Here is a 56,347-nt window from a genome sequence, read left to right as displayed (position 1 = left end):
ACGACGAGGACTCGATCACGGTCGGCGGCAGGAAGATCAAGGTCTTCGAAGAGCGCGACCCGGCCAACCTCCCGTGGGGTGAGCTCGGCGTGGACATCGTCGTGGAGTCCACCGGCCGCTTCACCAAGGCCGAAGACGCGAAGAAGCACATCGCCGGCGGTGCCAAGAAGGTGCTGATCTCGGCACCGGCCACCGGCGACGACGTCACCATCGTGATGGGCGTGAACGAGGGCGAGTACGACCCCGCCGCGCACGCCATCATCTCCAATGCCTCGTGCACCACGAACTGCCTGGCGCCGCTCGCGCAGGTCTTCAACGACGCCTTCGGCATCGAGCGCGGGTTCATGATGACCGCGCATGCCTACACGGCCGACCAGAACCTGCAGGACGGCCCGCACAGCGACCTCCGCCGCGCGCGCGGTGCGGCGATCAACATCGTGCCCGCGTCGACCGGTGCGGCCAAGGCGATCGGACGGGTGCTGCCCGAGCTGAGCGGCAAGCTCAGCGGTTCGTCCTACCGCGTTCCGGTGCCCACCGGCTCGATCGTCGACCTGACGGTGGTCACGCCGACCGAGGGTCTCACCGTGGACCAGGTCAACGCCGCCTACCAGGCCGCCGCCGCCGAGGGACGTCTCGCCGGGTACCTGGAGTACACCGCGGACCCCATCGTCTCCAGCGACATCCAAGGCAACCCGCACTCGTCGATCTTCGACTCGGAGCTGACGAACGTCAGCGGCAACCTGGTCAAGGTCTCGGCGTGGTACGACAACGAGTGGGGCTACTCCAACCGTCTCGTCGACCTCACCGAGTACGTCGCCGAACGCCTCTAAGCGATCATGCCTCTGCGCACCCTCGACTCGCTGGGTTCGCTCGCCGGCAAGCGGGTCATCGTCCGCTGCGATCTCAACGTCCCCTTGAAGGACGGCGTGATCACGGACGATGGCCGCGTGCGGGCGTCGCTCCCCACTCTCAACGCGCTCATCCAGCAGGGTGCCCGCGTGGTGGTCTGCTCTCACCTCGGTCGTCCCGCCGGTGCCCCGGACGAGAAGTACAGTCTGGCCCCGGTCGCTCAGCGGCTGTCCGAGCTGCTCGGCTCGCCGGTCGCGTTCGCGCGGGACACGGTGGGGGAGTCGGCCTCTGACGCGGTGGCCGCGCTCGAAGACGGCGGCGTCGCGGTGATCGAGAACCTTCGATTCCACCCCGGTGAGACCTCCAAGGACGAGGCCGAGCGCCGCGCCTTCGCCGAGCAGCTCGCCCAGCTCGGCGACGTGCTCGTCTCCGACGGTTTCGGGGTCGTTCACCGCAAGCAGGCGAGCGTGTACGAGCTGGCGCAGATCCTGCCGTCCGCCGCCGGTCTGCTGATCGCCGCGGAGCTGGATGTCCTGGATCGCCTGACCGAGAACCCCGAGCGTCCGTACACCGTCGTGCTCGGCGGCTCCAAGGTCAGCGACAAGCTGGGCGTGATCTCGCACCTGCTTCCGCGGGTGGATCGGCTGCTGGTCGGCGGGGGGATGCTGTTCACCTTCCTCGCCGCCCAGGGTCACCGTGTCGGCGCGAGCCTGCTCGAAGCCGACCAGCTGGACACCGTGCGTCAGTACGTCAAGACCGCGGAGGAGACCGGGGTCGACATCGTCCTGCCCACCGACGTGGTCGTCGCGTCCAGTTTCAGCGCGGACGCCGAGCATGTGGTGACGGCGGCGGACCGGATCGAGGACACCCCGTTCGGCGCGTCCGGCCTCGGCCTGGACATCGGACCGGACACCGCGGCGCGCTTCGCCGAGGTCATCCGGGACAGCCGCACGGTGTTCTGGAACGGGCCGATGGGCGTCTTCGAGCTCGCACCGTTCGCGGCCGGCACGAAAGCGGTCGCTCAGGCCCTGACCGAAGTCCGCGGACTCAGCGTCGTGGGCGGCGGCGACTCGGCCGCAGCCGTGCGTCAGCTGGGCTTCCAGGACGATCAGTTCGGGCACATCTCGACGGGCGGCGGAGCAAGCCTGGAATTCCTCGAGGGCAAGAAGCTCCCCGGACTGGAGGTCCTCGGATGGCAGTAGACGATCCTGGTGCAATGGCTGCGACGCAGATCAGGCGCACCCCGTTCATCGCGGGCAACTGGAAGATGAATCTGGACCACCAGCAGGCGATCGCCTTCGTGCAGAAGCTGCACTGGTCTCTGAAAGAGGCAAAGCACGTCGAGGGCAGTGTCGAAGTGGGGATCTTCCCGCCGTTCACCGACCTGCGCACCGTTCAGACCCTGCTGGACGCGGACAAGATCGCATTCGCGCTGGGCGCGCAGGATCTGTCGACGAAGGACTCCGGTGCCTACACCGGCGAGGTGTCCGGAGCGTTCCTGGCCAAGCTGAACTGCGGATATGTCATCGTCGGGCACTCGGAGCGCCGCGAATACCACGATGAGTCCGATGAGGTCGTCGCGGCGAAGGTGCAGGCCGCGCTGCGCCACGGGCTGGTCCCGGTCATCTGCGTGGGCGAGACCTCCGAGGACCTGGAGAAGTTCGGCGCGAGCGCCGTTCCGGTCGGCCAGCTGGAGGTCGCGCTGGAAGGCGTGCCCGCGGATGCCGAGATCGTCGTGGCGTACGAGCCGGTCTGGGCCATCGGCTCCGGCCAGGCCGCCACCCCGGATCAGGCCCAGGAGGTCTGCGCGAAGCTGCGCGGCGTGATCTCCGCGAAGCTGGGGCCGGAAGCCGCGCAGCGGACCCGCGTCCTGTACGGCGGATCGGTGAAGTCGACGAACATCGCGAGTTTCATGCGCGAGCCGGACGTCGACGGCGCGCTGGTGGGCGGGGCTAGTCTGGTCGTGGACGAGTTCGCGGCCATCGTCCGCTATCAGAAACACGTCGGCGTCTGACCGCGCTTATACTGGGGAATCGTGCGCCCGTCTCGGGCGCGGTGAAAGGCTTAGATCTGTGCAGATCCTAGAGTTCGTCCTGCAGGTGCTCCTGGGCATCACCAGCCTGCTGCTGACACTTCTCATCCTGCTCCACAAAGGACGCGGTGGAGGGCTGTCGGACATGTTCGGCGGCGGCATGACATCGGCGCTGGGCTCCTCGGGTCTGGCCGAACGGAACCTGAACCGGTTCACGGTCGTCCTGGCGCTGGCCTGGTTCGTCGCGATCGTGGCCCTCGGTCTCCTGACGAAGTTCCAGAGCGTCTGATGGCCAGCGGAGGAAATGCGATCCGCGGCACCCGCGTCGGTGCGGGTCCCATGGGCGAGCAGGATCACGGATTCCACGCCGAGCGCATCGCCATCTCCTATTGGGACGCCCTCGGCAACGAGACCGTCCGCTACTTCGCGGCCGGGATTCCCGAAGAGGAGATCCCGGACACGATCGACTCCCCGCACTCCGGCCTCCCGGCCGGGCGCGACAAGGAGAACCCGCCGGCGCTGGCCAAATCCGAGCCGTACAAGACGCACCTCGCGTACGTGAAGGAACGTCGTACCGAGGAAGAGGCCGAAGCGCTCCTGGATGACGCCCTCAAGCAGCTGCGGGAGCGCCGCGGCCTGGAATAGATCCCCGCGGACGGGATCTCGATACGGCGCTGGCGCGCCTATTCGATCTTGACCCGTTGCGCATCGACGCGGGCTTCGCTCGCATTGATCCGCGACGCGTCAATACTCCCGGTCGATCAGTTCGGGCGGAACCTGTGATGCCGCCGCCTGGTCGACGAAGAAGACCGTGCGCTTGCGGCCCTTGGCCCCGGCAACCGGGACGCTCGAGTAGCTGGCGCCGGCCAGCGCCAGACCGAGCGCGGAAGCCTTGTCGGCGCCCGAGAGCACCAGCCACACCCGCTTCGATCCGTTGATGACCGGTCGGGTCAGCGAAACGCGGTCCGGCGGGGGCTTCGGCGAATCGCGCACCGCCACGGTGACGCGATCGGTGATCAGGATCTCCGGTCGATCGGGGAAGAGCGAGGCGATGTGCCCGTCCGGCCCGACGCCCAGGAAGCAGATGTCGAACGACGGCCACGGAGTGCCGTCCTTCTGCGGATAGCGGGCGAGCTCCGCCGCATAGCGGTCGGCGGCTTCGTCCAGCTCCACCCCGTCATCGCTCGCCGCGACGGCGTGGATGTTCCCCGCCGGGATCTCCAATGAGTCCAGCAACGCCGCACGCGCCTGCCGCTCGTTCCGCTCCGCATCATCGCGCGCCAGGAACCGCTCGTCGCTCCACCAGAAGTGGACACCGGACCAATCGACCCTGCTCCGACGCGGGTGACGCATCGCGGCCATCAGCACCGCCGATCCCATCGACCCACCGGTGAGGGACACGTGGACGGGACGACTGTGGGCTGCGCGCTTGGCGAGACGGTGGATCAACCGTTCGGCGACGGACTCAGCGAGAGTGGCTGGATCGGGGCTGATCACAACCCGCTTCTCGGTGCCGAATTCAGCCATGGGTCTCCGTCGCCGGTTCCAGGAGTTCCAGTCCCTCGGTGATGACTTGACCATACAGGACGTCCGGATCCAGGCCGCGCAGCTCCTCGGCCAGGCATTCGCGCAGGCTCCGACGTGGGAAGGCCAGGTCATGGGTGGGCTGCCCCGGCTGCGTGAGGACCGCGAGCGCCGGGCTCGGACGCTCCAGGAGCGTGACACCGCTGGGGCGCTCCAGGCGCACGGACTTGATGCCACCGGGCCACTCGTCGTGCGAAAGGTACTCGTAGGTGACGTCCACATCCAGCTTGAGCCGCAGCCACGCGGCCAAGAGGGCGGTGGACGGGGAATCCCACGCGCCGCGGACCTCGACGGCCGTGACCGGTTCGTAGGGCGGCTGATCCAGCACCGCGGCGAGCTGTTCACGCCACCGCGTGATGCGGGTCCAGGCGAAATCGGTGCTTCCCGGCGCGTAGTTGGCACCCAGGGCGCCCAGCCATGCGGCCGGATCCTTCTGCGCCGAGGCATCCGTGATGCGACGCTGGGCGATGCGTCCGATCGGAGAGGTGGAGAGCACCTCCGGCGTCTCGGCGGGCCACCACGCCACCACGGGCGCGTCCGGCAAGAGCAGGCCGGTCAGGAGGCTGTCATGGTTGGATGCCACCGGTCCCTGCGCATTCAGGACGATGACCTCGCTGGCACCGGCGTCACCGCCGACGCGGATCTGGGCATCCAGGCGGGGCGCGTTGTTCTGATCGCCGAGCATGATGACGATGACGCGCATGGGATGCTCGCGTGACGCGTCGTTGGCCGCTTCGATGGCCTCTTCCTCGACGCCCTGGCGCGTGGCGATGATCAGCGTCAGCACGCGGCCCAGCGCCACGGCCCCGCCTTCTTCGCGCACGTTCACCAGCGCCTTGGAGATCTTGCTGACGGTCGTGTCGGGCAGGTCGATGATCATGGTCGCCTCCACGTGCGTCCGTCGCGGGCGAGCATGGCGTCGGCGGATGCCGGCCCCCAGGAGCCGGGTGGGTACTGCTCCAGCGGACCGCCCTCCTTCTCCCAGAAGTCCTCGATCGGGTCGAGGATCTTCCAGGACAGCTCGACTTCTTCATGACGTGGAAAGAGCGGGGGATCGCCGAGCAGGACGTCCAGGATGAGTCGTTCGTAGGCCTCGGGACTGGCCTCGGTGAATGCGTGACCGTAGCCGAAGTCCATCGTCACGTCGCGGACCTGGGCGCCCGCGCCGGGCACCTTGGAGCCGAAGCGGATCGTCACGCCCTCATCGGGCTGCACTCGGATCACCAGCGCGTTCTGGCCCAGCCCGGAGGTCTGCCCGCGCGAGAACAGCAGCTCCGGCGCACGCTTGAAGACCACCGCGATCTCGGTGACGCGCCGTCCGAGGCGCTTACCGGTGCGCAGGTAGAAGGGCACCCCCGCCCACCGGCGCGTGTTGATCTCCAGAGTGATGGCCGCGTAGGTCTCCGTGGTGGAGTCCGGCTGCATGCCGTCCTCTTCGAGGAAGCCGAGCACCTCCTCGCCGCCCTGCCAGCCGCCGGCGTACTGTCCGCGGGCGGTGGACGCGCCCAGATCCGGCGGCAGTGTCACCGCCGCGAGCACCTTCTCCTTCTCGGCACGCAGATCCCTGGCGTCGAACGAGATCGGCTCTTCCATCGCGGTCAGTGCGAGCAGCTGGAGGAGGTGGTTCTGGATGACGTCGCGGGCGGCCCCGATGCCGTCGTAGTACCCGGCCCGACCGCCCACCCCGATGTCCTCGGCCATGGTGATCTGAACGTGATCGACGTAGTTGCGGTTCCAGAGCGGTTCGTACAGCTCGTTCGCGAAGCGCAGCGCGAGGATGTTCTGAACCGTCTCCTTGCCGAGGTAGTGATCGATGCGGAAGATCGAATCCGCCGGGAAGGCCGACCGGAGCGCGTCGTTGAGCGACCGCGCGGAGGCGAGGTCATGGCCGAACGGCTTCTCGATGACGACCCGCCGCCACCGTTCGGGCTGATCGGCCGTGTCATCGACCAGACCGGAGTCCTTCAGCTGCTTGGCGACCTGCGGGAAGTCCTTCGGGGGGATCGAGAGATAGAACGCATGGTTGCCCATGGTGCCGCGTTCCAGATCGAGGTTCTCGACGGTCTCGCGCAGGCGGGCGAACGCGTTCGGGTCATCGAACTCGCCGGGGACGAATCGGATTCCCTGTGACAGCTGCTCCCAGGTCTCCTCCCGGAACTCCGTCCGGGAGTGATCCTTGACGGCTTCCTTCACGACCTGCGCGAAGTCCTGATCCTCCCAGTCCCGCCTCGCGAAGCCGACCAGGGCGAAGCCCGGCGGCAGCAGTCCGCGGTTGGCGAGGTCGTACACGGCCGGCATCAGCTTCTTGCGGGAGAGGTCGCCGGTCACGCCGAAGATCACCAGCGCGCTGGGGCCGGCGATGCGATTGAGGCGATGATCCTCCGCGTCGCGCAGCGGATTGTGATCGCGCGAGATCTCGACCGTCACTGCGCGGCCTCGAACAGCGTGAGCACCTCGGCCTGCGGGTCGGTGAGTGTCAGGGTGACGACCGGGCGGCCGTGCGCGGCGAGCACGTCCGCGTCGCCCGCCGCCTGCGCCTGGATCAGCTGTCCGAAGGTGAAGGGACGCCCCGGGATCTCCAGATCCACGTCGGTCTGCTCCAGGATCTGCAGGAAGACCCCGACTGCGGGGCCGCCCTTGTGGAACTGGCCGGTGGAGTGCAGGAACCGCGGTCCCCAGCCGAACGTGGTGGGACGACCGGAGTCGGCCGCGACCAATTCGCGCAGTCCGTGCAGCTGGGGCAGGCGCAGCCTGTCCACGTACGCCTGGACGGACACATACCCGTTCGCGGGCAGCCGTGCCCACAGGGCGTCCAGCACATCCGCGACCGTGCCGGAGGCGGCCAGTGCCGGATCGGACACCCGCACCTCGACGCCGTCGACCGCGAATGCGGGATCGGTGGCCTCCGGTCGCGCCTCCAGGAGCCCCCGGGTGGCGGTCTTGGCGGATTCGACATCGGGCTGATCGAACGGGTTGATGCCCAGCATCCGCCCGGCGATCGCGGTCGCGTACTCCCACACCACGAACTGTGCTCCGAGGGAGCCGCTGACCAGCACCTCGCCCTCGTGCCGCTCACGGAAGTGGAACTCGTTGGCCTCGTCCACGAAGCGGACGATCTGCATGTCCGGGGGCGTCTGCTCGGCCTCGGGCGATACCGGCAGCAGCACGACCGGCAGGATGCCCGTGCCCTCCTTGCCGGTGGACTCGGCGACGAGCTGCTCGATCCAGTCCGGCAGGCCGACGATGTGGGTGCCGTCGGTGATCAGGCCCAGCTTGTCGCGTCGCGGTTCGCCGCCGGCGATGGCCGCGGCCAGGACGAGCGCGGGATTGTCGGCGCTGTCGATCGCGACCTCGAGCAGCGAAGCCTCCGCCTCGTCGAGCAGTTCGGAGATGTCCGCACCGGCCAGTCCCGCGGGCACCAGTCCGAAGGCGGTCAGCGCCGAGTAGCGTCCGCCGACAGTCGGGTCCGCGTTGAACACGCGGTAGCCGTCGGCGCGGGCGGCCCGGTCCAGCGGCGAGCCGGGGTCCGTGACGACGACGATGCGCTCGAGCGGATCGATGCCGATGTCCCCGAACGCGGCTTCGAAGGCGCGCTTGGCGGAGTCGGTCTCAACGGTGGAGCCGGACTTGGAGGAGACCACCAGGGCGGTCTGCTGCAGGCCGCCGGCCTCCGCGTCGCCATCGATCGCAGCCAGCACCTGGCTCGGCGCGGTCGAGTCCAGGATCACGAGCGGAACCCCGGAGGTCTGTGCGATCACTTCCGGCGCGAGCGAGGAGCCGCCCATGCCGGCGAGCACGATCCGGGTCACGCCCCGCGCGCGCAGCTCGGCGCGCAGCGCCTCGATCTCGGGGACGAGTGGCCGCGAGACGGAGACCGCCTGCACCCACCCCAGACGCCCGGATGCCTCGGCTTCGGCATCCGGACCCCACAGCGACGCGTCGCCGGCGGTGATGCCGGACGCGACGAGATCGGCGATCAGGCCTGGCAGCGTCTCGCGGACGACGGATTTGACATGCCCGGTGAGGTGGATCTCAAAGCTCATGCGCCGGACTGCGCTGCCTCGAGAGCGGCCTTCACCGTGTCCTGGAGCTCGTGCCAGGAGGTGATGAACTTCTGCACGCCCTCGTCCTCGAGCACCTCGGTGACCTCGGCGAAGTCCACGCCCACGCCGGCGAGACGCTCGAAGACCTCGTGCGCGCCGGCATAGGCGCCGGTGACCGTGTCCCCGGCGATGACGCCGTGATCGAAGGTCGCCTCGAGGGTCTTCTCGGGCATCGTGTTCACCGTGCCGGGGGCCACGAGCTCGGTCACGTACAGCGTGTCCGGCAGCGCCGGATCCTTCACGCCCGTCGAGGCCCACAGCGGCCGCTGCACGTTGGCGCCGGCATCGACGAGGGCGCGGGCCCGGTCCGTGGCGAACTCGCGTTCGAACAGCTCGTACGCCAGGCGGGCGTTCGCGACGCCGGCGAGGCTCTTCAGACCCGCGGCTTCCTCGGTGCCGATCGCGGTCAGGCGCTTGTCGACTTCGGTGTCCACCCGTGAGACGAAGAAGGACGCCACCGAGTGGATGCCGGACAGGTCGTGCCCGGCCTGGCTGGCCTGTTCGAGGCCGGCCAGGTACGCGGCGATGACGTCGGCGTATCGCTCCAGGCTGAAGATCAGCGTGACGTTGACCGAGATCCCCGAGCCGATCGCCTCGGTGATCGCAGCCAGACCCGCTTTGGTCGCGGGGATCTTGATGTGGATGTTCGGGCGGTCGACCTTGGCCCACAGCTCCTTGGCCTGCGCAATGGTCGCGTCCGTGTCGTGCGCGAGGTCGGGGGAGACCTCGATCGAGACGCGACCGTCCACGCCGTCGGTCTCGTCGTAGACGTGCCGGAACACATCCGCGGCAGCGCGCACGTCGTCGGTGGTGATCTCGAAGATCGCCTCGTCCGCGGACGCGCCGCGGCCGGCGAGCACGCCGAGCTGACCGGTGTACGCCTCGCTGCCGGAGCCGATCGCGCCGGCGAAGATCGTCGGGTTCGTGGTGACCCCCGACACGTTGCGGGTGGCGATCAGGTCGGCGAGGTTCCCGCTGACGATCCGCTCACGGGACAGGTCATCCAGCCAGATGCTGACGCCCTCGGCCACGAGGTGTGCGGTGGGGGTGCTCATGAGTTCTCCTTCAGGGTCTCGCGTGCCGCCTCGACGACGGCCTCGGCGGTGACGCCGAACTTCTCGAACAGGGTTTTGTAATCCGCCGATGCGCCGAAGTGCTCGATCGAGACGCTTCGACCGCGGTCACCGACCAGCGCCCGCCACGGCAGCTTGATGCCCGCTTCGACGGACACGCGCGCCCGCACCGAAGACGGCAGCACGCTCTCGCGGTAGTCGGCGTCCTGTTCGTCGAACCACTCGAGCGACGGCGCGGAGACCACTCGCGCCTGCACGCCCTCGGCGGCCAGTGTCTCGCGGGCAGCGACGGCCAGCTGCACTTCGGAGCCGGTGGCGATGAGGATGACATCGGGGCTTCCGGCCGGTGCTTCGGCCAGGACGTAGGCGCCGCGCGCGGCACCGTCGGCCGAAGCCAGCGTGTCACCCGACGCCGCGCCCTGGCCGCGCTCGAACACGGGGATGTTCTGGCGGGTGAGGGCGATGCCGGCCGGCCCGGCGTGCCGGCGGAGCATCTCCAGCCAGACCACCGCGGTCTCTGCGGCGTCACCGGGGCGGACCACCGTGAAGTTCGGGATGGCGCGCAGCGCGGCCAGCTGCTCGATCGGCTGGTGGGTCGGGCCGTCTTCACCGAGGGCGACCGAATCGTGCGTCCAGACGAAGATGCTGGGAACGTTCATCAGCGCGGCCAGACGGACCGGCGGGCGCATGTAGTCGCTGAAGATGAGGAACGTGCCGCCGAAGGGACGGGTGGGACCGTGCAGGACGATCCCGTTGATGATCGCGCCCATCGCGTGTTCGCGGATGCCGAAGTGCAGCACGCGGCCGTAGGGGTCGCCGCTCCACTCGTGCGTGGACCATTCCTCGGGGATGAACGAGTTCGCGCCCTTGATGGTGGTGAGGTTCGACTCGGCAAGGTCTGCCGACCCGCCCCACAGCTCGGGTAGCTCCGCGGCCAGCGCGTTGATGACCGCGCCGGACGCGGCCCGCGTGGAGACGTCTTTTCCGGGCTCGAAGCTCGGCAGCGCCGCGGCGATGCCCTCGGGCAGTTCGCGGGCGTTCACGCGATCCCACAGCGCCTTGCGCTCGGGGTGCGCCGTCGCCCAGGCGTCGAAGCGCTCCTGCCACTCGGCGTGCGCCGTCGCGCCGCGCTCACCGAGAGCACGCGTGTGCGCGAGCACGTCCGCGGGTACGACGAAGCTCTCGTCGGGGTTCCAGCCGAGCACCTTCTTGGTCGCGGCCAGCTCATCGGCGCCGAGGGCGGAGCCGTGGATCTTGCCGGTGTTCTGCTTGCCGGGCGAGGGCCAGCCGATGATGGTCTTCAGGATGATGATCGAGGGCTTGACGGTCTCGCTCCTCGCCGCCTCGAGCGCGGCGAACAGCTCCGCGGCGTCTTCGACGTACTGGCCGGTCTTCTTCCAGTCCACCGTCTGCACGTGCCAGCCGTATGCCTCATACCGCTTGGCGACGTCCTCGGTGAAGGCGACGTTCGTGTCGTCCTCGATGGAGATCTGGTTCGCGTCGTACAGCACGACCAGGTTGCCCAGCTCCTGGTGACCGGCGAGGGATGACGCCTCGCTGGTGACACCCTCCTGCAGGTCGCCGTCGCTGGCGATGACGTAGATGAAGTGGTCGAAAGGGGACTCGCCGGCCGCCGCGTCCGGATCGAACAGGCCGCGCTCGTAGCGGGCGGCGTAGGCGAAGCCCACCGAAGAGGCCAGGCCCTGACCGAGCGGACCCGTTGTGATCTCGACGCCTTCGGTGTGGCCGTACTCGGGGTGTCCCGGGGTCTTCGACCCCCATGTCCGCAGTGACTTCAGGTCGTCCAGCTCGAGTCCGAAACCGCCCAGGTAGAGCTGCACGTACTGTGTCAGCGACGAGTGACCCGCCGACAGAATAAAGCGGTCCCGGCCGGGCCAGTGCACATCGGCCGGGTCGTGGTTCATCACCCGCTGGTACAGCAGGTATGCCGCAGGGGCGAGGCTCATCGCCGTCCCGGGGTGGCCGTTGCCCGCCTTCTCGACCGCGTCCGCCGCCAGCACGCGAGCGGTATCCACCGCGCGCCGATCGATTTCATCCCAACGCAGTTCTGACACCGGGCCGCCTTTCTCAGAAGAAGTGCACCCGAGTCCGCTGACCGCGCCGCAATCGGGAGCAGCAGCCGGCGCAGGGCGCGTGTTGTCTCAGCATAGCGAAGGGCCGGAAGCCAGCGGGCGCGAATGACATAGACTCGGAGGGCAGGTTCAGGCGGTCGAGCGGGGAGCGATGGACACCATGATGACGGCGGACGCGTCCGCCGTACGACCTCATTCGCTGGGCCGTACGATCCGGGCTTACGTCGCGCTGACCAAGCCGCGCGTGCTCGAGCTGCTCCTGGTCACGACGGTGCCGGTGATGATCCTCGCCCAGGGCGGGTTCCCCGACATCTGGCTCGTGCTGGCGACCGTGCTCGGCGGCTCGATGAGCGCGGGATCCGCGGCGGCGTTCAACATGTACCTGGACCGGGACATGGATGCCCACATGCAGCGGACGGCGAACCGCCCGCTGGTGACCGGCGAGGTCTCGCCGCGCGGCGCGCTGGTGTTCGCGTGGACCCTGGCTGCGACATCCACCGTGTGGCTCTGGTTCACCACGAACTGGCTCGCCGCCACCCTGTCGGCTGCGGCGATCTTCTTCTACGTCGTCATCTACACGATGATCCTCAAGCGCCGCACCGAGCAGAACATCGTGTGGGGCGGCATCGCCGGGTGCTTCCCGGTCGTCATCGGCTGGTCGGCGGTCACCGGATCGCTGACCTGGACGCCGATGATCCTGTTCGCCCTGGTGTTCCTGTGGACGCCGCCGCACTATTGGCCCCTGTCGATGAAGTACAAGGACCAGTACGAGGGCGTGGACGTGCCGATGCTCGGGGCGACGCGCTCCGGGTCGCAGGTCGGGCTTCAGGTGATCCTGTACGCGTGGGCGACCGTGGCGTGCTCGCTGCTGCTGATCCCGGTGGCGGGGATGGGGCTGGTCTACTCCGTCTCGGCGATCGTCTTCGGCGGCTGGTTCATCTACGAGTCGCACCGGCTGTACAGCCGTGCCGTGCGCGGGACCGAGCCCCGGCCGATGCGGGTGTTCCACGCCTCGATCACCTACCTCACCCTCCTGTTCGTCGCGATCGCGGTCGACCCGCTGCTTCCGTTCTGAGCCGGGCCGCTCAGGCCTGTTCGCCCTCTTTCGGGAACTGGGCGCGCAGCGCGGTCTCCTCCGCGTCGATCGCCTGCAGCGCTGCCACGATCGCCGGCTCCTGATAGCGCCCCTCGGCGCGGGCCTTCAGCACGGCGGCCCGTTCGGCATCCAGCATCGCGCGGCGGAGGCGGTATTTCGCCTCCAGCTGCGGGATGGACGCGTCCGGACCGTACGTGACGAGGGTCTCGCCGAGGAAGCCCGCGTCGGTGCGCAGGAGCGCGGCGACGTGCTTCTCCTCCTCGGGCAGCTCCTGGGCGTCCAGCAGATCGATTCCGGCCTGGCGGGCCTCGGCCATCAGCAGCCGGCGTTCGGCCAGCTCCTGCACCAGGCTGGGCTTCGGAAGGTTCAGGCGGCGGATGATCGCCGGTAGCGCGAGGCCCCCGAGCAGGCTCGCCACCACCACGACGAACGCGAGGAACTGCAGGTACTCCCGGCCCGGCGTCTCCTTCGGCAGCAGGAAGACGGCGGCCAGGGTGACGACCCCGCGCACGCCCGCCGAGGAGACCGCGACGCCGTTGCGCCAGGCCCAGCCCCGCTCGCGCAGCCGCCGCGGCCCCTTCCGGTACAGCAGCGTCGTGCCCATCACCCAGGCGAAGCGGGAGGCGACCAGGGCGGCCAGGATGCCGACGCAGATCCCGACGGTCGGCCAGAGGCCCGGGCCGGTGGCGATGGCGCCCTGCAGGATCCCCTGGAGATTGAGTCCGATGAACAGGAAGACGGTGTTCTCGAGCAGGAACTTGATCGTGCGCCAGTTGAGCCGCTCGGCGACCCGCGCTTCGGCCGAGGAGACGGACGGTGCCCGATACCCCAGATACAGGCCGGCCAGGACCACGGCCAGGACTCCGGAACCGTGCAGGAATTCGCCCACCAGGAACGCCGCGAACGGTGTGACGAAGGTCAGACTGGTGTCCAGGACGGCCGAGCGCAACCGTGAACGCACGAACGTGACGGCCCAGCCCACACCCAGACCCACCCCGGTCCCGACGACCACTGCGACGACGAACTCGAATCCGATCTCGGCCGGCGTGACGGAGCTGACGATCGCCGCGATGGACGCGTTCAGCGCGACCAGCGCGGTGGCGTCGTTGAGCAGGCTCTCGCCCTCCAGGATGGTGACCACGCGCCGCGGCAGTCCCAGGCGCCCGGCGATCGCGGTCACGGCAATGGCGTCGGTCGGTGCGACCACCGCCGCGAAGGCGAACGCCGCCGCCAGGGTGATCGCCGGGACCAGGGCGTACGCGGCGAACCCGACGACCGCCACCGTGAATGCGACCAATCCGACCGACAGGAGCAGGATGCTGTCCCGGCGGGCACGCACGTCGATCACGCTGGTGCGTATCGCCGCGGCGAACAGCAGCGGCGGGAGGATGCCGTAGAGGATCAGCTCGGGTTGGACCTCGACTTCCGGCACGCCCGGGATGAACGAGACCGCTCCTCCGACGACGACCAGGGCGACCGGGGCCGACCAGCCCAGCCGGCCGACGATGCCCGTGATCGCGACGGTCGTGAGGACGAACAGAACGATCCAGGTGATCGTTCCGACGGGGTCCACGGAGCCAGTATCGAGCAGAAGGGGCGGGAATGCGCGGATGTGCGCACTCCCGCCCCTTCGAGGTCTTCGGCTCAGCGCTGGGGCGCGGCCTCCGCGACGGTCTCGGACTCCGCTGCGGGGACGTCGTCGTGGGCATCGTCCTCTGCCGACCAGTCCAGCGCCTCGATGATCTCCACGTCGGTGGCGGGAACGAACGAGCGCACCACGGCGACGACGAGGGCGAGGGCGAGTCCGACGATTCCGGTCGCGATCAGGATGCCGCCGACGATCGCCCACACCTGGCCGACGTAGACGTCGACCGGTGTCGCGGTGCCGGCGGTCAGAGCGGTGGACATCACGGCAAGCTTGTCGACGGTGAGCCATGCGCCGAGGACGCCGGTGGCGAGGGAGCCGACCAGCAGGATCCAGAACGGGATGCTGCGGACGAGGCTGGGGCGTGCAGTCATGCGGGAACTCCTTGGTTCGATGGGTGTCGGGGGTGTGCGCGGGACGATGGCGTGCGCCGCGGCATCCGCCCAGCCTGGTGCGGCCGGGTGAATCGCACGTGTGCGAATCCGATGAACCCGCTATGAGTCCTGACGGGAGGCAGCGGAAGCCGTTCCGACCGAGCCAGCGTACGCCGGCACATCGGCCGGAGCCTGGGCACTCGCCTTGAGATGCAGCACCACGGCGGTCATCGCCGCAACCAGCAGCACCGCGAGCACCATGTGGATGTTCACCAGCACAATGGGCAGACCGGCGCGTGCCTGCCACAGGCCCACCGCGGTCTGGGCCGCCTCGACCGCCAGCAGCAGACCCACCCACAGTCGCAGCCGCAGGTGCGGGGGAGTGCGACCGGCGCCGGCCAGCAGCACGAGCGTGACCAAGAGCAGCGCGTAGGCCGGCCAGGAGTGCACGTGCTGCATGAACTCCGGATTCAGGCCGTTCCGCGCCGCGCCGCCGTCCCCGGCGTGCGGCCCCGATCCGGTCACGAGGATGCCCACGATCACCGTGACCGCCACCAGCAGGCTGGTCAGGTGCGCGGTCGCGGCATACCAGCCGGGGACGGCGCGCACACGGGGACCGGGCGCGGCGTAGACGCGCTGCACCAGGACGGTGGCGAGGCCGACGAGGATGACCGAGGCGAAGTAGTGCAATCCCACGACGTAGGGGTTGAGGTTGGTCAGCACGGTGATGCCGCCGATGATCGCCTGAAGGGGCACGTACAGGCCGATCGCCAGGGACAGCCAGAACAGATCGCGGCGCTCCCGGCGCATGCGGACCACGAACACGAACATGGTGACGGCCACGATCACGAGGATGAACGTCAGCATCCGGTTGCCGAATTCGATGACGCCGTGGATGCCCATCTCGGCGGTCGGCACGAGCGAATCGTCGGTGCAGCGCGGCCACGTCGGGCAGCCCAGCCCCGACCCGGTGAGCCGGACCAGGCCGCCGGTGCCGACGATGCCCACCTGCACGACCAGGCTCGCCCAGGCCGCCGTGATGACGCGACGGTCCACCCGGGCCGGCAGCCACGTCACGAATCGTCGCAGCAGTCCCCGGTCGGGGGTGGTCGTGGGGTCCGCGGCCATCGGGCCTCGCCTCCTGGGAATGCACTCCGACGTGGTCGGAGCGGGTCCCGGCCACCCGGCGCGGCGGCGGGACCCTGTAGAATCAAAGGGTCGGATGCTGGCGCGTCGCGCTCTGCATCACTGACAGTGTAGGCGCGCAGGACGGCGCCACTGATTGGGCCCACCAGCGGCATCCCTCGTCGGTACTCCACCGAGGGAGCAGGAATGCCGGGGCGGATGACACCGTTGCGGCCCGGAGGAGAGTGTGACGATGTCGGATGTCCTGATCGACCGACCCGAGCTGGCAAGCCTCGGGCAGTACGAGTTCGGCTGGCACGATGCCGATGCCGCCGGCGCGACTGCCCAGCGCGGTCTGAGCGAAGCCGTGGTCCGCGGAATCTCGACTCTCAAGAACGAGCCCGAGTGGATGCTCAAGACGCGGCTGAAGGGACTGGCGCTGTTCGAGCGCAAGCCCATGCCGACGTGGGGCGCCGATCTGAGCGAGATCGACTTCGACAACATCAAATACTTCGTGCGCTCCACCGAGAAGCAGGCCGGCTCCTGGGAGGAGCTTCCCGAGGAGATCCGCAACACCTACGAGCGTCTCGGCATCCCCGAGGCCGAGCGTCAGCGCCTCGTCTCCGGCGTCGCAGCGCAGTACGAGTCCGAGGTCGTCTACCACCAGATCAACGAGCAGCTCGAGGCGCAGGGTGTCATCTTCATGGACACCGACACCGCGCTGCGCGAGCACCCGGAGTTCTTCGAGGAGTACTTCGGCACGGTGATTCCGGCCGGCGACAACAAGTTCGCCGCGCTGAACACGTCCGTGTGGTCCGGCGGGTCCTTCGTCTACGTGCCGCCCGGCGTGCACGTGGAGATCCCGCTGCAGGCCTACTTCCGGATCAACACCGAGAACATGGGCCAGTTCGAGCGCACCCTGATCATCGCCGACGAGGGATCGTACGTGCACTACATCGAAGGCTGCACGGCGCCGATCTACAAGAGCGATTCACTGCACTCCGCCGTCGTGGAGATCATCGTCAAGAAGAACGCCCGCGTGCGCTACACGACGATCCAGAACTGGTCGAACAACGTCTACAACCTGGTGACCAAGCGAGCGATCGCCCACGAGGGCGCGACGATGGAATGGATCGACGGCAACATCGGCTCGAAGGTCACGATGAAGTACCCGTCGATCTTCCTGGTCGGCGAGCACGCCAAGGGCGAGACCCTGTCCGTCGCCTTCGCGGGTCCCGGACAGCACCAGGACGCCGGCGCGAAGATGGTCCACATGGCGCCGTACACCCAGTCATCGATCGTGTCGAAATCCATCGCGCGCGGCGGCGGCCGAGCCGGATACCGCGGTGAAGTGCGGGTGGACGCCAACGCGCACCACTCGGCCAACACCGTCCGATGCGACGCGCTCCTGGTCGATACGATCTCTCGCTCGGACACGTACCCCTCCATCGACATCCGCGTCGACGACGTGCAGCTCGGCCACGAGGCCACCGTGTCGAAGGTCAGTGAAGAGCAGCTGTTCTACCTGATGAGCCGCGGGATGCCGGAGGACGAGGCGATGGCCATGATCGTCCGCGGCTTCATCGAGCCGATCGCTCGCGAACTTCCCATGGAGTACGCCATGGAGCTCAACAAGCTCATCGAGATGGGCATGGAAGGCAGTGTCGGCTAGATGACGACCTCCACACAGGCACCCGCAACGGTGCCGGGTACTTCGGTGCCCGGCGCGAAGGGCCACACCGACGGGGCGTGGGCTCCGATCCAGACCCGCTCCGAGCGCGCGCGCTCCTACGATCCGGCCGACTTCGAGCTGCCCACCGGCCGCGAGGTGAACTGGAAGCACACCCCGATCGACCGCATCGCGCCGCTGCTGGAGGATGCCGCAGGCACGACCGGCGCGGTCAGCTTCGCCATCAGCGGTGCGGACGCGGTGGAGGTCGGGCCCAAGCGCGTCGGCGACTCGCCGCGCGGCGAGGTGTTCACCCCCGAGGACCGCCCGGCCGCGATCGCCTGGCAGCAGGCCACCGAGGCCACGCACCTGCGCATCCCGGCCGACATCGAACTGGTCGAGCCGGTCGTCGTGGACATCACCGGCAACGGCGCGGATGGCCGCAGCGCGCTGGCGCACGCCCACCTCATCATCGAAGCGGCCCCGAACGCGCGCGGTGTCGTGCTGCTCCGTCACCGCGGTGAAGCGCACTTCGCCGAGAACGTCGAGATCATCGTCCGCGACGGTGCACACCTGACGGTGATCACGGTGCAGGAGTGGTCCGATGCCTCCGTCCACGCGGCATCCCACCAGGCCCGGGTGGACCGCGACGGGACCCTGCGTCACATCGTGGTCAGCTTCGGCGGCGGACTCGTTCGGATCAACCCGAGCGTGGAGCTGGCCGGACCGGGCTCGCAGGGGCAGCTGTACGGACTGTCGTACTCAGACAGCGGACAGCACCTGGAGAGCCAGGTCTACCTCTTCCACAAGGGCAGGGACACACGCGGGGATGTCCTCTACAAGGGCGCCCTGCAGGGTGCCGGCGCCCGCAGCGTCTGGATCGGGGACGTGCTGATCGGACCGGACGCGGTCGGAACCGACTCGTACGAGGCGAACCGCAACCTGGTCCTCACCGACGGCGCGCGCGCCGAGTCCATCCCGAACCTCGAGATCGAGACGGGCGACATCCGCGGGGCAGGCCACGCCAGCGCCACGGGACGCTTCGACGACGAGCAGCTGTTCTACCTGCAGTCCCGCGGAATCAGCGAGCAGGAGGCCCGACGCCTGGTCGTGATCGGATTCCTCAGCGACATCGTGCAGCGCATCGGCATCCCCGCGCTGGAGACCGAGCTGCATGCCGCCATCGAACTGGAACTCCAGGAAGGAGCGCCCGAGTGAGCGCAACCCGTGTCTGCGCGCTGAGCGAGCTCGAGCAGGACTCCGCCATCCGCGTGGAGGTCGACGGCGTCGCGATCGCGGTGGTCCGCGACTCCAACGACGAGGTCCACGCGATCGGCGACGTCTGCACGCACGGCGACATCTCGCTCGCCGAGGGGTTCGTCGACGGTGACACGATCGAATGCTGGGCGCACGGCTCGGCCTTCTCGCTCCGCTCCGGAAAGCCCCTCAACCTCCCCGCGTACGAGCCCGTACCCGTGTATGCCGTGACGATCGAGGGCGACGATGTGCTCATCGATCCCGCCGTCCTCAAAGAGCTGTGAAGGAAGTCCCCATGTCAGTCCTCGAGATCCGCGACCTCCACGTGACGGTCGAGACGGATGCCGGAATCACGCCGATCCTGAACGGGGTGACCCTCGTCCTGCGCAAGGGCGAGACCCACGCCATCATGGGACCCAACGGATCGGGCAAGTCGACGCTCGCGTACACGATCGCCGGGCACCCGAAGTACACGGTCACGTCCGGCACGATCACCCTCGACGGCCAGGACGTCCTGGCGATGACGGTGGACGAGCGCGCCCGCGCAGGCCTCTTCCTGGCCATGCAGTACCCGGTCGAGATCCCCGGTGTGACCGTCACCAACTTTCTGCGCACCGCCAAGACCGCGATCGAGGGCGAAGCGCCGCCGATCCGGACGTGGACGAAGCAGGTCAAGGAGTCGATGAAGAACCTCCGCATGGACTCCAAGTTCGCGCAGCGCAACGTGAACGAGGGGTTCTCGGGTGGTGAGAAGAAGCGCCACGAGATCCTTCAGCTGGAGCTGCTCAAGCCGCAGTTCGCGGTACTCGACGAGACGGACTCCGGCCTGGACGTCGACGCGCTGAAGATCGTCTCCGAGGGCGTGAACCGTGCCAAGGAGGAGACCGGCCTGGGCGTCCTGCTGATCACCCACTACACGCGCATTCTGCGTTACATCCACCCGGACTTCGTGCACGTCATGATCGCCGGGCGGATCGTCGAGGAGGGCGGGCCCGAGCTCGCCGAGCGTCTCGAGGACGAAGGTTACGACCGATTCCTCGTCCCCGCACTCGAGCCCGTGACCGACGGCGAAGCGTAGGATCCTGCCATGACCGCGACGCTCGCGCCCGACAAGTACGACGAGGTCCAAGAGGCCCTCAAGGACGTCATGGACCCCGAGCTGGGGATCAACGTCGTCGACCTCGGCCTGATCTACGACCTGGGCTGGGACGACGAGAACGACGCCCTGGTGATCCATATGACGCTGACCAGCGCCGGATGCCCGCTCACCGACGTGCTCGAGGAGCAGACCGCTCAGGCGCTGGACGACGTCGTCGAACGGTTCCGCATCAACTGGGTGTGGATGCCGCCGTGGGGTCCGGAGCGCATCACCGACGACGGCCGCGACATGATGCGCGCCCTCGGCTTCGCGATCTGAGTGTCGCCGTCTGACGCTCGGGAACGCGGCATCCCGCAGCGTCGCTAGGCTCGATGGGTGAGCGCTCCCCCCCTCCAGGCCCTTCCCCTCGACCAGCTGCGCCGCCGTTCCAGCACGAAGTGGCGCAGCTATCCGCCCGAGGTGCTTCCGCTCTTCGTGGCGGAGACGGACTTCCCCCCCGCCCCGGCGATCACGCGGGCGCTGCGGCAGGCCGTCGATCTCGGTGACACCGGATATACCCCACCGGAGCCGGGCATCGCCGCCGCCTATGCCCAGTTCGCGCAGCGCCGGTTCGGCTGGAGCGTCGATCCCGCACAGGTGCGCACCACGTGCGACGTCATGATGGGGATCGTCGAGATCCTGCGGCAGGTCACCGAGCCCGGTGACCGGGTGATCGTGACTCCGCCGGTGTACCCCCCGTTCTACGAATGCGTCCCCGAGGCGGGTGCCGTCGTCGAGCGGGTGCCGCTCGTGGACACCGGCACCGGCTGGGAGCTGGACCTCGTCGGGATCGAGGCATCCCTCGCCGCCGGCGCACGCGCCGTCCTGCTGTGCAACCCGCACAACCCGACGGGCACCGCGCACTCCCGCGAGAGCCTCGTCGCGCTGGCCGAGCTGGCCTCCGCATACGGCGCGAGCGTGGTCAGCGACGAGATCCACGCCCCGCTCGTGTACGCGCCGGCGGTGTTCACGCCGTTCCTGGATGCCTCGCCGACCGCCGCGCGCGTCGGATACGCCGTGGTCAGCGCGAGCAAGGCGTTCAACCTCGCCGGTCTGAAGTGCGCCCTGATGGTCACTGCGGGGGAGGAGCCCGCGGCGGTGGTGCGGTCCCTGCCGGATGAGGTGGAGTGGCGGACGGGACTGTTCGGCGCCATCGCCGGCGTCGCCGCGTTCAGCGAAGAGAGCGACGAATGGCTGGACGGGCTGCTGGCCGCGCTGGATGCCAACCGCCGGCTGCTGGCGGAGCTTCTCGCCGAGCACCTTCCGGGCGCCCGCTACCGGATCCCCGACGCCGGATTCCTGGCCTGGGTGGATCTGCGCTCGTTCGACTGGGGAGACAACCCCGCCGTGCGGATCCGACGGGAGGCGAAGGTGGCACTGCACCTCGGCCCGCTGTTCGGCGAGGAGGGCGCCGGCCATGTCCGGATCAACTTCGGCTGTTCGCCGGAGGTGCTGCGCGAGGCCGTCGAACGGATGGGGGCGCTGGTCTCCCCGTGAAAGATCCCGTCGAGCCGCTGTCGAGCATCTGGGGAACGCGCTACGTCTGGGTGACCCTCGGCGCTTCGGCACTGATCTTCCTCGCGGCGATGCAGGCTCTGGCCGTGACGACCGTGATGCCCGTCGTCAGCGCGGACCTCGATGGCGACGCGCTGTACGCCGTCGCATTCGCCGGGACCCTGGCCACCAGCGTCATCGGCATGGTCGCGGTGGGCGCCTGGAGCGACAGGTTCGGTCCCCGTGCACCGCTGTATGCGGCGACGGCGCTGTTCGTCCTCGGGCTTGTGGTGGCCGGTCTTGCCCCGTCCATGCCGATCCTGGTGGTCGGCCGTCTGATCCAGGGTCTGGGAGCCGGGGGGCAGACTGTCGCGCTGTATGTGGTGGTGGCGCGCGTGTACCCGTCGCAGCTGCACGGCTGCGTCTTCGCGGCCTTCTCCGCGGCGTGGGTGGTGCCGTCGCTGATCGGGCCGTTCCTGGCCGGAGCGGTGACGGAGTATCTGCACTGGCGGTGGGTGTTCCTCGGGGTCGCCGCGCTGACCGTCCTGTCCTTCACGATGGTCGCACTCCGGCTGCACGGCATCGCGCTGGGCGTGGACGCGCCGGCGGCTGGTCGGATCGGGTTGCGCCTGGCGTGTGCGGTGGCGGTGGCGGCCGGCGCCCTGGCGCTGAGCCTGGCCGGCGGGTTCGGGCCGTGGTCGGCGGCGGCGGTGGCGGCATCCGTCATCGTCATCGCATCGGCGGCGCGACCTCTGCTGCCGCGGGGTGCGCTGCGCGCCGCCCGCGGACTGCCCAGTGTGGTCCTCATGCGCGGATTGATCGCCGGTGCCCTGTTCGGCGCGGAGATCTACGTGCCATACCTGCTCATCGACGAATACGACTTCTCGCCGACGTGGGCGGGTCTCGGGCTCACGGCGGCGGCCCTGGCCTGGGCGACCGCGGCGGATGTCCAAGGCCGGTTCGGCGATCGCATCGGGAACACCCGGATCGCGGTGATCGGGTGCGCGCAGCTGTTCACGTCGGTCGTGGTGGCCGCTGCCGTCGCCTGGGGGCACCTGCCTCCGGCGGTCCTCATCGTCGGCTGGGCGCTGGCCGGCAGCGGCATGGGGCTCATGTACCCGAGGCTGACGGTGTTGACCCTCGCGTACTCCGCGCCGCAGAACCAGGGCTTCAACTCCTCCGCACTGTCCATCTCGGACTCGGTGGGTTCCGCGGTGACGATCGCCGTGATGGGTCTGGTCTTCACCGCTCTCGCGGGCACGGGCGCCGGCTTCCCGGCCGTCTTCGCGATCGCCGCGGTCCTGGCGCTGCTGGCGCTGGTTCCGGGTCTCCGGCTCGGACACGGCCACGAGAGCGTGCCCGCGGGGCGCAATGCGTGACGGACACGGGAAAGGATTTGCCACTGGAGGAATGGTAAGGCTACCCTAACTGAGTGAGCTCATCCGTTGCCGTCGGCACGCGCCCCTCGTACCGCCCCTATGCCGCGACCGTGGCTGACGTGCACCGGCTTTCGCCGCACTTCGTCCGCGTCGTGTTCACCGGTCCGGACTTCGGCGTCTTCGGCACCGCGGGCCTGGACCAGCGCGTCAAGCTGATCCTGCCGCTGGCGGACGGCACTCTGAGCGACATCGGCCAGCACGACGAGGCTGTGATCGACGCCGGCGACTGGTACACGATGTGGCGGGAGCTGCCCGGTGACGCTCGCGGACCATTGCGTACGTACACGGTGCGGCGCATCGACCCCGGTCTGCGCGAACTGACGGTGGATTTCGTGGTGCATCACGATGCCGGACCCGCCGGCGCATGGGCCGAGCGGGCTGCCCGCGGCCAGCAGGTCGTGATCGTGGGACCCGACCAGCGCAGCGAGGGGTTCCGCCTCGGACTGGACTGGCACCCCGGCACCGCCCGCCGCATCATGCTCGCCGGTGACGAGACGGCGGCGCCGGCGATCTGCTCCATCCTGGAGTCCCTCGACGAGTCGTACGACGTGGACGCGTTCATCGAGGTGCCCGCTGCGGCCGATCGTCAGTCGCTGGATGTTCCCGCCGGATTCCGGGTGACGTGGCTCGAGCGCGATGACCGGGGACACGGGGACGCGGTCACCGAGGCGGTCACCGCATGGAGTGCCTCGGCGGGCGACGTGCTGGCCAAGGCGGCGGCGCCGCGACGGCAGGAACTGGCTGACATCGACGTCGACCGCGACCTGCTGTGGGACAGTCCGGAGGACTCCGAGGGGGAGTTCTACGCGTGGATCGCGGGGGAGGCGGCGATGGTCAAGGCGCTGCGCCGTCACCTCGTGCAGGGCTGCGGCGTCGACCGCAAACGTGTCGCGTTCATGGGGTACTGGCGGCTCGGTCAATCCGAGCGACAGGAGTGACCGGCGCCCGCGAGCGTCGCGGGCGGATCGCGCTGCTCGTCACGATCGTGCTCCTGCTGGTCATGGTGGCAGCAAGCCTCATGATCGGGGCACGCGCCGTCGCACCCGCCGTGGTCGTGGATGCCTTGCTGCACCGCGACCTGTCGATCGCCGACCACAGCGTCATCCTCGATCAGCGGGTGCCTCGCACGGTCATCGGGGTGCTGGCTGGAGCCGCACTGGCGCTGGCCGGAACGCTGATGCAGGGACTGACGCGAAATCCCCTCGCCGACCCCGGCCTGCTCGGCATCAACGCGGGCGCGTCCATCGCGGTGCTCGCGGCGATCACGATCTGGGGGATCACCGCCCCGTCGGGCTTCGTATGGTTCGCCTTCGCGGGGGCGGCGGTCGCCTCGGTGCTGGTCGCGCTCATCGGAACACGTGGCCCGGACGGGTCCAGTCCGGCCAAGCTCGCCCTCACCGGCGCCGCCGTGACCGCTGGGCTGACGGCGGTCAGCACCCTGATCCTCACCACCTCCATCACGGCCTTCGACGTGTTCCGCTACTGGCAGGTGGGCGGGCTGACCGTGCGCGGGCTGGACACCGTCGCCGTGGTCGCCGCACCCATCGCGATCGGAGCGATCATCGCGCTCAGCTCCGCGCGCGGACTGGACCTGATGGCCTTGGGAGAGGAGACCGCGACCGGACTGGGACACAGCGTCGCGCGCACCCGCCTCCTCGGCATCGTCGCCACCGTCCTGCTGTGCGGTGGGGCGACATCGATCGCCGGCCCGATCGTGTTCCTGGGACTGCTCGTTCCACACGCGCTGCGGCCGATCGTCGGCGGGGACTACCGATGGCTGCTGGCCGTCGCCGCGCCCGCCGGCGCGATCGTGCTGCTGGCCGCGGACATCCTGGGTCGCGTGATCGCCCCGCCCGGCGAGATCCAGGCCGGACTCGTGGTCGCCTTCGTCGGCGCTCCCGTCCTCATCTCACTCGTCCTGCGACGCCGGAGCGTGACGCTGTGACCGCGTCCGTCCTTCAGATCCGCGCCCGCGTGCGACGCCGGCGTGGCCTCGTCGTGTCCGCCGCGCTCCTGGCGGTGCTGATCGTGACCGTCGTATCGCTCTCCGTGGGGGACTACGACTTCGCCCCCGCCGATCTGTGGCGCACCCTCTGGGGCGGAGGAGATCGCGTGCAGACCTATGTCGTATTCCAGGTGCGCGCCCCCCGGATGGCGATGGCGCTCCTGGTCGGCGCATCGCTCGGAGCGGCCGGCGCGCTGCTTCAATCGCTGCTGCGAAACCCGCTGGCAAGCCCCGATCTGCTCGGGATCAGCGGTGGCGCCGGTGCGGCGGCGGTGTTCGCCATCCTGATCCTGGGGCTCAGCGGCCCGCTGCTGGCGGTCGCCGCGTTCGGGGGCGGACTGATCGTGGCCGCCTTCCTCCTGCTGGCCGGACAGCGGCGCGCCGACGGCGGCTACCGGCTCATCCTCGCCGGCGTGGGCGTCGCGTTCCTGTGCGTCGCGCTGATGAACTACATGATGGTCCGCGCCAAGGTCGAGCTCGCCCAGTCGGCGCTCATCTGGCTGACCGGCAGCCTCTCCTCGACGCCGTGGTGGAATGTCGCCACCGTGTTCGTCGTGGCGCTGCTGGCAACCCCTGCCGTCATCGCATGCGCCCGCTGGCTTCCGCTCACGCAGATGGGCGCGGCGACCGCCGCATCGCTCGGCGTGCGCACCGCCACGGTCCGCACAGCCGCGGTGCTGACGGCCGTCCTGCTCACTTCGGTGACGTGCGCCTTCGTGGGCCCGATCGCGTTCATCGCTTTGTGCGCACCGGCGATCGCGCGACCTCTGCTGGGTCACGGCGCCGTGGGGATCGGGACGAGCGCCGCGGTCGGCGCCGCACTGCTCGGCGCGGCCGACCTCGTGGCGCAGTTCGCTCTGCCGGGGATGTCGGTGCCGGTGGGCGTCGTGACCGGCGCCATCGGCGCGGTGTTCCTGCTCTGGCTCCTGGCCACGTCGAAAGGACGACAGCTGTGACTCCCGCAGATCCACCTCGCCTGAGCGTACGCGGCCTGGCCGCCGGCTATCCGGGCCGCCGGGTGATCGAGGGCCTCGACCTCGACTTCGCCCCCGGACGGATGACCATGATCATCGGCGCCAACGCATGCGGGAAGTCGACGCTGCTGAGCGTGCTGGCCCGGGTCAATGCGCCCCTCGCGGGCCGCGTCGAGCTGGACGGCACCGACATCACGACGCTGCCCCGCCGTAGCTTCGCCCGCAGCGTCGGCCTCCTGCCCCAGCATCCCACCGCACCCGACGGGCTCACCGTCGCCGAGCTCGTCTCGCGCGGTCGGCATCCGCACCGCGGGGTGTTCCAGCGATGGAGCGCTGCCGACACCGCGCGCGTGGACGACGCCATGGCCAAGACCGGCGTGACCGCGCTGGCCGAGCGGCCCGTCGGCGACTTGTCCGGCGGTCAACGTCAGCGCGTGTGGATCGCCATGGCCCTCGCGCAGGAGCCGCGGATCCTCCTGCTGGACGAGCCCACCACATTCCTGGACCTCAGCCACCAGATCGAGGTCCTCGATCTGCTGCGCACCCTCAACCGCACCGATGGCACGACGATCGTCGTCGTGCTGCACGAGCTGAATCTCGCGGCGCGCTACGCCGATGACCTCGCCGTCATGTCCGACGGACGCGTCGTGGCGCACGGCGCTCCCGCCGATGTCCTCACTCGCGAGGTCGTCGCGCGGGCCTTCGACCTGGACGCCCTCGTCATCCCCGACCCGCTCACCTCAACCCCCCTCGTCATCCCGGTCCCCGGCGGCGCTCACGCCCCCGCGGACCAGGCGTGACGCGACCGAAAGGAAGATCCCGCATGTCCCGATCCCACACCCGCCTGCGCGCGCTCGTCACGCTCACGGTTGCCGGAGGCCTCCTCCTCACCGGCTGCGCCGGCACCACCGGCACCGCCGAACCGGCGTCGACCGAATCCAGCGGTGCCGGCTCGTCGGCCGGCTTCCCGGTCACGTTCGAGCACATCTACGGAGAGACGGTCATCGAATCCGCCCCGGAACGCGTTGCCACCTGGGGCTGGGGCGCGACCGACGCCGTGCTCGCACTGGGCATCGTTCCGGTGGCGATCGCGTCGATGGACTACGGCGGAGGCGAGAACCGCATCACGCCGTGGGTGGAAGAGGCCATCGCGGACCTCGGCGGCGAGGAGCCCGTCATCCTCGACAACGCGACCTACGAGCTGTCGGTCGAGGAGCTGCTGGCGACCGACCCCGATGTCCTGATCGCCTCGTACTCAGGACTGACGCAGGAGGAGTACGACGCGGTCACCGGAGCCGGTGTTCCGGTCGTCGCCCCCGAGGACGCACTGTGGTCCACCCCGTGGCGCGATGTGATCGCGGACACCGGGACAGCGCTGGGGCTGCAGGCCGAGGCCGATCAGCTGCTGGCCGACCTGGACGAGCAGGTCGCGGATGCCGCGGCCGAGCACCCGGAATTCGACGGGACGACCATCGCGTACGCCTCCGACGATGTCGACACGTTCTACCTCTACCTCCCCGCGGACCCGCGGGTGGAGATCCTCGAAGACCTCGGCTTCGTCACCGCCGAGTCCGTGACCGCCCTGGACGAGGGGGAGTCGACGTTCTACACGACGGTGAGCGCAGAGAACCTGGACCAGATCGACGCCGACGTGATCTTCACGCAGGTGGACAGCGAGGACGCGCTGAACACGTTCCTCACCTCGGCGCGCACCACACTGATCCCGGCCGTCGCGGCCGGTGCGGTCGGGGCGATCGTCGGCGAGGAGAACGTCGCGGCGATCTCGCCGACCGCGCTGACCCTGCCGTGGATTCTTCCCCAGATGGTCGAGCAGCTCGCCGCCGCCACGACCACCGCGAAGGGCTGATCGGCTCGAGAACAGGCAAGCCCCGGCCGATCGGCCGGGGCTTGCCTTCAGCTGACGCTTCCGGCGGCAGCGACGAACCCACGATGCAGCCCGGAGGTCAGCGCGAACAGGCGTCGCGAGGTGCCGGCGAGTGCGATCCCTGCACACCGGATCGGAGTTCTCGCCGGGGGAGTCCCGAGCAGCCGGTAGGATAGGAGGCTGGCCGTTCGGCCGCCCTCTCCTCTTCGAAAAGAAACGGACGTCTGCTGTGCTCGCCGTGCACGACCTCGAAATCCGCGTGGGAGCCCGCGTGCTGATGGCGGGCGTCTCCTTCCGCGTCAGCAACGGCGACAAGGTCGGCCTTGTCGGCCGCAACGGCGCAGGCAAGACGACCCTCACCAAGGTGCTGGCCGGCGATCTGCTGCCCGCGGCCGGACGCGTGGACCGCTCCGGTGAGCTGGGGTACCTGTCGCAGGATCCCCGCACCGGTGACCCGGAGATGCTCGCCCGGACCCGCATCCTCGATGCGCGCGGGCTCGGCACGATCGCCCTGGGCATGCACGAAGCGTCGCTTCTGATGGGGGATGAGGACGCGGACGTGTCCGCCAAGGCGATGAAGCGCTACAGCAGCCTCACCGAGAGGTTCGAGGCGCTGGGTGGATACACGGCCGAGGCCGAAGCGGCATCCATCGCGCACAACCTCTCCCTTCCGGACCGCATCCTGGAGCAGCCGCTGGGCACGCTGTCGGGCGGGCAGCGACGCCGGATCGAGCTGGCCCGCATCCTGTTCTCCGACGCGGACTCGATGATCCTGGACGAGCCGACGAACCACCTGGACGCCGACAGCGTCGTGTGGCTGCGCGATTTCCTGAAGAACTACAAGGGCGGGCTGATCGTGATCAGTCACGACGTGGAGCTCGTCGGCGAGACGGTGAACCGGGTGTTCTACCTGGACGCCAACCGCCAGGTCATCGACGTCTACAACATGAACTGGAAGAACTACCTGCGCCAGCGCGTCGCCGACGAGGAACGTCGCAAGAAGGAGCGCGTCAACGTCGAGAAGAAGGCGACGCAGCTGCAGTTGCAGGCGGCGCGGTTCGGCGCGAAGGCATCGAAGGCCGCCGCCGCTCACCAGATGGTCGCGCGCGCGGAGAAGATGCTCTCCGGCCTGGACGAGGTGCGCCAGGTCGAGCGTGTCGCCAAGCTCCGCTTCCCCAAGCCTGCGGCCTGCGGGAAGACGCCGCTGATGGCATCCGGGCTGTCGAAATCGTACGGATCCCTGGAGATCTTCACCGACGTCGACCTCGCGATCGACCGCGGTTCGAAGGTGGTCGTGCTGGGTTTGAACGGCGCGGGAAAGACCACGCTGCTGCGCATCCTCGCCGGCGTCGACAAACCGGACACCGGACAGCTCGAGCCCGGCCACGGGCTGAAGATCGGCTATTACGCGCAGGAGCACGAGAATCTGGACGTGTCCCGCTCCGTCCTGGAGAACATGATGTCGGCCGCTCCGGACATCTCGGCGACCGAGGCGCGCAAGGTGCTCGGTTCCTTCCTGTTCACCGGCGATGACGTGCTCAAGCCCGCCGGCGTGCTCTCCGGCGGCGAGAAGACCCGGCTGTCGCTGGCGACCCTGGTCGTCTCCAGCGCCAACATGCTGCTGCTGGATGAGCCGACCAACAACCTCGATCCCGCTTCACGCGAAGAGATCCTGGGAGCGCTCGCGCACTACGAGGGCGCCGTGGTCCTCGTCTCGCACGACGAGGGCGCGGTTGAGGCACTCAACCCGGAGCGGGTCCTGATCCTGCCGGACGGCGTCGAGGATCTGTGGAACAGGGACTACCAGGAGCTCATCTCACTGGCGTGATCTCTGCCGCGTCCAGGATCGAATCCTCGTCCTGCATGTCCCGATCGCGAGGTCGGCGCTCCTCGGCATCCTCACGCCGGTAGTGCCGCTCGGTGCGGATGATGTAGCCGATGAACACGAAGCCCATCACGGCGAACAGGATCCACTGGATCGCGTATGACAGATGCGGTCCGGGGTCCTCGGAGGGTACTTCCAGCGGGGTGGGCCGCGTCGCCGGTGCCGGATCCTCCGACTCGAGCACTCCGTAGGCGCTCAGCTCGAGGTCCCCGCCGACCGCGGGGTCGATGATCTCGGCCGCGGCGGGGGGATGGATGGTGGGCAGCTGCCCCTCCGGGGCGGAGCGTCCGGACGTGGGCAGCTGCTCGGCGGGCCGCATTCGGACGATGACCGTGACCTCGCCCTCGGGCGCCGCCGGAATCTCATCGGGGAGTGGCTGGGTCTCGCCGGGGCGTACCCAGCCGCGGTTCACGAGGAGCACCCGTCCGTCGGTCAGACGGAACGGCACCAGCACCTCGAACGCGGCGGTGCCGCCGTGCGGCCGGTTGCGGACCAGCAGCTGATCCTCGACGGCGTACCGGCCCTCCAGCAGCACCGGTCGCCATTCGTCCGGCGCCTGCAGCTCCCCACCCGGCGGGATGATCTCGGCGAGGGGCACCGGGGCGTCGTCGTAGTTCTGCTCGACCAGCGCCAGCTGCTGCGCACGGTCGGCGTTGCGTGTGAACTGCCAGTTCGCCAGGAAGGCGCACGCCAGCGCGAAGACGATCGCGACGGCGACGTATGCGGTCCACCTGACCGCGGCGGGCGCGCTTGCCCGGCTCACCGCGGACCTCCCGCGCCCGCCGGGTCCAGCGGTCGGACCTGGACCGGGAACTCGCGCGCGGCCAGGTAGTCCCGCAGATAGTCGCGGTGCTCGTCGCACGCCACCCACACCTTTCGACGATCGATCGCATGGATCTTCGGGTTGCGCCATTCCACCCGCCAGCGGGCGGCGGCGCGGCATCCGGCGCGTGAGCAGTCCGAGGCGGGCACGTCGGCGCGCGGCTCCGGCGGGCCGCTCACGCCTGGCCGTCCGAGCTGTCCCGGGGGCGCTCCACCGCGCGGGTCTCCTCGATGCGCAGGACGGGTGCATCCTGGCCGGGGACGAAGGGAACCGATGGGGTGGCCGGCAGCGCACGTTCCGGGTTCTCCGCCCCGGTGCGGCGCACGTTCGCGCCGACGTTGGCGAGCACCACCGCGATGTAGGGCAGCACGATCGCCGCGCCGCCGAGGACCCACGTGTACCAGCCGTACGGCGTGATCACGACCATCAGGATGAAGCAGGCGATGCGGATGCCCATCAGCACCAGATACCGGGACGAACGCCGAGACTCGTCGTCGCGCGGTGCGCGCGGCAGCGACGTCGCAGATTGGGGCCTCGACGAACTCTTCACGGTCCTCCAAGAATACGCCGGGATGGGAGGCGCGGCGGTCGATCAGGGCACGGTTAGGCTGGCCGAGTCCATCGCGTCCAGCCCCCGGGAGAGCTTGCATGTCCGATCGCGTCGTTCTTGTCACAGGAGGCAATCGCGGCATCGGCCGCGCCATCGCCGAGCGCTTCGTCGCGGAGGGCTATCGGGTCGCTGTCACGGCGCGCTCCGGTGACGGTCCGATGGGCACCCTCACGGTCCGTGCGGACGTGACCGATGCCGCCGCCGTCGACGCCGCGTTCACCCAGATCGAGGCGCAGCTCGGGCCGGTGGAGATCGTCGTCGCGAACGCGGGGATCACCAAGGACACCCTCCTGCTGCGCATGACCGAGGAGGACTTCGACAGCGTCATCGCCACGAACCTGGGCGGAGCCTTCCGTGTCGTCAAGCGGGCGTCCAAGGGGATGCTGCGCGCCAAGTGGGGACGCGTCATCCTCATCTCCAGCGTGGTGGGGCTGTACGGGTCGGCGGGCCAGATCAACTACGCCGCCTCCAAGAGCGCGCTGGTCGGCTTCGCCCGCTCCCTGACCAGGGAACTGGGCAGCCGCGGGATCACCGCCAATGTCGTGGCACCGGGCTTCATCGAGACCGACATGACGGCATCGCTGCCCGATGAGACCCAGGCCGAGTACAAGCGCAGCATCCCCGCCGGTCGGTTCGCCACCCCTGACGAGGTCGCCGGGGTGGTGACCTGGATCGCCTCCGACGACGCGGCGTACATCTCCGGCGCGGTCATCCCGGTCGACGGCGGACTGGGCATGGGCCACTGAGGGCGAGAGCTCAGGCCCCCGCGTCCGGCACCGCGGTGAGAATGGCCGCAGCCAGACGGTCCGGCATCGAGAACTGCGGCCAGTGCCCCGAACCCAGTTCCATGATCTCCAGTTCGTCCAGCGCGGTCAGCTCGGCGGCCCACGCGGGTCCCGCTGCCATGTAGCCGCGGATCTCCTCCTCCGTCATCGCGCCGGTCAGCATGGTCGTCGGCACTCGCCGACGGCGTTCGTCGCGCAGCGACAGGGGGTCGCTGGGGACCCGCGCGGGGACCGACAGCATCCGCTCAGCGAGCGACGCGCGCACGCGTGCGTCCAGGTCGGCCACCTCGGCCTGCTCGAAGGTGTCCCAGCCCGGGAACGGCACCACTCCCGCCACCACCGGGAAATCCCAGATGGAGCTTCCCTCCCCGGGCGGGAAGGTGTCCACGTAGACGATCCGCGCCACCTTCTCCGGGCGGGCATCGGCGGCGCCGTACACGACGTTGCCGCCGCCGCTGTGCCCGACCAGCATCACCTTGCCGGGTGCGCGGTCGATCTCGTCCACGACGGCCGAGATCCAGTCCGCGATGCCGATCTCGGACGACTGCTCTGCGGGTTCTCCGACGCCGGGCATGGTCAGCGGGTGCACCCTATGGCCGGCCTGCTCGAGCGCGGGAGTCACCTCGTCCCACGAGGATGCATCGAGCCACAGACCGGGAACCAGGATGATGTGCATGCAGGGATGCTAACCAGCGCCGCCGACATCGTGCTGGGCGTCACGGCAGGACGGGGATCACTTCTCGCAGGTCCACGCGCTCGATGACCAGATCCGCCTGCGCACGGACGGCCGGCTTGGCGTTGAAGGCCAGTCCGAGTCCCGCCGCGGCCATCATGCGCAGGTCGTTGGCGCCGTCGCCGATGGCGATCGTCCGTGTCAAAGGGATGCCCGCTTCCGCCGCCCACTCGCGCAGCGCGGCGGCCTTGGCCTCGGCATCCACGATCTCGCCGTCCACGAATCCGGACAGCCCGCCATCCACCACACTCAGGCGATTGGCCCGCCAGAGGTCCACGCCGAGAGCGGGCGCGACCGTGTCGAGGATCTCGTGGAAGCCGCCGGAGACCACACCGACCCGGCCGCCGCGCTGGTGCGCGGCGGCGATCAGCTCCCGCACGCCCGGCGTGGGCTGGATCCGCGCCCGCACGTGAGCGAACGCGGTGACCGGAACGCCGGCCAGTGCGCGCACGCGCGAGCGGAGGCTGGAGGCGAAGTCGACATCTCCGCGCATGGCCGCTTCGGTGGCCGCGGCGACCTCGGCGCCGCGGCCCGCCTCGTCGGCGAGGAGTTCGATCACCTCGTTGCGGATGAGCGTCGAGTCGGCGTCGAGCAGGAGCAGGAAGCGGGTCTTCGGCGCAGGCATCCCTCCACGCTAGCGCCGCGGAATGCCGACGCCCGCCACCGGGCTAGGCGTCGACGTGGATGCCCTTGCCGACCACGGTGATGCCGGTGTCGGTGATCGTGAAGCCCCGATGGGCATCGCGCTCCCGGTCCACCCCCACCGTCGCACCGTCGGCCAGCACCACGTTCTTGTCCAGGATCGCGCGGTGGATGCGGGCGCCCTGACCCACGCGGACGTGGTCGAACAGGACGGAGTCGGTGATCGTCGAGCCCCCGGCGGCGAGCGTCCACGGGCCCACGACACTGCGTTCCAGATGCGTGCCGGACAGCACAGAGCCCAGTGAGACGATCGAGTCGATCGCGTTGCCGATGCGGCCCACCGAGTCGCGGACGAACTTCGCCGGCGGCGAGTTGACGGTCTGCGAGTGAATCGGCCACTGCGTGTTGTACAGGTTGAAGATCGGCAGCGTCGAGATGAGATCCATGTGTGCGTCGAAGAACGACTCGATGGTCCCCACGTCACGCCAGTAGTCCCGATCCCGATCGGTGGAGCCGGGCACGTCGTTCAGCTTCATGTCGTACACGCCCGACTCGCCGCGCGCGACGAAGTAGGGGATGATGTCGCCGCCCATGTCGTGATTGGAGGTCGGCACCTCGCCGTCGGCCTCGACTGCCTCGATCAGCGCGTCGGTGTCGAAGATGTAGTTGCCCATCGAGGCGAGGACCTCGTTGGGCGCGTCGGCCAGTCCCGTGGCGTCCTGCGGCTTCTCCAGGAATTGCCGGATCTTCGTCGGGTCGGACGGCTCGACATCGATCACACCGAACTGGTCGGCCATCGACAGGGGTTGGCGGATGCCGGCGACGGTGGCCCGCGCACCCGATGCGATGTGCGAATCGAGCATCTGGCGGAAGTCCATGCGGTAGACGTGATCGGCGCCGATCACGACCACGATGTCGGGCCTCTCGTCGTTGATCAGGTTCAGGCTCTGCAGGATGGCGTCGGCCGAGCCGGAGAACCACCGCTTGCCCAGGCGCTGCTGGGCCGGCACCGAGGTGACGTAGGAATCCAGCAGCGGCGACATCCGCCAGGTCTGGGAGATGTGCCGGTCGAGGCTGTGCGACTTGTACTGGGTGAGCACGACGAGCTGCCCCAGACCGGAGTTGATCAGGTTCGATATCGCGAAATCGATGAGCCGATACTGCCCGCCGAAGGGCACGGCCGGCTTGGCGCGGTCCGCGGTGAGGGGCATCAGGCGCTTTCCCTCGCCGCCCGCGAGGATGATCCCGAAAACCTTGGGCGCTGCATGCATGGCACCACCCTATGCCGCTCTTCCGCCCGCGTACTAGCGTGTTGACATGCGAGTCGACATCATCACCAGGGAGTATCCGCCAGAGGTCTACGGCGGGGCGGGGGTGCACGTCACCGAGCTCGTGAAGGCGCTGCGCGAGCGCATCGACGTGCAGGTGCGCGCGTTCGGCGCCCCCCGTCACGAAGAGGGAACCACCTCGTACGGTGTGCCCGCGGAACTGTCCACCGCGAACGGCGCGATCCAGACGCTCGGCACCGATCTGGAGATCGTCACGGATGTCGCCGGCGCCGACGTCGTGCACAGCCACACCTGGTACGCCAACTTCGCCGGCCATCTCGCCGCACTGCTGCACGGCATCCCGCACATCGTCACGGCGCACAGCCTGGAGCCGCTGCGCCCGTGGAAGGCCGAGCAGCTCGGCGGCGGCTACGCGGTGTCCAGCTACATCGAGAAGACGGCATACGAGGGCGCCGCGGCGATCGTCGCGGTCAGCGACGGCATGCGCAACGACATCCTGCGCAGCTATCCCACGCTCAATCCCGCCAAAGTCCGGGTGATCTACAACGGGATCGACGTCGATGCCTGGCATCCGGTCCAGGACCCCACTCTGCTGGCCGAGCTCGGGATCGATCCGGCCAAGCCGTCCGTCGTGTTCGTGGGACGGATCACCCGGCAGAAGGGGCTGCCGTACCTTCTGCGCGCCGCCGAGCAGCTGCCGCCGGAGGTGCAGCTGGTGCTGTGCGCGGGTGCGCCCGACACGCCGCAGATCATGGCAGAGGTCCAGGAGCTCGTCCGCGGACTGCAGGAGAGCAGGAGCGGGGTGGTCTGGATCGACCGTCTGCTGCCGCGGCACGAGCTGTGCGCGGTGCTCACCGCGGCCACCACGTTCGTGTGCCCGTCGATCTACGAGCCGCTCGGGATCGTGAACCTGGAGGCGATGGCGTGCGGTGCGGCCGTGGTCGGAACGGCGACCGGCGGCATCCCCGAGGTCGTCCGCGACGGTGTCACGGGTCGGCTGGTGCCGATCGAGCAGGTCCAGGACGGGACCGGAACCCCGCTGCACCCCGACCAGTACGTCGATGACCTGGCGCGCGTGCTGATCGAAGTCGTCTCGGATCCGCAGCGTGCGGCCGCCTACGGCGCCGCCGGGCGCGAGCGGGCGGCGAACGATTTCAGCTGGGCATCGATCGCCGATGCCACGACCGCGCTCTACGCGGAGGTCAGCGGCAACCGCCGATAGGCTAAGGGCATGCCGCAGGTGCTCGAGTTCTCCGATGTCGTCGTACGCCGAAGCTCCCGGGACATCGTGGACCACCTGGACTGGTCCGTCGAAGACGCCCAGCGGTGGGTGATCCTCGGACCCAACGGCGCAGGCAAGACGACCCTGCTGCAGCTGGCGGACACGCTGCTGCATCCCACCTCCGGTCGGGTGCGGATCCTCGGCGAGCAGCTCGGCCGCACCGACGTGTTCGAGCTGCGCCCCCGCATCGGATTCGCTTCCACCGCGATGGCCAAGCGCCTCCCGGCCGAAGAGACGGTCCTGAACGTCGTGCTCACCGCCGCGTACTCCGTGCTCGGTCGGTGGAACGAGGCGTACGAGGACATCGACGAACGCCGGGCCCTGCGCGTTCTTGCCGAGTGGCGGCTGGACGGTCTGGCCGATCGCACGTTCGGCACCCTCTCCGACGGCGAGCAGAAGCGGGTGCAGATCGCCCGCGCCATCATGACCGACCCCGAGCTGCTGCTTCTGGACGAGCCGGCCGCCAGCCTGGACCTGGGTGCGCGCGAGGAGCTGCTGACCCTGCTCAGCGGGTACGCGCAGGCCCCGACGACGCCGGCCATGGTCATGGTCACGCACCATGTCGAGGAGATCCCGATCGGATTCACGCACGTCCTGCTGCTGCGCGAAGGGCGCGCGGTCGCCGCCGGCCCACTGCAGGAGACCCTCACCGCCGAAGCGCTCACCGAGGCGTTCGGCATCCCGATCACCCTCACCGTCGACGGCGGCAGGTACGCCGCACGCGCCGCCGGACAGCCCGATTCCGTCTCGGCGCCCGGAGCCTGATAGAATCGGTCCTTGGTGCACTCGCACCGCAGACTTTCCTCGGTTCCTGCGCACGTCGAAGGAACGCAACATCCTCAAGGACTCCGCATGAAGACTGACATCCACCCCGACTACCAGGCCGTCGTGTTCCGCGACCTCGGCTCGGGCGAGACGTTCCTGACCCGTTCGACGGTCACCTCCGACAAGAAGATCGAGCTCGACGGCGTCGAGTACCCGGTCATCGACGTCGAGATCTCGTCGGCATCGCACCCGTTCTACACGGGCAAGCAGCGCATCATGGACTCGGCCGGTCGCGTCGAGAAGTTCAACCAGCGCTTCAAGAACTTCGGCGGTTCCGGCAACTAGTCGGCAGACCGCACGCGAAAGGCCCCGCCTCGGCGGGGCCTTTCGCGTGCGACGTCAGCGCACCGGCCAGCGCCCGTCCACCCGGTCGTCCGGGTCTAGCCGACCGCTGCGGATGAAGTAGTCGGTCAGACTCGCCGCCTGGGAGCGCGCCCACGCGATCTGAGCCGTGTGCAGTTCTTCGGCCCGCGCCGGCAGCAGCCCGGCGAAGCGGGCAGCGAGTGCCTGCGCGATCCGCCCGGCCGCGACGGCGTCGGCGGCGGCCTCGTGAGCGTCGTCCAATCGGACCGCGTAATGCGCGGCGACCACGGCGAGCGTGCGCTTTCCGCGCCGATACCTGTCGTAGGCCTTGTCGATGATGAGCGGGTCGATCACGGGTGCGGGACTGCGCAGCGGCGTGACGCCGTGCCGGAGCGCCTCGGAGGCCAGCAGCGAGAAGTCGAACGCGGCGTTGTACGCGACGATGGGGATCTCGGCATCCAGCAGGGAGCGCAGCGTGTCGGTGACCTGCTCGACCACGTCGCACGCCGGCGCGCCGACCTCGCGCGCGTGCTCGGTCGAGATGCCGTGCACGGCGGTCGCGGCGGCGGGGATGTCCACGCCGGGGTCGGCGAGCCAGTTCCGCGCCAGGATCACGGAGCCGTTCGCATCGAGCAGCCCGACGTGGGCGCTGACGATACGATCCTCGGACACATCCACACCCGTGGTCTCCAGATCGAAGACGCCGATCACCCGCGTCCATGGCGGGGTCGTGCCGTGCGGCGACGCGGCATCCGCTTCGTGCGTTCGGTCCATGCCCACAACGGTATGCGTCGCCTCCGACATCAGCGCGGACCCCGCGGCGGGGCTCGTAGAATCGGAGCATGCCCGTCCCCAATCCGTACGCGACGCTCCTGGACGCCCTTCCCGTCGAGCGCCGGCACGCCGAAGTCCTCGGCGGCACCACCGCGTACTGGATCTACGGGCCGGCCGACGCAGACACCACGATCGTGGCGGTCCACGGATTCCGCGGCGAACACCACGGGCTTGAGCCGGTCGTGGCGCACCTGGACGGCGTGCGGGTCATCTCACCCGACCTCCCCGGGTTCGGCGAGACGCCGCCTCTGCCGGGCAGGCGACACGACCTGTCCACGTACGCCGACTGGCTGCGCGAGTTCGTCCTCGCCGTGGCGCCGGGAGCGGTCATCCTCGGGCACTCGTTCGGATCGATCGTGGTGTCCGCGGCGGTCGCCGGCGGCATGCCGACGCCGCGCGTGATCCTGGTGAACCCCATCGGCGCGCCCGCGCTGGAAGGACCGCGTGGCGTGCTGACCCGCCTTGCGGTGTTCTACTACTGGGCCGGCGCGCGTCTGCCCAAGCCACTGGGCGACGCTCTGCTGCGCAACGCCGTGATCGTCCGCGTCATGAGCGTGTCGATGGCCAAGACGCGCGACCCCGGGCTGCGCCGCTTCATCCACGACCAGCACGACAGGTACTTCTCGCGCTTCGCCGACCGCGACGCGCTGCACGACGCCTTCCTGGCTTCCGTCTCGCACGACGTGCGGCAGTTCGCGCCGGCGATCGCCCAGCCCACGCTCCTGGTCGCCGCACAGCGCGACGACATCACCCCGATCGAGGCGGAGCGGCACCTGGCGACGCTCTTCGCCGACGCCGAACTCGTCGAGATCGCGGACGTCGGGCATCTGGTGCACTACGAGACGCCGGCGGCCGCGGCCGCCGCGATCAGGAGCTTTCTCTCGCCTTCCGCTCCCGGTACGCGTTGACGTTCATCCGGTTGCCGCAGTTTCCGGTGTCGCAGTAGCGCTTGGAGCCGTTGCGCGAGTAGTCGATGTACACCGAGTCGCAGTCGTCCGCGGAGCACACGCGGACCCGGTCGTACTCGTCCGAGCGGATGACATCGACGAACGCCATCGCCGCCTCCACCAGGATCCGCGTCGCCAGCGGGGCATCGTCCGAGGTGGCGTGGATGTGCCAGTCGTAGTCGTCGTGGATGACCAGGCGCGGCAGCGCGCGGCCGTCGCGCAGCATCTCGTTCACCAGCGGCACGGCGCCGTCACGGTCCACGTCCCACAGCCGCCGGAGGCGGGATCGGATGCCGCGGACGGCCGAGAGCTCCGCCTCGTCGCGGGCGATCGCGCCGGTGTACGGGTTCAGCGCGAGGTACGCCTCGAAGTCCTGCAGGGTGCGCAGCGTGTCCTCACCGTCGTACCCCGGGAGTGTGTTCACCAGCTGGACGGCCGCCCTGAGCGACTGCTCGGTGTCACGAATGAACACCATATTGACTCCTGACAGTTTGAACGCGTAGTGTCACCAGTGTAAGCGCAGATCACTCCTGACAGGGCGCCCCGACAGCCGGATCACACATGGCCGCTCACACCGCAGCAGTTCCCCTCCTCTCGCCGACGGCATCTCGCGCCGGCGCATCGGGCCTGCTGCTGGCGGTGGTCTCCGCCCTCGCCTTCTCCTCCAGTGGTCCGTTCATCAAGCCGCTTCTGGAGGAGGGCTGGTCTCTCGGCGCCGCACTCCTGGTGCGCATGGGCATCGCCGGGCTGATCCTCTCCCCGGCGCTCGTGCTGGCCGTCCGCCGGCAGCCGCGGTTCCTGCGTCGCCACGGCAAGCTGATCCTCGGCTTCGGGCTGATGCCGGTGCTCGGCTGCCAGTTGTTCTTCTTCTCGGCGATGCAGCGGATGCCGGTGGCGGTGGCCCTGCTCATCCAATACCTGGCGCCGGTCCTGCTGGTGGCGTTCGTGTGGATGCGGACGCGGAGAGCACCCTCCGCGCTGGTGCTGTGGGGCTCGGCTGTCGCAATCGTCGGACTCGTGCTGGTCGTGGACGTCGGGGGTGCGCGCTTCGACCTGCTCGGCACGCTGTTCGCCCTGGCGGCTGCGGTGTGCGTGTGCGCGTACTTCGTCATCTCGGCGCGCGCGGGCGAGGACCTGCCGCCGCTCGCCCTGGCAGCCGGGGGCCTGTTGACCGGGGGAGTCATCATGGCGGTGCTGTGCGTCACGGGGATCATGCCGTTCACCGCGCCCGCCGTCTCCGTGGTCCTCGCCGGTGTCGACGTGCCGTGGTTCGTGCCGCTGCTCTGGGTCGCTGCGCTGGCTACCACCCTGGGCTATGCGCTGGGGGTGATCGCCGTACCGCAGATCGGTTCCCGCGTGGCTTCGTTCGTGGGCCTGTCCGAAGTGCTGTTCGCGCTCGGGTTCGCGTGGCTGTTCCTCGCCGAGGTCCCCGCGCCGATCCAGTTCGCCGGCGGGGCTGCCATCCTGGTGGGCGTCGTGCTCGTCCGCCTCGACGCGCAGCCGCGCGGCGGCTCCCGGAGGGGTGCTGCTACGCTTCCCGTCGTGCCAGCGCCATGAGCGGCGTGACGCGATAGCCGATCACCTCACCCATCACCAGAGAGGTCTCGGTGCGCTCGACGCCGTCGATCGCGAGGATGCGGGCATCCGTGTCGAACAGGTGCTCGGTGTCCCGGCACGCGACGCGGACGAGCAGGTCGACCTGACCGCTGAGGCCGTGCACCTGCACGATCTCGGGCACGTGGGCCAGATCCGCGGTTATCCGCGGCAGGTCAGCCTGGTGCACCATGACGCTGATGAAGGCCTCGATCGGGAACCCGAGCGCGGTGGGGGAGATCGCCCTCTCGTAGGAGAGGAACACGCCGGAGCGCTCCAACCGCGCCATCCGCGCCTGCACGGTGTTGCGGGAGAGCCCGAGCCGCTCCGCAAGCGCGACCACGGTTGCGCGGGGGTCCGCGGCGAGGGCCGCGAGCAGCTCCAGGTCGACGTGATCGAGGGTGCTCATACTGTGAAACTTTACCACGCGGCACCGGGCTGCGTTTGGCAACATGCTCAGCAGACCTCTGGATGCTTGAGCTAGGTGCAAGATCGACGTAATCTCGGGCGCGTCGGCGACGAAGCCGGCGTTCCGCGACGGGCGGCCTCACGAGGGCCTCCCGCAACGAAGAGGGATGACGATGATGCACACCCTGACACCGACCGCCGAACCGGCGACGAACCTCGACGATATCGCCCGGCTGGTGGGTCCGGACGGCCGGCGCATTGCCCACCGCGACCTCGATCCGTGGGTCCAGGACATCGACGCCGCCGGCCTGCGGCGCCTGTATCGCGACATGGCCGTCGTCCGCCGCATCGACGCCGAGGGTGTCGCGTTGCAGCGGCAAGGCCAGCTGGGGCTGTGGGCTCCCTGTCAGGGGCAGGAGGCGACGCAGGTGGGCACCGCCCGTGCCTTCCGTCCCGACGACTTCGTCTTCCCCAGCTACCGCGAGATCGGCGTGAATTTCGTCCGCGGTGCGATCGCGTCGGATTTCGTGCTCGCCTGGCGCGGCGAGGCGCACTCCACGTTCAATCCCTACGACATCAACACCGCGACCCCGCAGATCATCATCGGCGCGCAGACCCTGCATGCCGTCGGCTACGCGATGGGCATCCGGTTCGACGGCACCGACCAGGTGGCCGGCGCGTACTTCGGGGACGGCGCGACCAGCCAGGGGGATGTGAACGAGGCGATGGTGTTCGCCTCGTCGTTCGGTGCGCCGGTCGTCTTCGTCTGCACCAACAACCAATGGGCGATCTCGGAGCCGGTCACCGTGCAGGCGAAGTTCCCCCTCGCCGGCCGTGCCCCCGGTTTCGGCATCCCGAGCCTGCGTGTCGACGGCAATGACGTCCTCGCGTGCCTGGCGGCCATGCGATGGGCCGTCGAGCATGCCCGCACCGGCGGGGGACCGGCGTTCATCGAGGCCGTGACCTACCGCATGGGCCCGCACACCACCTCCGATGACCCCACCCGCTACCGCGACGCGCACGAGGTCGAGCGCTGGCGCCGACGCGATCCGCTGGCGCGCGTGGAGGCGCTGCTGCGGTCCGAGGACGAGTTCTCCGCGGAGTTCGCCCGCGAGGTCGCCGACGAATCCGACCGCTGGGGCGCGGAGGTGCGGACGGCGTGCCTGTCGGCACGCACGCGGCCGGCGATCGAGGTCTTCGACGACGTGTACGCCGAACCGCACGCGGGCCTGGAGCTGCAGCGCGCGCAGTTCGCCGCCTACCTGGACGGCTTCGCCGGTGAGGATGCTGCGGCCCAGGGGAGTGCGCGATGACTGAGCTGACCATGGCCAAGGCCATCAACGAGGGTCTGCGCCGCGCGATGGCGGACGACCCCAAAGTTCTCGTCATGGGCGAGGACATCGGCAAGCTCGGGGGCGTCTTCCGCGTGACCGACGGACTGCTCGACCAGTTCGGGGCAGCGCGGGTGATCGACACGCCCCTGGCCGAATCCGGGATCATGGGCACGGCCGTGGGTCTGGCCTTCCGGGGGTATCGCCCGGTCGTCGAGATCCAGTTCGACGGGTTCGTGTATCCCGCCTTCGACCAGATCGTCTGCCAGGTCGCGAAGCTGCACTACCGCACGCGCGGGAACGTGCAGATGCCGATCACCATCCGCATCCCGTGGGCGGGGGGCGTGGGTGCTGCCGAGCATCACTCGGAGTCGCCGGAGGCGTATTTCGTCCACACGTCCGGGCTGCGCGTGGTCGCCGTGTCCAACCCGCAGGACGCCCACCTGATGCTGCGACAGGCGATCGCATCGAACGACCCCGTGGTGTACTTCGAGCCCAAACGCCTCTACCACACCAAGGGCGAGGTCGACCTGGATCTGGACCTGGCCGACGCTGCGCCGATGGGTCTGGCCAGGGTGGCCCGCGAGGGCTCTGACGTCACGCTGCTCACCTACGGCGCCCAGGTCGCGACAGCGCTGGATGCGGCCATCGCCGCGGAGGACGACGGGATCTCGATCGAGGTCGTCGACCTGCGATCGATCTCGCCGGTCGACTACCGCACCGTGTCCGCGTCGGTGCGCAAGACCGGACGCGTCGTCGTCACGCACGAGGCGGCCCGCGAAGCCGGAGTGGGTGCCGAATTGATCGCCAGCGTGACCGAGCACTGCTTCCCCTACCTCGAGTCGGCACCGGTCCGCGTGACCGGCCACGACATCCCGTACCCGCCGGCGAAGCTGGAAAAGCACCACCTGCCCGATCTGGATCGGATCCTGGATGCCGTCGACCGGGTCCTGGACCGACCGCACAGTCTCTCGGGGCCGGAGTGGAGCTCTGCTGAGGCGGACCACGCCGCGACCGTCGGCGGAGGCCTGCTCTGATGGCGACGGACTTCCACCTTCCCGACCTCGGTGAGGGCCTCCCCGAGGCGGAGCTGGTCCACTGGCTCGTCGCCGAGGGCGACACGGTGACGCTGAACCAGACGATCGCCGAGGTCGAGACGGCCAAGGCCGTCGTCGAGCTGCCCTCCCCGTACGCGGGAGTGGTGACAACGCTGCACGCGGCCGCGGGCGACGTGATCGAGGTCGGCTCCGTGCTGATCTCCTTCGACATCGCCGGCGCCGAGCCCGCGGCGGCGCAGGACCCGCCCGCGGAGGAGGCAGAACCGGTCCCGGAGCGGGCGCAGCCGAATCTGGTCGGCTACGGCGCGGCACCGCGCGGCGGCGGCCGCCCCCAGCGACGCGCCCGCCGCGGCGCTCGTCCGACCTCCGCGCCGGACACGGCCGTGCTCGACGCGGCTCCCCACGACGCGATCCACACCGAGCCCGCCGACGCCCTGCGGGAGCGTCCCCGCTGCACACCCCCGGTTCGCAAGCTCGCGAAGGAGCTGGGCGTGGATCTGGCGATGGTCCCGCCCAGCGGTGCCACCGGACTGATCACCCGCACCGATGTGGAGGCCTACGCGGCCGACCTGCGGGCCCGCGAATCCGCACCCGCCGTCCCGGTGCCGGTGGCATCATCGCGAACCTCGGACGCGGAACGGGTCACCCGGATCCCGATCCGGGGGGTGCGCAAGCACACCGCCGACGCGATGGTGCGCAGCGCGTTCACCGCGCCGCACGTCACGACATTCCACACCGTCGATGTCACGGCCACCAGCGAGCTCATCGCGTCGCTGCGCGCGGACCGGGGGCTGGCCGGTCATCGCATCGGCGTGATGGCGGTCGCGGCCAAGGCGGCCTGCCTCGCGCTGATGCGGCATCCGGAACTGAATTCCCGATGGGACGCCGACAGCGGCGAGATCCTCCAGCACCGCTACGTGAACCTCGGCATCGCCGCCGCCACATCGCGCGGCCTGGTCGTGCCCAATGTCCGTGACGCGGAGCAGATGACTCTGGTCGAGCTCGCGGATGCCATCGCAGGACTGGCGGAAACGGCGCGGGCGGGCAAGACGGCCCCCGGAGACATGAGCGGGGGCACGTTCTCGATCACGAATGTGGGCGTGTTCGGCGTCGATGCCGGCACGCCGATCCTCAACCCCGGCGAGGCCGGCATCCTCGCCATCGGTGCCGTCCGGCGCCAACCCTGGGAGTACCGCGGCGAGATCGCCCTGCGGGACGTGATGACGCTCAGCCTGTCCTTCGACCACCGGCTGGTCGACGGCGAGCAGGGTGCGCGCTTCCTGCGCGATGTCGCCGACATCCTGCGCGAACCGGGCCGGGCGATGCTCCTGCGATGACCGTCACGACGTGAGCGCGGACCGCGCCATCGACTCCAGGATGCCGCGCACCGTGTTCTCGGTCGGAGACGTGCGAAGCGCCCGCATGCTGTGCGGTGTGGAATTGATCAGCCCGAAACAGGCGTGCGCGCGCACGCGCAGGTCGCTCTCGGACCGGTCGGGGTGGATCTCGGCGAGGACCGCGGTCCACAGTTCGAGGTACTGCCGCTGCAGCCGGCGGACCGTGTGCCGGTCGTGCTCGCTCAGGCTGGCCAGGTCGCGGTCCTGGACGCGGATGACATCGGCGTCGGTGAGGGCGAAGTCGACGTGGAAGCGGATCAGACCGTCCAGCCGGGTCTCGGGGGTGTCGTGCGAGGCGATCACGTCTTGGCCGCCGCTGAGCAGCCGCTCGCTCACGCGGACCAGGATCGCTCCGAGCAGAGCCTGCTTGTTCGCGAAGTGCCGGTACACCGCCGGTCCGCTCACGCCCACCGCCGCGCCGAGTTCCTCGAGGCTCACTCCGCTGAAGCCGCGATCTGCGAACAGGCGTGCGGCCTCGTGCAGGATCGCCTCCTGGCGGTCGGCCTTCGCGCGACCACGCTCGGTGACACCGCTTGTCATTTCAGTTAATCCTCGCTAACCTGAATGCTCAGTTAGTGAACCCTAACCAATGGCATCCGGCCGGGACAACCGACGTGATGCGATCGTGACGTCGACGGAGATGACATGGCGGCAGCCGGATCGGCACTGCAGACCGCGGTCGTGCACGACGACGCCTTCGAGCGCACTCGTGCGGCGCAGGAGGCCCTCGCAGACGAGCTCAGGGCGCGCCTGGCGGTCGCGGCGCGGGGCGGGCCGGAGGCGTCGCGGGAGCGCCACGTCGCCCGCGGCAAGCTGCTGCCGCGCGACCGGGTGGATCGCCTCCTGGACGAGGGCAGTGCGTTCGTGGAGGTCGCGCCGCTCGCGGCGGAGGGGCTGTACGGGGGAGACGCGCCGGGAGCGGGTGTCATCGCCGGCATCGGGCTGGTCCACGGCCGGCAGGTGATGATCGTGTGCAACGACGCCACCGTCAAGGGCGGCACCTACTATCCGCTCACCGTCAAGAAGCACCTCCGCGCGCAGGAGATCGCCCGTGAGAATCGGCTCCCGTGCGTGTACCTCGTCGACTCCGGCGGTGCGTTCCTGCCGATGCAGGACGAGGTGTTCCCCGACCGGGACCACTTCGGCCGCATCTTCTTCAACCAGGCCAGGATGTCCGCCGAAGGCATCCCGCAGATCGCCGCCGTGCTCGGCTCGTGCACGGCCGGTGGCGCGTACGTTCCCGCGATGAGCGATGAGACCGTGATCGTCCGCAACCAGGGCACGATCTTCCTCGGCGGACCGCCGCTGGTCAAAGCCGCGATCGGCGAGATCGTGTCGGCCGAGGAACTCGGCGGCGGCGAGCTGCACGCCACCCGGTCGGGTGTGGTCGATCACCTGGCCGAGAACGACGAGCACGCCCTGGAGATCGTCCGCGACATCATCGCGACGCTGCCCCCGCCGGCCGCACCGGCGTGGGAGGTCATCGCGACCGTGCCGCCGGCCGTCGATGCCGCCGACCTCTATGGGGTCGTGCCCGTCGACGTGAACCAGCCGTACGACGTCCGCGAGGTGATCGGCCGCCTCGTCGACGGCAGTGCGTTCGCCGAGTTCAAGCGCGCCTACGGCGAGACGCTGGTCACCGGCTTCGCCCGCATCCACGGACATCCCGTCGGGATCGTCGCCAACAACGGCGTGCTGTTCTCGGAATCCGCGCAGAAGGGCGCGCACTTCATCGAGCTGTGCGACCAGCGGGGCATTCCGCTGCTGTTCCTGCAGAACATCTCCGGCTTCATGGTGGGGCGGGATGCCGAGGCCGGCGGCATCGCGAAGGACGGAGCGAAGATGGTGACCGCGGTCGCCACGACGCGCGTGCCCAAGCTGACGGTCGTGATCGGCGGATCGTTCGGCGCCGGCAACTACTCGATGTGCGGTCGTGCCTACTCGCCCCGGTTCCTGTGGACCTGGCCGGCGAGCCGGATCTCGGTGATGGGCGGGACGCAGGCGGCGTCGGTGCTCTCCACCGTGAAGCGCGATCAGCTCGAGGCCCGCGGCGGCGCGTGGTCCGCTCAGGAGCAGGCGGATTTCGAAGCGCCGATCCGCACCCAGTACGAGCAGCAGGGCAACCCGTACTATGCGACCGCCCGGCTCTGGGACGATGGCGTCGTCGATCCGGCGGACACCCGCGACCTGATCGGTCTCGCTCTGGACGTCGTCTCGCGAACTCCGCTCCCCGAACCCCGCTTCGGCGTCTTCCGGATGTGAGCGACGTGCCCGCTTCGGTTCTCGAGCCCGTCGAGATGTTCCACACGGTCCTGGTCGCAAACCGCGGCGAGATCGCCCGCCGCGTGATCAGGACCCTGCGCGCGCTCGGCATCCGCTCGGTCGCCGTCTACAGCGACCCCGATGCGGACGCTCCGCACGTGCGCGAGGCGGACGCGTCCTTCCGGGTGGGCCCGGCCGCCGCAGCCGAGTCCTACCTGGATGGCGGGGCGATCCTCGCAGCCGCGCGCGAATCCGGTGCGCAGGCGATCCACCCGGGCTACGGTTTCCTCTCCGAGAACGCCGCGTTCGCAGCCGACTGCGCCGCCGCGGGGATCGTGTTCATCGGCCCGGGACCGAAGGCGCTGGATGTGATGGGCGACAAGATCCGCTCCAAGGCGCACGTCGCCGCCAGCGGGGTGCCGATCGTCCCGGGCATCGATGCCCGCGAGCTGACCGACGCGGAGATCGCCGATGCCGCTGCCGACGTGGGTTACCCCCTGCTGATCAAGCCCTCCGCGGGCGGCGGCGGCAAGGGGATGCAGGTCGTGCGCGCTCCGGCGGAGCTGCCGGAGGCGCTCGCAACGGCGCGTCGGGTGGCCTCCGCGGCGTTCGGGGACGACACGCTGCTGCTGGAGCGGCTCATCGAGCGGCCCCGGCACATCGAGGTGCAGGTGATCGCGGATGCGCACGGGCGGGTGATCCACCTCGGCGAGCGGGAGTGCACCCTGCAGCGGCGGCACCAGAAGGTCGTCGAAGAGGCGCCGTCGCCGATCATCCACGAGCAGACACGGGCGAGTCTGGGCGTCGCCGCGTGTGCGGCCGCGGCAAGTGTGGACTACCGGGGGGCGGGAACGGTGGAGTTCCTGGTCGCCGCCGACCGTCCGCAGGACTTCTTCTTCATCGAGATGAACACGCGCCTGCAGGTGGAGCACCCGGTCACCGAACTGGTGACCGGACTGGACCTGGTCGAGCTGCAGCTGCGCGTCGCGGCGGGCGGACACCTCGGACTGGCCCAGCACGAGGTGCGGATGGACGGGCACGCGATCGAAGCGCGCGTGTACGCGGAGTCGCCCGCGCGGGGATTCCTGCCCGCCAGCGGGCCCGTGCTGGAATGGGCGCCGGCGCCGCAGGTGCGCACCGACTCGGCCGTCGAGACCGGCAGCGTCGTCACCGCGGATTACGATCCGATGATCGCGAAGGTGATCGCCCACGCTCCCGACCGGGCCGGCGCGCTCGCGCTGCTCGACCGGGCGCTGGCGCAGACGGTGCTGCTGGGCGTGGACACGAACGTCGCCTTTCTGCGCACCCTCCTCGCCGACGAAGCGGTGCGGGACGGCGACATGGACACCGGCCTGATCGACCGGATGCCGCCTTTCGCCGACCCGGAGCCCAGCGGCACCGCGCTGCGTGCGGCCGCCGCGGCGACCGCGCACGCCGCCGAGACGCCGGTGCCGCCGTCGCCCGGTCTCTGGCAGAGCGGCACGGGCTGGCGCGCCGGTGGCCCCGCGCTGCCGCGCCGCTGCCGCTTCGCAACCGAGGCGGGCGAGATCCTCTCGGCGGCGGCGGCCGCCGGCGCGCCCCCGGACGCACGCGTCGCCGTGGACGGCGACGGCGCGGTCTGGGTGCACGCGGACGGTGTCACGTCGCGGCTGGAGCCGCTGAGCCGGCGCGCGGCGTTGGAGAGGCAGCTGAGGACCAGTGCCGGTCCGGCCGCGGCATCCTCGCCGGAGCTGCGTGCGCCGATGCCGGGAACCGTCGTGGCCGTGCACGTCACCGGCGGCACCCGGGTGCGCGCGGGCGAGCGGATCGTCACGATCGAGGCGATGAAGATGGAGCACCCGGTGATCGCTCCGCACGACGGGACCGCGTCCATTCAGACCACGGTCGGCGACCAGGTGCACCGCGACCACGTGCTCGCCCGAGTCCTGCCCGACCCGGCCCAGCAGGAGAGGAACGACCCATGGACGACAACCTGAACGACGAGGAGCGCGAACTCGCCGCGCTGGTGCGCGAGTTCGCCGACGAGGTGGTGGCGCCGCGCTCGTATGAGGCCGATCGCACCCACACGCTGCCGCTGGAGGTGGTGGCCCAGATGGGCGAGCTGGGTCTGTTCGGCCTCCCGTTCCCCGAGGAGTTCGGAGGCCAGGGCGGCGACTATTTCGCCCTGTGCCTGGCCATCGAGGGGCTGGGGCGGGTCGACCAGTCGATCGCCATCACGCTGGAGGCCGGCGTCAGCCTCGGCGCCATGCCGGTCTTCCGCTTCGGCACCGACGCGCAGCGGCACGAGCTGCTCCCGGACCTGCTCGCCGGACGCGCTCTGGCCGGCTTCGGCCTGACCGAGCCCGAGGCGGGTTCGGATGCCGGCGCGACGCGCACCACAGCCCGGCTGGAGGGGGACGAGTGGGTCATCAACGGCTCCAAACAGTTCATCACCAACTCCGGCACGGACATCACGCGGTTCGTCACCGTGACGGCGGTGACGGGGGAGAGCGACGGCCGCAAGCAGATCTCCACGATCATCGTGCCCAACGGCACCCCCGGCTTCACCGTGGAGCCTGCCTACGACAAGGTCGGATGGCACGCCTCCGACACGCATCCGCTCACCTTCCAGGACGCACGCGTGCCTGCAGGCAATCTGCTGGGCGAACGAGGACGCGGTTTCGCGAACTTCCTGCACATCCTGGACGAGGGCCGCATCGCGATCGCCGCGCTCTCGACCGGCGCGGCCGAGGGATGCCTGGAAGCGGCGGTGGACTACGCCAAGAAGCGCACGGTGTTCGGTGAGCAGCTCTCGACGCGGCAGAGCATCCAGTTCATGCTCGCGCGGATGCAGCTGCGCGTTCACAACGCGCGTCTGGCCTGGCACCACGCGGCGCGCCTGCGCGATGCCGGCAGGCCGTTCAAGGTGGAGGCGGCGATCGCCAAGCTGACCGCGAGCGACGCGGCGATGGACAACGCCCGTGATGCCACGCAGATCTTCGGCGGCAACGGGTTCATGAACGAGTACCCGGTCGCGCGCCATTTTCGGGACTCGAAGATCCTCGAGATCGGCGAGGGCACCAGCGAGGTGCAGCTCCTGGTCATCTCACGGGCGCTCGGCCTGTGATCGGCGCCTCGGGTAGCGTGAGCGCCGTGAACGAGCCGGTATCGCCGCAGAGCGACCACATCCAGCGGGGACTGTACTTCGAGGAGCTCCAGATCGGCGCCCGCTACCACCATCGCCCGGGGCGCACCGCGACCGAAGCCGACAACGTGCTGTTCTCTGCGTTGACGATGAACACGCAGGCCCTGCACCTGGACGCCGCGTACTCGGCGACGCAGCCGTTCGGGCAGCGGCTGATGAACTCGATGTGGACTCTGGCGACCATGGTCGGGGCCTCGGTCGGCCAGATCACCCAGGGCACGCTGGTCGCCCAGCTCGGGATGACCGACGTCGCCTTTCCCGCACCGCTCGTGCACGGCGACACCCTGTACACCGAGACCGAGGTCCTGCAGAAGCGGCTCTCCGCCTCACGACCCGGCCAGGGGATCGTCACGATGCGCCACACCGGCCGCAATCAGGACGGCACGGTCGTCGCGACGGCCACCAGGATCGCGCTGATGTGGTGCCGGGACGCCGCGAACGCCGAGGAGGAGTCATGACCGTTCTGGACCACGGGCCCGCGCTGCTGTTCTGCCCTGCGGACCGGCCGGAGCGCTTCGAGAAGGCCCTGCAGCGTGCGGATGCGGTGATCCTGGACCTCGAGGACGCCGTCGCACCGGCGGCCAAGACCGCTGCCCGGGGCGCCCTGATCGAATCCGAACTCGATCCCGATCGGGTGATCGTCCGCATCAACCCGCCCGGGACCGACGCGTTCGTGGCGGACCTGGCGACCCTGTCCCAGACGGACTACCGCACCGTCATGATCGCGAAGGCCGAGGGGGTCCCCCAGCTCAGAGCGATCGGTCGGCGGTTCACGATTATCGCGCTCTGCGAGACGGCACGCGGTGTGGTGGCCGCGGAGAAGCTCGCCGCACACGATCAGGTCGTCGCGCTCATGTGGGGAGCGGAGGATCTGGTCGCCAGCCTGGGCGGCACCTCCAGCCGAAAGCCCAACGGGCGCTACCGCGACGTGGCACGGGTCGCGCGCGCGCGGGTCCTGCTGGCAGCGGGCGCGCAGGGGAAGGCCGCGGTCGACGCGGTGCACCTGGATATCGCCGAGACCAAGCGGCTCACGATCGAAGCGGCCGACGCCGCGGCATCCGGCTTCGCCGCCACCGCCTGCATCCACCCGAGCCAGGTTCAGATCATCCGCGATGCGTACCGGCCCACCCCCGCCGCCCTGGCCTGGGCCCGCTCGGTGCTGGCTGCGGCCGAGACCGAGGGAGGCGTCTTCACCCATCGGGGCCGCATGGTCGACGAGCCGGTGCTGCGCCACGCCCGCGCCACGCTGCGGCGGGCGTAGCACCCGCCTGGACTACGCCCTCGCGCCGGCGTAGGTGAGCAGGCTGAGGCGCTCCGGTTCGTACCGCATGGTGTGCGCGGAGCCGTTCGCCAGGCGCTCCCCGACCAGCGGCAGTTCGCCCCCGGTGGCATGGCGGATCAGCTCCCGGATGAGCGCACCGTGTGTCACCACGACCACGGATGCCGCGGCGGGCGCCGTCGCTCGGCGGGCGTCGCGCACGATCTCGTCCAGTGCGCGCAGTCCGCGCGCACGCAGCTGAGGCCAGGGCTCCGCGCCCGGGATCTCCGCGGCGTGCCAGTCGCCCCAGCGCGCCAGGAACTCGTCCGCGTCGACGCCTTCGGCTTCGCCGTACGCCCGCTCCCGCATCCCGGCGTAGGTGCGCGGTGCCGCCAGGCCGAGCGCATCCGCGATGATCTCGGCCGTCTCCCGCGCGCGCGACAGGTCGCTCGAGACCACGACGGGGCAGACGGCGGCCGCGGACAGGTCGAGCTGGGCGCGCAGGGCGGCGGCGGCATCCCGCGCCTGAGCCCGGCCGGTCTCGTTCAGGGGGATGTCGGTCGATCCCTGGACACGCCGGGCACGGTTCCAGTCGGTCTCGCCGTGGCGGACGAGGGTCAGCAGAGTCACCGCTCGAGCCTATGCGCCCCGCTGGGCTGCCGGGGCGGGTAGCGCGTCGGCGAGCGCCTGGAGGACTTCGCTGGCCCCTGCATCGATCTTCACGGTCGCGCGCGCGTCGCCCCGCGTCTGACCGCGGTTGACGATCACGATGGGCAGCCGCCGCCGCCGGGCCCGTTCCAGCAGACGGATGCCGGAGTTGACCACGAGGGAGGAGCCGGCGATCACGAGGGCGTCGCTCGCGCGCACCAGCTGCTCGGCCTCGCGGAACTTCTCGGCCGGGATGAACTCGCCGAAGAAGACGACATCGGGCTTGAGCATGCCGCCGCACACCGTGCAGGCGGGAATGCGGAATCCTGTCGTGCTCTGCGGAAGCACGTCGCCGTCGGGTCCGAGGGGGACGTTCTCGGGGATCGTGATCCAGGGGTTGTCGGCCTCGACCCGCTGCGCCAGGTCACGACGGTCGAAGACCTGACCGCAGTGCGTGCAGAAGACCCGCCGCATCGTGCCGTGCAGCTCCACCACCCGGCGGCTCCCGGCGCGCAGGTGGAGGCCGTCGACGTTCTGGGTGATGACGCCGGTGGCGATGCCCTGCCTCTCCAGTGCCGCCAGGGCGGTGTGGCCGGGGTTGGGCTCGGCCGTAGAGAAGGCGCGCCACCCGAGGTGGCTGCCGACCCAGTACCTGCGGCGCGCGTCTTCGCTGGCCAGGAACTGCTCCACGCTCATCGGCGCGCGCACCGGCGCTCCCGTGCCCCGATAGTCGGGAATGCCGGAATCGGTCGATATGCCGGCGCCGGTGAGGACGGCCAATCTGCGTCCCGAGAGCGCGTTCACGGCGCGGTCGACCTCCTCGGCGGTCTGGGCATCCTGCTGGGCCACGGCCGTGATGCGATCACCCCCTCGAGTTCGAGCCTGTGCTCAGAGTGTAGGCGGCGCGGTTTTCCGGGATGTTACGGATCGGTCCGCACCTGGGAGAGTGGGAGGGCGGTCCGGCGTCACCGGTGGCGCGGATCGAGGGAGCACGGATGAAGGTCGTCGAGATTTCCGATGCGGCAGATGCCCGGCTGGCGGACTACCGCGACCTGACCGATGTCGCTCTGCGCCGGGTGCTCGAACCGGACGGGGGTCTGTACATCGCCGAGTCGGCCAAGGTGATCGGAAGGGCGCTGCGCGCGGGCCACCGTCCGCGCTCGGTGCTGGTGCAGCCGAAATGGCTGCCCGATGTCACGGTGCTCCTGGGCGAGGACGAGGCGACACCCGTGTACGTGGTCACCTCGGCGGTGGCCGAATCGCTCACCGGGTACGCCGTGCACCGCGGCGCCCTGGCGGCCATGCACCGGCCGCCGCTCGCGTCGGTCGCGGAGGTGGTGGCCGGGGCGCGCACCGTCGTGGTGCTGGATGACATCGTCGATCACACCAACGTGGGGGCGGCATTCCGCAGCGCCGCGGCCCTCGGCGCCGATGCCGTCCTGATCACTCCGCGCTGTGCGGACCCGCTGTACCGGCGCAGTGTCCGGGTGAGCATGGGGACCGTTTTCCAGGTGCCGTGGACCAGGCTGCCGGAATGGGGCCCCGCCCGCGACATCCTCAGCGACGCGGGATTCCATCTCGCTGCCCTGGCCCTGGCCGATGATGCCGTCGGGCTGGATGAGTTCGCCGCGCACCGCCCCGAACGGGTGGCGCTGATGCTCGGCTCCGAGGGCGACGGCCTCAGTCCCCGGGCGCTGCATGCGGCCGACACGATCGTGACCATTCCGATGGGCGGCGGCGTGGATTCGCTGAACGTGGCTGCGGCCAGCGCCGTCGCGCTGTGGGCGCTGCGGGCGCCGCACCCGAACACGCGGTAGCCGCTGCGGACGCAGGCTAGCGCTGTTCGTCCGGCGGCGGGGGAGCCTCCTGGCCGGCGGGCGCGCTCCGCACCGGCAGCGGCGCGGGGCGCTTTGCGGTGATCGCATCCCCGGAGGATCGGTGGCGGACACGGCGCAGCACCCACGGCACGAAGTGCGTCCGCGCCCACACGAAATCCTCGGTGCGCGCGGCGCGCCACGTGCCGACAGGCAGAGGGTCCGGCTGCATCGGCTGCAGATCGTTGGGGACGTTCAGGGCGCGCAGCACCATGCGCGCCACCTCGTGGTGCCCGAGCGAGTTGTAGTGCAGCCGGTCGGGGTCGAAGAACCGCGGATCCTGAACCTCTTTGAGCGCCCACTGGTCGGCCACGATGCACTCGTACCGCTCGGCGATGGCACGGATGTTCTCGTTGTAGATCGCGATCTTTCCGCGGAAGGGCCGGAACACCGGCGTGAAGTTCGTATCGATGCCCGTGAACACCACGATGGTCGCGTTATCGCGACTGAGCCGGACGACGGCATCCTCGAACTGCGCGGCGATCTGGTCCGGATCGGTGCCCGGACGGATGACGTCGTTGCCACCGGCCGAGAACGTGATCAGGTCCGGGCGCAGCTCCAGCGTGGGGTCGATCTGATCGGCGATCTGCGCGATGAGCTTGCCGCGAACGGCGAGGTTCGCGTACGCGAAGTCGTCGACCTGCCGGGAGAGCACCTCGGCGACCCGGTCCGCCCAGCCGCGGTGTCCTCCCGGCAAGCCCGGCTCGGGGTCGCCGATGCCCTCCGTGAACGAGTCGCCGAGTGCGACGTATCGTCGCCACGGGTGAGGGCCGAGATTCGAGATCTCCGCAGTCGGCTCGTCGCTGGGGGGCATTGTTCTTCCTCGGGTCGGGACCGCTTCGAGGCTACCGTGCCCGCCCGACCCGCGCTGGGTTGTCGGGCTCCTCGTCTAAGGTGGTCAGTCGTTGTCCGCGTCGCGGACGGCAGCACGAGGAAAGGGCGCGGCATGGACAGCGACGCCCTCATCCAGACCCCACCGGTCCTTCCGATCGGTGGTGCGGCGGCCGAGCACCTGTCGCCGGCGTACCCGCAGCGCGCACCGTGGGGGACCGCTCAGCGCCTGCGCGCCTGGCAGGCCGAGGCGCTGGACCGATACTTCAGTCTGGACGGGCCGGACGGTGTCGGCTCCGGACCCCGGGACTTCCTCGCCGCCGCGACACCGGGCGCAGGCAAGACCACGTTCGCCCTCCGGCTGGCCAGTGAGCTGCTGCGCCGGGGCGTGATCGATCGCATCGTCGTGGTCGCTCCCACCGAGCACCTCAAGACGCAGTGGGCGGACGCCGCGGCCCGCGTCTCGATCCGGCTCGATCCGGCCTTCACGAACCGCCACTTCGCCCCGGCGCGCCAGTACCACGGGATCGCCGTGACCTACGCGCAGGTCGCGGTCAAAGCCTCTGTCCATCAGCGGGTCGTGATGGATGCCCGCACGCTGGTGATCCTGGACGAGGTGCACCACGGCGGAGATGCGCTCAGCTGGGGCGAGGCGCTGCGCGAAGCCTACGGCCGCGCCACCCGGCGGCTGCTGCTGTCCGGCACCCCGTTTCGCAGCGACACGGCTCCGATCCCGTTCGTGGAGTATCACCCGGACGAGCACGGCATCCGGCTCTCGCGCACCGACTACAGCTACGGCTACGGGCGGGCGCTCGCGGACGGAGTGGTGCGTCCCGTCATCTTCCTCGTCTACGCCGGGCAGATGCGCTGGCGCACCCGCACCGGCGACGAGATGGAGGCCCAGCTCGGACAGGACAACACCAAGGACATCACCGCGCAGGCCTGGCGCACCGCCCTGGATCCGGAGGGCGAGTGGATCCCCGCCGTCCTGCGCTCGGCCGATCGCAGGCTCACCGAGGTCCGTGAGCAGATTCCGGATGCCGGCGGCCTGGTGATCGCGACGGATCAGACGTCTGCGCGCGCGTACGCGGCTTTCCTGCGCGAGCTCACCGGGGAGGAGCCGTCCGTCGTGCTGTCCGACGAGTCAGAGGCATCGGCGCGCATCGAGACGTTCGCCGGCAGCACGACGCGGTGGATGGTGGCCGTCCGGATGGTCTCCGAGGGCGTGGACGTGCCTCGCCTGGCCGTCGGGGTGTACGCGACCTCCGCCTCCACGCCGCTGTTCTTCGCTCAGGCGGTCGGGCGTTTCGTGCGCGCCCGGCGGCGCGGCGAGACGGCGAGCATCTTCCTGCCGCACGTTCCGCAGCTGCTCGCCCTCGCCAACGAGCTGGAGCGGCAGCGCGACCACGCCCTGGATCGGAACACCGAGGGCGAGGACGAATGGGCGCTGGATGAGGACGCGATGGATGCCGCCGCGCGGGAGGAACCGGCATCCGACGCCCTGACCTATGAATTCACCTACCAGGCCCTCGGGTCGGTCGCGCACTTCGACCGGGTGCTGTACGACGGTCGCGAATTCGGCGAGCTGGCCGTACCGGGCACGCCCGAGGAGGAGGAGTTCCTCGGGCTGCCCGGGCTGCTCGAGCCGGAGCACGTGCACGAGCTGCTGCAGCAGCGGCAGGCGCGCCAGAGCAAGCACCGCCGCACCCG

Annotated in this window: 57 protein-coding genes (2 of these 57 running past the window's edge); 35 read left to right on the top strand and 22 right to left on the bottom strand. The window is 69.8% G+C overall.

Annotated elements, in window-relative coordinates:
• The 5 genes in view from gap to NQ152_RS01395 are tightly spaced (at most 58 nt apart) and all read left to right on the top strand, a layout consistent with a single transcriptional unit that may run on beyond the window.
• A protein-coding gene (gap, locus tag NQ152_RS01415) for a type I glyceraldehyde-3-phosphate dehydrogenase (RefSeq protein WP_257502489.1) crosses the window boundary here: on the top strand, positions 1-830 show its 3' portion. Its footprint begins 181 nt before the window's first position; the window shows 830 of its 1,011 coding nt (coding positions 182-1,011); its start codon lies beyond the left edge, outside the window; its stop codon occupies positions 828-830.
• A 6-nt stretch (positions 831-836) separates the two neighbouring features.
• Positions 837-2,051, top strand: a complete 1,215-nt coding sequence (gene pgk / locus NQ152_RS01410) for a phosphoglycerate kinase (RefSeq protein WP_257522755.1) — start codon at positions 837-839, stop codon at positions 2,049-2,051.
• 14 nt (positions 2,052-2,065) lie between these two features.
• The gene (tpiA, locus tag NQ152_RS01405; protein ID WP_257522754.1) at positions 2,066-2,863 is read left to right on the top strand and encodes a triose-phosphate isomerase; all 798 of its coding nucleotides are present in this window, start codon (positions 2,066-2,068) and stop codon (positions 2,861-2,863) included.
• 58 nt (positions 2,864-2,921) lie between these two features.
• Complete coding sequence (secG, locus tag NQ152_RS01400; RefSeq protein ID WP_257502492.1) at positions 2,922-3,170, top strand: preprotein translocase subunit SecG; 249 nt, start codon at positions 2,922-2,924, stop codon at positions 3,168-3,170.
• Entirely contained in the window at positions 3,170-3,526 is a 357-nt protein-coding gene (locus NQ152_RS01395) for an RNA polymerase-binding protein RbpA (protein WP_257502493.1), read from the top strand. Before secG ends, NQ152_RS01395 begins: the two co-directional genes overlap by 1 nt.
• A 99-nt stretch (positions 3,527-3,625) precedes the next feature.
• Here NQ152_RS01395 and pgl read toward each other — a convergent pair whose 3' ends face one another.
• Genes pgl through tkt form a run of 6 tightly spaced genes read right to left on the bottom strand, consistent with a single transcriptional unit; the run spans position 3,626 to position 11,716 of the window.
• The gene (gene pgl, locus NQ152_RS01390; RefSeq protein WP_257522753.1) at positions 3,626-4,408 is read right to left on the bottom strand and encodes a 6-phosphogluconolactonase; all 783 of its coding nucleotides are present in this window, start codon (positions 4,406-4,408) and stop codon (positions 3,626-3,628) included.
• A complete protein-coding gene (locus tag NQ152_RS01385; protein ID WP_257502495.1) occupies positions 4,401-5,345 on the bottom strand; it encodes a glucose-6-phosphate dehydrogenase assembly protein OpcA in 945 nt (314 codons plus the stop codon). The genes pgl and NQ152_RS01385 overlap by 8 nt, the downstream gene beginning before the upstream one ends.
• Entirely contained in the window at positions 5,342-6,892 is a 1,551-nt protein-coding gene (zwf, locus tag NQ152_RS01380) for a glucose-6-phosphate dehydrogenase (RefSeq protein WP_257502496.1), read from the bottom strand. The genes NQ152_RS01385 and zwf overlap by 4 nt, the downstream gene beginning before the upstream one ends.
• The gene (locus tag NQ152_RS01375; protein WP_257522752.1) at positions 6,889-8,508 is read right to left on the bottom strand and encodes a glucose-6-phosphate isomerase; all 1,620 of its coding nucleotides are present in this window, start codon (positions 8,506-8,508) and stop codon (positions 6,889-6,891) included. The genes zwf and NQ152_RS01375 overlap by 4 nt, the downstream gene beginning before the upstream one ends.
• Entirely contained in the window at positions 8,505-9,623 is a 1,119-nt protein-coding gene (gene tal, locus NQ152_RS01370; protein WP_257522751.1) for a transaldolase, read from the bottom strand. Before tal ends, NQ152_RS01375 begins: the two co-directional genes overlap by 4 nt.
• Positions 9,620-11,716 (bottom strand): transketolase, encoded by a 2,097-nt coding sequence (tkt, locus tag NQ152_RS01365; RefSeq protein WP_257522750.1) that lies wholly within the window; start codon positions 11,714-11,716, stop codon positions 9,620-9,622. Before tkt ends, tal begins: the two co-directional genes overlap by 4 nt.
• 178 nt (positions 11,717-11,894) lie before the next feature.
• Between tkt and NQ152_RS01360 the strand changes: the two genes are divergently transcribed.
• Entirely contained in the window at positions 11,895-12,809 is a 915-nt protein-coding gene (locus NQ152_RS01360; protein ID WP_257502636.1) for a heme o synthase, read from the top strand.
• Positions 12,810-12,819: 10 nt separating this feature from the next.
• Here the strand turns inward: NQ152_RS01360 and NQ152_RS01355 are convergent, their stop codons facing one another.
• The 3 genes from NQ152_RS01355 to NQ152_RS01345 all read right to left on the bottom strand — a co-directional run bounded on the left by NQ152_RS01355 (position 12,820) and on the right by NQ152_RS01345 (position 15,977).
• Complete coding sequence (locus tag NQ152_RS01355) at positions 12,820-14,403, bottom strand: Na+/H+ antiporter (protein ID WP_257522749.1); 1,584 nt, start codon at positions 14,401-14,403, stop codon at positions 12,820-12,822.
• Positions 14,404-14,474: 71 nt separating this feature from the next.
• The gene (locus NQ152_RS01350) at positions 14,475-14,849 is read right to left on the bottom strand and encodes a dinucleotide-utilizing enzyme (protein WP_257522748.1); all 375 of its coding nucleotides are present in this window, start codon (positions 14,847-14,849) and stop codon (positions 14,475-14,477) included.
• A 120-nt stretch (positions 14,850-14,969) separates the two neighbouring features.
• Positions 14,970-15,977 (bottom strand): heme A synthase, encoded by a 1,008-nt coding sequence (locus tag NQ152_RS01345; RefSeq protein ID WP_257522747.1) that lies wholly within the window; start codon positions 15,975-15,977, stop codon positions 14,970-14,972.
• A 250-nt stretch (positions 15,978-16,227) separates the two neighbouring features.
• On the opposite strand from NQ152_RS01345, the gene sufB reads away from it, so the two are divergent.
• From sufB to abc-f, 13 genes are all read left to right on the top strand, one after another.
• Entirely contained in the window at positions 16,228-17,646 is a 1,419-nt protein-coding gene (gene sufB, locus NQ152_RS01340) for a Fe-S cluster assembly protein SufB (protein WP_257502503.1), read from the top strand.
• The gene (gene sufD / locus NQ152_RS01335; protein ID WP_257522746.1) at positions 17,647-18,861 is read left to right on the top strand and encodes a Fe-S cluster assembly protein SufD; all 1,215 of its coding nucleotides are present in this window, start codon (positions 17,647-17,649) and stop codon (positions 18,859-18,861) included.
• The gene (locus tag NQ152_RS01330; RefSeq protein WP_257502505.1) at positions 18,858-19,184 is read left to right on the top strand and encodes a non-heme iron oxygenase ferredoxin subunit; all 327 of its coding nucleotides are present in this window, start codon (positions 18,858-18,860) and stop codon (positions 19,182-19,184) included. Before sufD ends, NQ152_RS01330 begins: the two co-directional genes overlap by 4 nt.
• A gap of 11 nt (positions 19,185-19,195) precedes the next feature.
• A complete protein-coding gene (sufC, locus tag NQ152_RS01325; protein WP_257502506.1) occupies positions 19,196-19,978 on the top strand; it encodes a Fe-S cluster assembly ATPase SufC in 783 nt (260 codons plus the stop codon).
• A gap of 9 nt (positions 19,979-19,987) precedes the next feature.
• Positions 19,988-20,317: a metal-sulfur cluster assembly factor gene (locus tag NQ152_RS01320; protein ID WP_257502507.1), complete on the top strand. Its 330-nt coding sequence runs from the start codon at positions 19,988-19,990 to the stop codon at positions 20,315-20,317.
• Positions 20,318-20,374: 57 nt separating this feature from the next.
• The gene (locus tag NQ152_RS01315; protein ID WP_257522745.1) at positions 20,375-21,535 is read left to right on the top strand and encodes a MalY/PatB family protein; all 1,161 of its coding nucleotides are present in this window, start codon (positions 20,375-20,377) and stop codon (positions 21,533-21,535) included.
• Entirely contained in the window at positions 21,532-22,911 is a 1,380-nt protein-coding gene (locus NQ152_RS01310; RefSeq protein WP_257522744.1) for an MFS transporter, read from the top strand. Before NQ152_RS01315 ends, NQ152_RS01310 begins: the two co-directional genes overlap by 4 nt.
• A 53-nt stretch (positions 22,912-22,964) precedes the next feature.
• Entirely contained in the window at positions 22,965-23,909 is a 945-nt protein-coding gene (locus tag NQ152_RS17200; RefSeq protein WP_257522743.1) for a siderophore-interacting protein, read from the top strand.
• Positions 23,906-24,916 carry an iron ABC transporter permease gene (locus NQ152_RS01300; protein ID WP_257522742.1) on the top strand — a complete coding sequence of 337 codons (1,011 nt, stop codon included), beginning with the start codon at positions 23,906-23,908 and terminating at the stop codon, positions 24,914-24,916. Before NQ152_RS17200 ends, NQ152_RS01300 begins: the two co-directional genes overlap by 4 nt.
• Positions 24,913-25,932: an iron ABC transporter permease gene (locus tag NQ152_RS01295; protein ID WP_257522741.1), complete on the top strand. Its 1,020-nt coding sequence runs from the start codon at positions 24,913-24,915 to the stop codon at positions 25,930-25,932. Before NQ152_RS01300 ends, NQ152_RS01295 begins: the two co-directional genes overlap by 4 nt.
• Positions 25,929-26,750: an ABC transporter ATP-binding protein gene (locus NQ152_RS01290; RefSeq protein WP_257522740.1), complete on the top strand. Its 822-nt coding sequence runs from the start codon at positions 25,929-25,931 to the stop codon at positions 26,748-26,750. Before NQ152_RS01295 ends, NQ152_RS01290 begins: the two co-directional genes overlap by 4 nt.
• Positions 26,751-26,773: 23 nt before the next feature.
• On the top strand, positions 26,774-27,817 hold the full coding sequence (locus NQ152_RS01285) for an ABC transporter substrate-binding protein (RefSeq protein WP_257522739.1): 1,044 nt from the start codon (positions 26,774-26,776) through the stop codon (positions 27,815-27,817).
• A gap of 247 nt (positions 27,818-28,064) precedes the next feature.
• A complete protein-coding gene (gene abc-f / locus NQ152_RS01280; RefSeq protein WP_257522738.1) occupies positions 28,065-29,663 on the top strand; it encodes a ribosomal protection-like ABC-F family protein in 1,599 nt (532 codons plus the stop codon).
• Here abc-f and NQ152_RS01275 read toward each other — a convergent pair.
• The 3 genes from NQ152_RS01275 to NQ152_RS01265 are packed head-to-tail and all read right to left on the bottom strand — an operon-like array spanning position 29,647 to position 31,006.
• A complete protein-coding gene (locus NQ152_RS01275) occupies positions 29,647-30,483 on the bottom strand; it encodes an SURF1 family protein (RefSeq protein ID WP_257522737.1) in 837 nt (278 codons plus the stop codon). The two genes, abc-f and NQ152_RS01275, sit on opposite strands and share 17 nt — an antisense overlap.
• Positions 30,480-30,722 carry a hypothetical protein gene (locus NQ152_RS01270; protein ID WP_308209084.1) on the bottom strand — a complete coding sequence of 81 codons (243 nt, stop codon included), beginning with the start codon at positions 30,720-30,722 and terminating at the stop codon, positions 30,480-30,482. Before NQ152_RS01270 ends, NQ152_RS01275 begins: the two co-directional genes overlap by 4 nt.
• Positions 30,719-31,006: a DUF3099 domain-containing protein gene (locus tag NQ152_RS01265; protein ID WP_374113544.1), complete on the bottom strand. Its 288-nt coding sequence runs from the start codon at positions 31,004-31,006 to the stop codon at positions 30,719-30,721. The genes NQ152_RS01270 and NQ152_RS01265 overlap by 4 nt, the downstream gene beginning before the upstream one ends.
• A gap of 185 nt (positions 31,007-31,191) precedes the next feature.
• On the opposite strand from NQ152_RS01265, the gene fabG reads away from it, so the two are divergent.
• A complete protein-coding gene (gene fabG, locus NQ152_RS01260) occupies positions 31,192-31,899 on the top strand; it encodes a 3-oxoacyl-ACP reductase FabG (RefSeq protein ID WP_257502519.1) in 708 nt (235 codons plus the stop codon).
• Between the two features lie 10 nt (positions 31,900-31,909).
• On the opposite strand, the gene NQ152_RS01255 is transcribed toward fabG, so the two are convergent.
• The 3 genes from NQ152_RS01255 to NQ152_RS01245 are packed head-to-tail and all read right to left on the bottom strand — an operon-like array spanning position 31,910 to position 34,584.
• The gene (locus NQ152_RS01255; RefSeq protein WP_257522735.1) at positions 31,910-32,614 is read right to left on the bottom strand and encodes an alpha/beta fold hydrolase; all 705 of its coding nucleotides are present in this window, start codon (positions 32,612-32,614) and stop codon (positions 31,910-31,912) included.
• 40 nt (positions 32,615-32,654) lie between these two features.
• Positions 32,655-33,296, bottom strand: coding sequence for a phosphoserine phosphatase SerB (gene serB / locus NQ152_RS01250; RefSeq protein WP_257522734.1), 642 nt, complete (start codon positions 33,294-33,296; stop codon positions 32,655-32,657).
• 43 nt (positions 33,297-33,339) lie between these two features.
• A complete protein-coding gene (locus NQ152_RS01245; RefSeq protein ID WP_257502522.1) occupies positions 33,340-34,584 on the bottom strand; it encodes a glucose-1-phosphate adenylyltransferase in 1,245 nt (414 codons plus the stop codon).
• Between the two features lie 46 nt (positions 34,585-34,630).
• Between NQ152_RS01245 and glgA the strand changes: the two genes are divergently transcribed.
• The 3 genes from glgA to NQ152_RS01230 all read left to right on the top strand — a co-directional run bounded on the left by glgA (position 34,631) and on the right by NQ152_RS01230 (position 36,994).
• Positions 34,631-35,824: a glycogen synthase gene (glgA, locus tag NQ152_RS01240; RefSeq protein WP_257522733.1), complete on the top strand. Its 1,194-nt coding sequence runs from the start codon at positions 34,631-34,633 to the stop codon at positions 35,822-35,824.
• A 9-nt stretch (positions 35,825-35,833) separates the two neighbouring features.
• Positions 35,834-36,649, top strand: a complete 816-nt coding sequence (locus NQ152_RS01235; RefSeq protein WP_257522732.1) for an ABC transporter ATP-binding protein — start codon at positions 35,834-35,836, stop codon at positions 36,647-36,649.
• An 87-nt stretch (positions 36,650-36,736) separates the two neighbouring features.
• Positions 36,737-36,994, top strand: a complete 258-nt coding sequence (locus tag NQ152_RS01230) for a type B 50S ribosomal protein L31 (protein WP_257502525.1) — start codon at positions 36,737-36,739, stop codon at positions 36,992-36,994.
• A gap of 54 nt (positions 36,995-37,048) precedes the next feature.
• Here the strand turns inward: NQ152_RS01230 and NQ152_RS01225 are convergent, their stop codons facing one another.
• Positions 37,049-37,786: an exonuclease domain-containing protein gene (locus tag NQ152_RS01225; protein ID WP_257522731.1), complete on the bottom strand. Its 738-nt coding sequence runs from the start codon at positions 37,784-37,786 to the stop codon at positions 37,049-37,051.
• Positions 37,787-37,854: 68 nt separating this feature from the next.
• On the opposite strand from NQ152_RS01225, the gene NQ152_RS01220 reads away from it, so the two are divergent.
• The gene (locus NQ152_RS01220; RefSeq protein WP_257522730.1) at positions 37,855-38,754 is read left to right on the top strand and encodes an alpha/beta fold hydrolase; all 900 of its coding nucleotides are present in this window, start codon (positions 37,855-37,857) and stop codon (positions 38,752-38,754) included.
• Here NQ152_RS01220 and NQ152_RS01215 read toward each other — a convergent pair.
• Positions 38,714-39,268, bottom strand: coding sequence for a CGNR zinc finger domain-containing protein (locus tag NQ152_RS01215; protein WP_257502528.1), 555 nt, complete (start codon positions 39,266-39,268; stop codon positions 38,714-38,716). The two genes, NQ152_RS01220 and NQ152_RS01215, sit on opposite strands and share 41 nt — an antisense overlap.
• Before the next feature lie 86 nt (positions 39,269-39,354).
• Between NQ152_RS01215 and NQ152_RS01210 the strand changes: the two genes are divergently transcribed.
• Entirely contained in the window at positions 39,355-40,350 is a 996-nt protein-coding gene (locus NQ152_RS01210; RefSeq protein WP_257522729.1) for a DMT family transporter, read from the top strand.
• Here NQ152_RS01210 and NQ152_RS01205 read toward each other — a convergent pair.
• On the bottom strand, positions 40,322-40,795 hold the full coding sequence (locus NQ152_RS01205) for an Lrp/AsnC family transcriptional regulator (protein WP_257502530.1): 474 nt from the start codon (positions 40,793-40,795) through the stop codon (positions 40,322-40,324). The two genes, NQ152_RS01210 and NQ152_RS01205, sit on opposite strands and share 29 nt — an antisense overlap.
• A 166-nt stretch (positions 40,796-40,961) precedes the next feature.
• On the opposite strand from NQ152_RS01205, the gene pdhA reads away from it, so the two are divergent.
• From pdhA to NQ152_RS01190, 3 genes are read left to right on the top strand one after another with little or no spacing between them, the layout of a single operon-like run.
• A complete protein-coding gene (pdhA, locus tag NQ152_RS01200) occupies positions 40,962-42,107 on the top strand; it encodes a pyruvate dehydrogenase (acetyl-transferring) E1 component subunit alpha (protein ID WP_257522728.1) in 1,146 nt (381 codons plus the stop codon).
• Positions 42,104-43,162 carry an alpha-ketoacid dehydrogenase subunit beta gene (locus tag NQ152_RS01195; protein ID WP_257522727.1) on the top strand — a complete coding sequence of 353 codons (1,059 nt, stop codon included), beginning with the start codon at positions 42,104-42,106 and terminating at the stop codon, positions 43,160-43,162. Before pdhA ends, NQ152_RS01195 begins: the two co-directional genes overlap by 4 nt.
• Positions 43,162-44,520 carry a dihydrolipoamide acetyltransferase family protein gene (locus NQ152_RS01190; RefSeq protein WP_257522726.1) on the top strand — a complete coding sequence of 453 codons (1,359 nt, stop codon included), beginning with the start codon at positions 43,162-43,164 and terminating at the stop codon, positions 44,518-44,520. Before NQ152_RS01195 ends, NQ152_RS01190 begins: the two co-directional genes overlap by 1 nt.
• A gap of 3 nt (positions 44,521-44,523) precedes the next feature.
• Here the strand turns inward: NQ152_RS01190 and NQ152_RS01185 are convergent, their stop codons facing one another.
• A complete protein-coding gene (locus NQ152_RS01185) occupies positions 44,524-45,120 on the bottom strand; it encodes a TetR/AcrR family transcriptional regulator (RefSeq protein ID WP_257502534.1) in 597 nt (198 codons plus the stop codon).
• Between the two features lie 105 nt (positions 45,121-45,225).
• Between NQ152_RS01185 and NQ152_RS01180 the strand changes: the two genes are divergently transcribed.
• From NQ152_RS01180 to NQ152_RS01160, 5 genes are read left to right on the top strand one after another with little or no spacing between them, the layout of a single operon-like run.
• Entirely contained in the window at positions 45,226-46,842 is a 1,617-nt protein-coding gene (locus NQ152_RS01180; RefSeq protein ID WP_257522725.1) for a carboxyl transferase domain-containing protein, read from the top strand.
• A gap of 35 nt (positions 46,843-46,877) precedes the next feature.
• On the top strand, positions 46,878-48,818 hold the full coding sequence (locus NQ152_RS01175; RefSeq protein ID WP_257522808.1) for a biotin carboxylase N-terminal domain-containing protein: 1,941 nt from the start codon (positions 46,878-46,880) through the stop codon (positions 48,816-48,818).
• The gene (locus NQ152_RS01170; RefSeq protein ID WP_257522724.1) at positions 48,803-49,948 is read left to right on the top strand and encodes an acyl-CoA dehydrogenase family protein; all 1,146 of its coding nucleotides are present in this window, start codon (positions 48,803-48,805) and stop codon (positions 49,946-49,948) included. Before NQ152_RS01175 ends, NQ152_RS01170 begins: the two co-directional genes overlap by 16 nt.
• A gap of 26 nt (positions 49,949-49,974) precedes the next feature.
• Positions 49,975-50,484, top strand: a complete 510-nt coding sequence (locus NQ152_RS01165) for a MaoC family dehydratase (RefSeq protein WP_257502537.1) — start codon at positions 49,975-49,977, stop codon at positions 50,482-50,484.
• The gene (locus NQ152_RS01160) at positions 50,481-51,287 is read left to right on the top strand and encodes a CoA ester lyase (RefSeq protein ID WP_257522723.1); all 807 of its coding nucleotides are present in this window, start codon (positions 50,481-50,483) and stop codon (positions 51,285-51,287) included. Before NQ152_RS01165 ends, NQ152_RS01160 begins: the two co-directional genes overlap by 4 nt.
• 12 nt (positions 51,288-51,299) lie before the next feature.
• Here the strand turns inward: NQ152_RS01160 and NQ152_RS01155 are convergent, their stop codons facing one another.
• Both NQ152_RS01155 and NQ152_RS01150 read right to left on the bottom strand, forming a co-directional pair.
• A complete protein-coding gene (locus tag NQ152_RS01155) occupies positions 51,300-51,914 on the bottom strand; it encodes a histidine phosphatase family protein (RefSeq protein WP_257522722.1) in 615 nt (204 codons plus the stop codon).
• A gap of 9 nt (positions 51,915-51,923) precedes the next feature.
• The gene (locus NQ152_RS01150) at positions 51,924-52,781 is read right to left on the bottom strand and encodes a Sir2 family NAD-dependent protein deacetylase (RefSeq protein WP_374113541.1); all 858 of its coding nucleotides are present in this window, start codon (positions 52,779-52,781) and stop codon (positions 51,924-51,926) included.
• Between the two features lie 146 nt (positions 52,782-52,927).
• Between NQ152_RS01150 and NQ152_RS01145 the strand changes: the two genes are divergently transcribed.
• Positions 52,928-53,749 carry an RNA methyltransferase gene (locus tag NQ152_RS01145; RefSeq protein WP_257522721.1) on the top strand — a complete coding sequence of 274 codons (822 nt, stop codon included), beginning with the start codon at positions 52,928-52,930 and terminating at the stop codon, positions 53,747-53,749.
• Positions 53,750-53,765: 16 nt separating this feature from the next.
• On the opposite strand, the gene NQ152_RS01140 is transcribed toward NQ152_RS01145, so the two are convergent.
• A complete protein-coding gene (locus NQ152_RS01140; protein WP_257522720.1) occupies positions 53,766-54,620 on the bottom strand; it encodes an SGNH/GDSL hydrolase family protein in 855 nt (284 codons plus the stop codon).
• Between the two features lie 132 nt (positions 54,621-54,752).
• Between NQ152_RS01140 and NQ152_RS01135 the strand changes: the two genes are divergently transcribed.
• A protein-coding gene (locus NQ152_RS01135; RefSeq protein WP_257522719.1) for a DEAD/DEAH box helicase crosses the window boundary here: on the top strand, positions 54,753-56,347 show its 5' portion. Its footprint extends 241 nt past the window's final position; only the first 1,595 of its 1,836 coding nucleotides appear in the window; it begins with the start codon at positions 54,753-54,755; its stop codon lies off the right edge, out of view.

The organism is Microbacterium sp. zg.B48, assembly GCF_024623505.1.
Classification (GTDB): Bacteria; Actinomycetota; Actinomycetes; order Actinomycetales; family Microbacteriaceae; genus Microbacterium.
Note: the sequence above shows the minus strand (reverse complement) of the source record. Positions and strands in the feature narration are given on the sequence as shown.

Bases quoted from the DNA above. Each gene is read 5' to 3' on its own strand.
- NQ152_RS01160 (WP_257522723.1), top strand. From the start codon at position 50,481: ATGACCGTTCTGGACCACGGGCCCGCGCTGCTGTTCTGCCCTGCGGAC.
- NQ152_RS01255 (WP_257522735.1), bottom strand. From the start codon at position 32,614: ATGCACATCATCCTGGTTCCCGGTCTGTGGCTCGATGCATCCTCGTGG.
- NQ152_RS01140 (WP_257522720.1), bottom strand. From the start codon at position 54,620: ATGCCCCCCAGCGACGAGCCGACTGCGGAGATCTCGAATCTCGGCCCT.
- NQ152_RS01225 (WP_257522731.1), bottom strand. From the start codon at position 37,786: ATGGACCGAACGCACGAAGCGGATGCCGCGTCGCCGCACGGCACGACC.
- NQ152_RS01385 (WP_257502495.1), bottom strand. From the start codon at position 5,345: ATGATCATCGACCTGCCCGACACGACCGTCAGCAAGATCTCCAAGGCG.
- NQ152_RS01185 (WP_257502534.1), bottom strand. From the start codon at position 45,120: ATGACAAGCGGTGTCACCGAGCGTGGTCGCGCGAAGGCCGACCGCCAG.
- sufB (WP_257502503.1), top strand. From the start codon at position 16,228: ATGTCGGATGTCCTGATCGACCGACCCGAGCTGGCAAGCCTCGGGCAG.
- NQ152_RS01170 (WP_257522724.1), top strand. From the start codon at position 48,803: ATGGACGACAACCTGAACGACGAGGAGCGCGAACTCGCCGCGCTGGTG.
- serB (WP_257522734.1), bottom strand. From the start codon at position 33,296: ATGCCTGCGCCGAAGACCCGCTTCCTGCTCCTGCTCGACGCCGACTCG.
- NQ152_RS01320 (WP_257502507.1), top strand. From the start codon at position 19,988: ATGACCGCGACGCTCGCGCCCGACAAGTACGACGAGGTCCAAGAGGCC.
- NQ152_RS01205 (WP_257502530.1), bottom strand. From the start codon at position 40,795: ATGAGCACCCTCGATCACGTCGACCTGGAGCTGCTCGCGGCCCTCGCC.
- tal (WP_257522751.1), bottom strand. From the start codon at position 9,623: ATGAGCACCCCCACCGCACACCTCGTGGCCGAGGGCGTCAGCATCTGG.
- NQ152_RS01145 (WP_257522721.1), top strand. From the start codon at position 52,928: ATGAAGGTCGTCGAGATTTCCGATGCGGCAGATGCCCGGCTGGCGGAC.
- NQ152_RS01375 (WP_257522752.1), bottom strand. From the start codon at position 8,508: ATGAGCTTTGAGATCCACCTCACCGGGCATGTCAAATCCGTCGTCCGC.
- NQ152_RS01220 (WP_257522730.1), top strand. From the start codon at position 37,855: ATGCCCGTCCCCAATCCGTACGCGACGCTCCTGGACGCCCTTCCCGTC.
- NQ152_RS01395 (WP_257502493.1), top strand. From the start codon at position 3,170: ATGGCCAGCGGAGGAAATGCGATCCGCGGCACCCGCGTCGGTGCGGGT.
- NQ152_RS01345 (WP_257522747.1), bottom strand. From the start codon at position 15,977: ATGGCCGCGGACCCCACGACCACCCCCGACCGGGGACTGCTGCGACGA.
- pdhA (WP_257522728.1), top strand. From the start codon at position 40,962: ATGACGATGATGCACACCCTGACACCGACCGCCGAACCGGCGACGAAC.
- sufC (WP_257502506.1), top strand. From the start codon at position 19,196: ATGTCAGTCCTCGAGATCCGCGACCTCCACGTGACGGTCGAGACGGAT.
- NQ152_RS01215 (WP_257502528.1), bottom strand. From the start codon at position 39,268: ATGGTGTTCATTCGTGACACCGAGCAGTCGCTCAGGGCGGCCGTCCAG.
- glgA (WP_257522733.1), top strand. From the start codon at position 34,631: ATGCGAGTCGACATCATCACCAGGGAGTATCCGCCAGAGGTCTACGGC.
- pgl (WP_257522753.1), bottom strand. From the start codon at position 4,408: ATGGCTGAATTCGGCACCGAGAAGCGGGTTGTGATCAGCCCCGATCCA.
- NQ152_RS01235 (WP_257522732.1), top strand. From the start codon at position 35,834: ATGCCGCAGGTGCTCGAGTTCTCCGATGTCGTCGTACGCCGAAGCTCC.
- NQ152_RS01350 (WP_257522748.1), bottom strand. From the start codon at position 14,849: ATGACTGCACGCCCCAGCCTCGTCCGCAGCATCCCGTTCTGGATCCTG.
- NQ152_RS01245 (WP_257502522.1), bottom strand. From the start codon at position 34,584: ATGCATGCAGCGCCCAAGGTTTTCGGGATCATCCTCGCGGGCGGCGAG.
- sufD (WP_257522746.1), top strand. From the start codon at position 17,647: ATGACGACCTCCACACAGGCACCCGCAACGGTGCCGGGTACTTCGGTG.
- NQ152_RS01210 (WP_257522729.1), top strand. From the start codon at position 39,355: ATGGCCGCTCACACCGCAGCAGTTCCCCTCCTCTCGCCGACGGCATCT.
- NQ152_RS01195 (WP_257522727.1), top strand. From the start codon at position 42,104: ATGACTGAGCTGACCATGGCCAAGGCCATCAACGAGGGTCTGCGCCGC.
- NQ152_RS01175 (WP_257522808.1), top strand. From the start codon at position 46,878: ATGTTCCACACGGTCCTGGTCGCAAACCGCGGCGAGATCGCCCGCCGC.
- pgk (WP_257522755.1), top strand. From the start codon at position 837: ATGCCTCTGCGCACCCTCGACTCGCTGGGTTCGCTCGCCGGCAAGCGG.
- NQ152_RS01285 (WP_257522739.1), top strand. From the start codon at position 26,774: ATGTCCCGATCCCACACCCGCCTGCGCGCGCTCGTCACGCTCACGGTT.
- tpiA (WP_257522754.1), top strand. From the start codon at position 2,066: ATGGCTGCGACGCAGATCAGGCGCACCCCGTTCATCGCGGGCAACTGG.
- NQ152_RS01230 (WP_257502525.1), top strand. From the start codon at position 36,737: ATGAAGACTGACATCCACCCCGACTACCAGGCCGTCGTGTTCCGCGAC.
- NQ152_RS01180 (WP_257522725.1), top strand. From the start codon at position 45,226: ATGGCGGCAGCCGGATCGGCACTGCAGACCGCGGTCGTGCACGACGAC.
- fabG (WP_257502519.1), top strand. From the start codon at position 31,192: ATGTCCGATCGCGTCGTTCTTGTCACAGGAGGCAATCGCGGCATCGGC.
- NQ152_RS01190 (WP_257522726.1), top strand. From the start codon at position 43,162: ATGGCGACGGACTTCCACCTTCCCGACCTCGGTGAGGGCCTCCCCGAG.
- NQ152_RS01360 (WP_257502636.1), top strand. From the start codon at position 11,895: ATGATGACGGCGGACGCGTCCGCCGTACGACCTCATTCGCTGGGCCGT.